Raw genomic sequence first — 57,051 nt, 5'->3', positions numbered from 1 at the left:
TCGTCTCCGACCGTGACAGCGCTCTCGCCCGCATCACCGCTCTGGAGAAGCGGATCGAGGAGCTGCACCTCGAAACGCAGAACGCCCAGGCCCAGATCACGGACGCCGAGCCGTCGTACGCGGGTCTCGGCGCACGGGTCGAGAAGATCCTGCGCCTGGCCGAGGAAGAGGCCAAGGAGCTGCGTGAGGAGGCCCGGCGGGCTGCCGAGCAGCACCGCGACCTCGCCGAGTCGGCGGCCCAGCAGGTCCGCAACGACGCCGAGTCGTACGCGGCCGAGCGCAAGGCCAAGGCCGAGGACGAGGGCGTCCGGATCGTCGAGAAGGCCAAGGCCGACGCGTCCCAGCTGCGCGCCGAGGCGCAGAAGGACGCGCAGTCCAAGCGCGAGGAGGCGGACGCCCTCTTCGAGGAGACCCGCGCCAAGGCCGCGCAGGCCGCCGCCGACTTCGAGACCAACCTGGCCAAGCGGCGCGAGCAGTCCGAGCGCGACCTGGCCTCGCGTCAGCAGAAGGCCGAGAAGCGCCTCGCCGAGATCGAGCACCGGGCCGAGCAGCTGCGCCTGGAGGCGGAGAAGCTGCGCACCGACGCCGAGCGCCGCGCCCGCCAGACGGTGGAGACCGCCCAGCGCCAGGCCGAGGACATCGTGGCGGACGCCAACGCCAAGGCCGACCGCATCCGTTCGGAATCCGAGCGGGAGCTGGCGGCGCTCACCAACCGCCGCGACAGCATCAACGCCCAGCTGACGAACGTCCGCGAGATGCTCGCCACGCTGACCGGTGCCGCGGTGGCCGCGGCCGGCACGTCCACCGACGACGAGCCGATCTCCCGGGGCGTTCCGGCGCAGCAGTCCCGGTAGGTTCCACCGGCCGGAGACGCTGGTGAGGGGCGGTGGGACGCGGTCCCGCCGCCCTTCGCCGTGGCTACCGCAGGCCGTACAGGGGCGGCTCCTTAACACCGTCGCCGTTGACGACGATCCAGGTGCCGGCGGCGCGCAGCAGTTGGGTGCGGGCGGCCAGCCGGTTGGTGAGGACCATGGTCCCGTCGTCCTCGCCGACGCGGTCCCCGTCGGCGGTCCCGAAGATCCACAGCCGGCCGTTCGCGCCGAGGACGGCCACCCGGTCCCGGCCGGTGGGCACCAGCCCGGCGACCTCGTCCACACCGGCGCGCCACAGCCGCCGTCCGTCGCGCAGGGCGTAGGCGGAGACGTGGTCGGCGCTGTATCCGCCGGGTTCGGCGGTGGCGACGACGAGGGTGCCCCCGCAGACCGCGGCCGTCAGGGCGGGCCGTGCGGTGAATCCCTCGCCGGAGACCTGCCGGACGAGGAGGTCCTCGTCGTCGGCGGAGAGCGGGATGCGCACCGGGTCGCCGCCGCCGTCGGGGTAGGCGAGGACGGCCGCGACACCGCGCTCGTCCCGCTCCCGCAGCAGGAGGGTGAACGGTTCGGCCGAGACCACCATGGCCGTGTCGACCGGGCTCTCCACGGGCAGTGCCCGGCTCAGGCGCCGCTCGCCGGTGGCGGTGTCCAGGGTCACCACCCGTCCGCTGCCCTTCTCGCCCGCCTGGCAGGTCACCACGGCACGGGCGGTGCCGGCGGCCGCGGAGACGACGTTCGGCGCGCACGTCTCGCCGCCCTTCCCACCGCGCAGGTCGGCGGTCCAGCGCGGCCGGCCGTCGGTGAGGCCGTACGCGCGTACGCCGGTGCCGGTCAGCGCGAGGGCCACGTCGCCGTCGGCCGCGAGCAGGCTGTCGCTGCCGGCGGTGAAGGCGGCGACGCCGGTGATCTTCCGCTCCCACAGCGTGCGGCCGGTGCGGGTGTCGACTCCCCACACGGTGTCGCACGGCTTCTCGTGGCGGGCGAAGGCGACCAGGCCGACGCCGCCGGCGACGTCCCGGCTCATCCCGCACACCGACTCGCGCACCGGTGCCCGCAGCGTCCAGCGGCGCCCGCCGTCACGGGCGTCGTAGGCGACCAGCGCGTCGGTGCGCACCCGGACGACGGTCGAGCCGTCCTCGCCCACGGTCCACACGCCCTCGGCCCGGACGCCGGAGGGCCGGTCGGGGCCGGCCTGCCAGGCGAGTTCGAGCACCGGCCCGCGCATCCACAGGTACGCCTGCCGTCCGGGCCACAGCGCGAGCACCACGCCGGCGACGGCGAGCGCGGCGGGCACGATCCTGCCGGGACGCCGCTCGGTGAACCTGCCGATGGTGACCAGCAGGCCGAGGTAGCCGCCGAAGGTCAGCGCGAACGCGAGGAGGAGGGTGGGGGTGGTGCCGTCCGGGCAGGGCCGGTACCGGCCGCCGCAGGCGCCGCCCGGGACGGACGTCCATCCCAGGAAGTGGAACTCCACCGCGAGCCCGGCCGCCGCCCCGGCGGCCATGACCGCCAGCCCCGCCCCCGCCGCGCGCCGGCCCGCGCGCGGTCTGCCGTCCTGGACCACCGTTCCCCCGCCGTGTCCCGTCCCCCGGCGCCCCCCGCGCCGATCAAGGGGGCTGGAGCATACCGCGTGTGTTCGAGCGGCGGGCGTCTGGAGGTGCCGGCGCGGCCGCGACCGAACCGGGGGAACCAGCGGTGAAGCGCTCCGTCACCCGCAGTAGTGCTTTGGCTTTACTTCCTCTTGGGTGGAACCGTCAGCGCCTCGATATCCTCCTAAGCCTTACGGGGGCGTGTGCCCCGCTGTCCTGAACCTTTCGATGGGTGCGGAGCATGATCGAGGCTGTCGGCCTGACCAAGCGCTACGGCGACAAGACCGCCGTGTACAACCTTTCCTTCCAGGTGCGGCCCGGTGCCGTGACCGGCTTCCTCGGGCCCAACGGCTCGGGCAAGTCCACGACGATGCGGATGATCCTGGGGCTGGACAACCCCACCTCCGGGGCGGTCACCATCGGCGGCTACCCGTACCGCAAGCTGCCGAACGCCCCCCGGCAGGTCGGCGCGCTGCTCGACGCCAAGGCCGTGCACGGCGGCCGGAGCGCCCGCAACCATCTGCTGAGCCTCGCCCAGCTGTCGGGCATCCCGGCCCGGCGCGTGGACGAGGTGCTCGGTGTCGTCGGCCTCCAGGGCGTGGCCAGGAAGCGCTCCAAGGGCTTCTCGCTCGGCATGGGCCAGCGCCTGGGCATCGCGGCCGCGCTGCTCGGCGACCCGCAGGTGCTGCTCTTCGACGAGCCGGTCAACGGCCTCGACCCCGAGGGCATCCTGTGGGTCCGCAACCTGATGAAGGCCCTCGCGGCCGAGGGCCGTACGGTCTTCGTCTCCTCGCACCTGATGAGCGAGATGGCGCTGACCGCCGACCACCTGATCGTCATCGGCCGCGGCCAGCTGCTCGCCGACATGAGCGTGAAGGACTTCATCTCGGCCAACTCCGCCGACTTCGCGCGCGTGCGCACGCCCGACACCGAGCCGCAGCTGCGCGAGAAGCTGACCTCCGCGCTCACCGAGGCGGGCGGGCACGTACTGCCCGAGCAGGACGGCGCGCTCCGGGTGACCGGACTGCCGCTGCCCCGCATCAGCGACCTCGCGCACGACTCGGGCGTCCGGCTGTGGGAGCTCTCCCCGCACCAGGCGTCGCTGGAGGAGGCGTACATGCGGATGACGCAGGGCGCCGTGGACTACCGCTCGACCGTCGACCAGAAGGCGGGCCTCCAGCAGCCGCTGCCGCCCGGCGCCCAGCCGCCCGTGCCGGTGCCCGGCCAGGGCCAGCCCGGCTGGTACGCCCCGCCGCCGCCCCAGCAGGGCGGGCAGCCCTTCGCGATGCCGGCCCCACCGGCGGGCCCGTACGGCGGTTCCCCGGCGGGCGGGTACGGCGCTCCGGGCGCCGGCAACGGCCCGGCCAACCCGTACGCCGGGACGGGCGCGCCGGCCGGCCAGCCCGCGCAGCCCCAGCCGGCCGCCCCGGCGCCGCAGGAGCAGCCGCCGGTCCTGGTGAAGGAGACCCCGGCCGCCGCCCCGCAGGCCCCGGCCGCCCCGCCCGCGCCGCAGCAGGCGCCCGCCGCTGCCGCCCCCGCGGCCGCCGCCGAACCGGCCGCCGCCCCCGCCTCCGCCCCTGCCGACCCGACCCAGCCCGAGGACGCCCGATGAGCACCCACCAGCCCCCGATGCCGCAGGCCCCCGCAGCCGCGCCCGGTGGGCCGTACCCCGGCTACACCTCGCCCATCCCGGTCGTGCGCACCCACCTCGGGCACGCGCTGGCCTCCGAGTGGACGAAGATCAAGTCCGTGCGCTCGACGATGTGGACGCTCGGCGTCTTCGTGGTGCTCGTCGTCGGCATCGGCCTGCTGGCCGGCGCACTGGTCGAGGCCAACTCCGACTCCGAGAGCCTGAGCGGCGAGAACCCGCTGTCGTTCGGCTTCTTCGGCCTGCTCCTCGGCAGCATCTGCATCATCACGCTCGGCGTGCTGACCACGGCCTCGGAGTACGGCACGGGCATGATCCGCACGACGATGACCGCGTGCCCCAGCCGGGCCCGGGTGCTCGCCGCCAAGTCGATCGTGTTCTTCGCCGTCGCCTTCGTCTCCACCCTGGCCACCTCCGGCTTCGTGGCCCTGGTGCAGACGTCCATGCTGGAGAGCACCGGCGCCCGCACCCCGTCCGGCTCGGAATGGCTCAAGGCCACCGTCGGCATCAGCCTCTACATCGCGCTGCTCGGGCTGCTCTCGCTGCTCGTCGGCTCGGTCATCCGGCACTCCGCGGGCGCCATCACCATCATGATCGGCGTGGTTCTCGCTCCGCTGGTGCTCGCCCTGTTCATGGTCTCGGAGTCGCTGAACGACCTGCGCGAGTGGCTGTTCGAGTACTCGATCCCGAACCAGCTGAGCGTCTTCTACGCCAACTCGCTGTCGGACTCGGGTCCGTCCGGCTGGGACCCGGTGTGGATCATGCTGGGCCTGACGGCGGCGGTGTACGCGGGCGCGTACGCGCTGCTGCAGAGCCGGGACGTGTAGCCGCAGGGCTCAGAACCTCGGCGCGTTACGGGACCGCTGCACCCGCGTGGTGCGGCGGTCCTTCGCGTTCCAGCACGCCTTGTGCCAGTGCCGGCGGTCGTCGACGCCCGCGTGCTCGGGCCAGGCCACCACGTGCGGCATCCCGGAGGCGATCAGCTGGTCGCAGCCCGGGCAGCGGTAGGTCTTGCCCTGCGCGCCGGCCCCGGCGACGTGCCGCACGCTCCAGTCCTCGCCCTGCCAGCTCTCCGTGGACTGCCAGCCGCCGTACCGGCCGGCGCGGTCGTCCTCGGCGCTCCGGCCCGACGATCCGGCTGCCTTCGGACGGTTGCGGCGCGGGGACACGGGACACCTCTCGGGGCTGTACGGGAGCACGGACTGCGTCCAGCCTACGCGCCGCCGAGCGGGGTACGCGTACGGAACCAACCCGCTCAAGTCCCCCCGCGGGGCGCCCGATTCTGCAGACAATCGGCATATCTCCCCGCCAGGCCGTGTCCTGGGCACGTGTCAGACGGTTATGCCGGGTGGGGGAGCTCCGGGTCGGAGCGCCAAGGAAGCAGGAAACGCGATGCACCTAGGAAGTTTTGTGCTGGCCGCCCAGTTCCCGGGCCAGGGTCCGGGTGAGGCCCTGCACCGGGCGGTCCGCTCGGCCGAGGTGGCCGAGCAGGCCGGGCTGGACGCGGTGTGGCTGGCCGAGCACCACTTCGTGCCCTACGGCACATGCCCGTCCGCGGTCACCCTGGCCGCGCTGCTGCTCGGCCGCACCCGGCGCATCCGGGTCGGCACGGCGGTCAGCGTACTGCCCACCGCCCACCCGGTGGCGCTCGGCGAGCAGGCCGCGCTGCTCCACCTGACCAGTGGCGGCCGGTTCACGCTGGGCGTCGGACGCGGCGGCCCCTGGGTCGACCTGGAGGTGTTCGGCGCGGGCCTGGAGGCCTACGAACACGGGTTCCCGGAGTCGCTCGATCTGCTGCTGCGCTGGCTGAGCGAGCCGTCCGTGGCGGCCCGTGGCGAACGCTTCTCCTTCCGCGAGGTACCGGTCGTGCCCCGCCCGTCGGAGGCCCTGACGGACACCCCCGGTCCCGAGGTCGTCCTCGCCTGCACCTCGCCGTCGAGCGTCCGGCTGGCCGCCGAGCGCGGGCTGCCGATGCTGCTCGGCATGCACGTCGGGGACGAGGAGAAGGCCGACATGGTCGCCATGTGGCGGCGCTGCGCCCGCGCGGCGGGCCGGCCGGCCGAGGAGATCGAGCGTGCCGCGCATGTCTCGGCCGGTGTCTGCCAGCTCGCCGACCGGCGCACGGACGCCGCGGAGACGCTGCTGAAGGCGATGCCCGGCTGGCTGAAGCAGGGCCTGGACGCGCATGTGACGGTGGACGGACGGGCGCGCGCCATGCGCGACCCGCACGCCTACACCGAACTGCTCTGCGGGCTGCACCCGGTGGGCACCCCGCGGCTCGCCGCCGACCGGCTCGCGGCCACCTCGGAGCGCACCGGGATCTCCCGGTTCGCCCTGCTGGTGGAGGGCTCGGGCGACCTGTCGGCCACGGAGGAGAACCTCCGCCGGCTCGGCGCGGAGGTGCTGCCCCAGTTGCGCTGACGCACCCCCGCGCGCAAGCCACCTGGGGGGCTTGCCGCCCGGTACCGCATGCACCTCCCGCCGGTGGAACGGCAAGCCGGGGGCTCACTGCCTCGGCCGCACGGGAGCCGCGCGTCAGCAGTCCCGCAGCTCCGGCGACTGGTTCAGCAACTGGTTGCGCATCGAGGTGAAGCGGGCCAACGTCTCGTCCACCGAGGCGTCCAGCGGGAACACCGCCACACGGTGGCAGTTCTGGAAGGCCAGCCGCACACCGAAGTGCCGCTGCAGCGCGCCGCGTATGGCGTCACTCGCGAGTGCACGCAGCAGCTGACCGCGCGCCTGCTCGTCCGGCGGGGGCGTCTGGTTGTCGGCGAAGGGGCCGCCGTCGACCTTCAGCTGGGCCACCAGGGAGCTGATCATCTCCCACGCGTAGGGCAGGGAGGTCCGGACGCAGTCGACGAATGCTGCTTCGTCGACCTCGCCTCGCTCGGCCTGTTCGAGTAGGGCCGGTGAGACGTCGAGCGACATGGGTTCTCCTCTCGCACCCCCGAAAGAGCAGGGGTTGCCGGACAGGTCTGGGAGTTCGCGATTTCGAACACGCTCTGTACTGGGGCCGCAACCTCCCGTTCTCTACGGTAGGCAACGGTAGGTGACCACACCAGCAGAATGCGTATATGGAACGGTCCGCTCATGCTCACTATCGGCCAGGGATGAACAAGAGTTTCCAGGGACAATTGGTGCGATTCACAGGGAGCGGGATGGGCGGATCGCGAGCACCGGCGCGCGTCGAGTAGCGTTGCCGACCATGCGTCTCGTCATTGCCCGATGCTCGGTCGACTACGCCGGCCGGCTCACCGCCCACCTGCCCTCGGCGCCCCGCCTGATCCTGGTCAAGGCGGACGGCAGCGTCTCGATCCACGCCGACGACCGGGCCTACAAGCCGCTCAACTGGATGTCGCCGCCCTGCACCCTGAAGGTGGGGACGGGCGAGGACGAGGGCGTGTGGACCGTCGTCAACAAGGCGGGCGAGAAACTGATCATCACGATGGAGGAGATCCTGCACGACTCCTCGCACGAACTGGGCGTGGATCCCGGCCTGATCAAGGACGGCGTGGAAGCGCACCTCCAGGAGCTGCTCGCCGACCGCATCGAGACGCTGGGCGAGGGGTACACCCTCATCCGCCGTGAGTACATGACCGCGATCGGCCCGGTGGACATCCTGTGCCGGGACGCCGACGGCGGGACGGTCGCGGTGGAGATCAAGCGCCGGGGCGAGATCGACGGCGTCGAGCAACTCACCCGCTACCTGGAGCTGTTGAACCGGGACCCGCATCTGGCGCCGGTCCGCGGTGTCTTCGCCGCCCAGGAGATCAAGCCGCAGGCCCGCGTCCTCGCCACCGACCGCGGCATCGACTGCCAGATCCTGGACTACGACGCCCTGCGCGGCATCGAGGACGACAAACTCCGCCTCTTCTGACCACCGCCCCCTTACCTACGGCGCTCGGCCCGTACGGCGGGGACCGGCGGTGCCGGACCGTCCGAGGGCCGTGGGGCACCGGCGGGCACCGGCGTCGTCGTGACGGGGCGCCGTTGCGGCGGGAGAAGCTGCCGGCGCCCCTTCCGCACCGGCCCCGGCGGTCGTCAGATCAGCGTGTTCGGTGTTCCCGGTGCGCTCTGGGATGCCGAGGCGCTGCTCGACGTACCCCCGGCGGAGCCGTCCGTGCCGCCGGTCGTCGTGTCGCCCGTGGTGCCGCCCGTCGATCCGCCGCTGGTGGGGTCCCCCGTGGTCCCGCCGGTCGTGCCGCCGGTCGTCGTGTCGCCGGTGGTGCCGTCCGTCGTACCGGTGGAGCCCCCGGTGCCGCCGCTGTCGCCGCCGGTGGTCCCGCCGGTCGTGCCGCCGCTGGTCGTGCCGCCGGTGGTGCCGCCCGTCGTACCGCCCGTCGTCCCGCCGGTCGTCCCCCCCGTCGTGCCGCCGCTCGACGAGCCCGTCGAGCCCGACGGCTTGGGCGACTTGGACGGGGAACCGGAGGGTGTGCCGGAGTGGGACGGGTCCGCGCTCTCCGAGGGGCCAGGGGTGCCGTCCGGCGACACCGGGTCGTCCGCGGTGCCGTAGGTGCCGTCGGGGCCCGGTGACGTGGGCCGGCCCCCGACCGCGCCGGTGCCGCCCGTGCCGCCGGTGTCGGCCGGGCCCGTGCCCAGGCCGCCGTCGTCCACGCCCAGGGTCGCCGAGGGGTCGACCTCGACCCTGCCCGCCGGGTCGCGGTCGTCGCTCCGGTCGGACGTCATGCCGAGCGTGACGACCGTGCCGAGCACGGCGGCGAGCAGCGCGCCGGAGCCGGCCGCCACCAGGTTGCGCCGGGCCAGGCGCCGCAGACCGCCGGCCCGCGCCCCGGGCACCACCGCCCGCGCCCCGGGCACCGCACCCTGCGGCCCGGGCACCACGGACCGCGGGGTGACCAGGGTGTCGCCGGACGCGCCGTACGGCGGTGGCGCCGGCTCCTCGTGCCGTGCCTCCGCCGGCCCCTCCCCCGCCCGCACCGGCGGGCCCGGCACCTCGCCGGCCCGGTCGGCGAGCAGCGCCAGCGCCCGGCGGCCGGCGACCGCGCCCCGCTTGTCGGCGAGCGCGCCGCGCAGCCCGCTGGACGCCTCCAGCTCGGCGCGGGCCCGGTCGAGCTGTCCGCCACAGAGTGCGAGGATCCCCAACTCGTGGTGGAAATAGGCTTGTTCGGTCACCTCGCCGGCCAGCCGGGAGGCTTCCGCGCCGGACCGCAGGGCCCGTTCCCAGGCGCTCCAGTGCAGTCCGGCGGCGAAGGCCGGCGCGGCCGTGCGGGCCAGCCGCACGGCGCTGCTCTCCTCGCCCTCGGCGGGCGGGGTCGTCCCCGGTACGACGGCGGCGAGCGCGGCGAGGACCGCGTCGGCCTCGGCGCACACCCGCGCGGGGGTGACCGAGGGGTGGCCGGCCCACCAGGCGTAGTGCCGGGCGGCGGTGAGGGCGTGGCCGGCCGCGTCCTCGGCGTAGCCGGCGGCCTCCAGCTGGGTGCGGACCCCGGCCGCGAGGCGGTAGCGGGGGCCGACGGGGGTGATCAGGCCGCAGCCCGCCAGCTCGCCGAGGGCGGCGTCCGCGTGGGTGTCGCCGACCAGGGCGGGCAGATGGGCCTGGTGGGGCACTTCGCCGCCGAGGGCGACCGCGAAGCGGAGCGCGGCCCGGGCGGAGGCGCTGAGCCGGGAGGCGAGCAGCGGGGCGGGGGCCGCGGCCTCGCCGAGGGAGGGCAGCGGGACGTCCTCCTCCAGGTCGACGGGCAGGTCCGCCGGCCCGCGTACGTCCTCGAAGACGCCGTACTCGTCCACCGCGCCGGTGTCGGCCCGCAACTGGTCACGCTGCCGCAGCAGTGCGCCGGCCTGGACGAAGCGCAGCGGCAGGCCCTCGGACTCGAACCAGAGGTCGCCGGCCCAGTTGGCCTCCTCCTCGGTGAGGACGCGGCCGACGGTCCGCTCCAGGATCTCCACACCGGCGGCGCGGTCGAGGCCGCCGAGGAAGATCTCCTCCACGTCCGACTCGGCGGAGGGCGCGGGCACCTCGGGGGTGGCGCCGAACAGGAAGGCGCACTCGGGGGTGGCGTCGAGCAGTTCGCCCAGGGAGGCGCCGCCGAACGCCAGGTCGTCCAGGACGACGACCGCGCCGATCTCGCGGACGCAGGCGAGCAGTTCCTCGTGGCCGGGGTGGTGGAGGGGGGCGTCGTAGACGGCGTGGAAGAGGTCGTGGAGGAGGTCCGCGGTGGTGCGGTGGAAGCCGCTGAGGCGGACCACGCCGTCGGGGGCGAGGTCCAGGCAGTCGTCGGCGACCAGGTCGAGCAGGGCGGTGCGGCCGGAGCCGGCCGGGCCGGTGACGCGGACGGAGCGGCCGCGGGCGAGGAGGCGCACCACGCGTTCGCGTTCGTCCTGGCGTTCCAGCAGGGAGACCGCGGGCTGGGTGGGGCCGGGCGGCACCGGCGGCCGGGCGGCGCGTTCGGCCTCCGCCCGCTCGGCGGCGGTGCGCTTGCGGGGCCTGCCGGGCAGCTCGGCCGGCGGGCAGGGTTCTATCTCGCTGCCGTCGACGGGGTTGACGGTGAGCTGGAGGTCGCCGCAGACGAGCTGCACCATCCGGGCGGGCGGGGGCGTGCCCGGGGCGAAGTCGGAGGTGAGGGGTTCCCGCTGCGGGCGGCGGCCGTGCGCCTGGCCCTGTTCCTCGGGTCCCGCGTTGATCGCGTCGTCCATGGGTTGAAGCCCCCAAAAGCGTCGTGTGCCCGTGTTCCGGCCCTCCCGGCCGTTTCGCACACCGCGCTGTCGCTTCTGGTCCGGGCCCGCTCGGTCGAGGGTTGCGAGACGGCGGGCGACCGCACCCTAAACCTTCGCCAGTATCTCCGACAGGGCGGGGTGCCGTGCGGTCCGAGACGTCACGGTCTCGTGGAGATTGCCCTCGACGGGTGCTTCGGCGGCTGCGTCCGGGTCCTGCCCGCCGCCCGGTTCAGCCCCGTGCGCGTCTCACACCCGGGGCAGCGACTCGACTCCGATGCCGCCCTCGATGGCGAGGATGCGGTGCAGCCGGGTGGCCACCAGCAGGCGCTGCATCTGCGGCGGTACGCCGCGCAGCACCAGGCGGCGCCCGCAGCGGCCGGCCCGCCGGTGGGCACCCATGATCACCCCGAGTCCGGTGGCGTCCCAGGAGTCCAGTTCGGACAGGTCGAGCACCAGGTCGCCGACTCCGGTGTCGACGGCCGTGTGCAGAGCCGTACGGGCGTCCGCCGCGCTGCGGACGTCGAGGCGGCCCCCGACGACCAGCTCGGCGTGGTCGCCCCTGATGTACATATGCGCTCCCCGTTGAGTGCGGTTGGCGTACTCGGTGACGGTGCTGTGCAACGTCTGACTGTGCGGGTGGCGGTGCGGTTGCTGCTTGTAAGCGAACCGATACCGAATTCACCCCCGGGAGTGACACTCCCGGGGCGGTCGGGTGTGGACGGGTGACTCAGTACTTGTAGAAGCCCTGCCCGCTCTTGCGACCGATGTCACCGGCGTCCACCATCCGGCGCATCAGCTCCGGCGGGGCGAACTTCTCGTCCTGGGACTCGGTGTAGATGTTGCCGGTGGCGTGCAGCAGGATGTCCACGCCGGTCATGTCGGTGGTGGCCAGCGGGCCCATGGCGTGGCCGAAGCCCAGCTTGCACGCGAGGTCGATGTCCTCGGCGGAGGCGACGCCGGACTCGTAGAGCTTGATCGCCTCTACCACCAGCGCGGAGATGAGCCGGGTGGTGACGAAGCCGGCCACGTCCCGGTTGACGACGATGCAGGTCTTGCCGACGGACTCGGCGAACTCCCGCGCGGTGGCGAGGGTTTCGTCGCTGGTCTTGTAACCGCGGACCAGCTCGACGAGCTGCATCATCGGCACCGGCGAGAAGAAGTGGACGCCGACGACCCGCTCGGGGCGTTCGGTGACCGCCGCGATCTTGGTGATCGGGATGGCGGAGGTGTTGGAGGCGAGCACGGTGTCCTCGCGCACGATCCTGTCGAGCGCGCGGAAGATCTCGTGCTTGACCTCCAGCTTCTCGAAGACGGCCTCCACGACGACGTCGGCCTCGGCGGCGGCGTCCAGGTCGGTGGTCGGGGTGATGCGCGCCAGAGCGGCCTCGGCGTCCTCGGCGGCCAGCCGGCCCTTGCCGACGAACTTGTCGTACGACGCCCTGATGCCGTCGGTGCCGCGCTTCAGGGCCTCGTCGGTGACGTCTCGCAGGACGACGTCCCAGCCCGCCTGCGCGGCGACCTGGGCGATGCCGGACCCCATGAGACCAGCCCCGATGACGGCGAGCTTCCGTGCCACTCCGACTCCTCTGAACGCGCTGCAAGTCTGCCTCTCCGGCGGACCATAGCGCTCCGGCGGTGCTGTGTGACCGGTAAGTAACGCGCGTCACGTCTCATTTGACGGACATCACACCGGCAGGGGTCATTACGCGCCACGGACGGCGTAGTTGAGCACCTTTTCACTCAACAGGTCCTCGATGTCGTCCAGCAGGGCGAGCACCTCTCGTGATACTTCGACCGGTTTGCGCCCGGCGAGCATCTCGCGGCCGATGGTGTCGAAGACGGCCTGGTGGACCCAGCAGATCTGACCTGCCATCAGGTCCGGCAGCGGATCGCCGTCGGCGGCGCCGGTCTCCTCGCGCAGGGCCGCCTCCAGGCGGTCGTGGATCTCCTGCCGGAGGCTCCACAGGCGGGAGCGCAGCGCGGGCGCCTCGTGGACGACCCGCATGAAGCGGTCGTAGCCGGACATCAGGCCGACCCGGGGCGAGACGCTCTCGACCTCCCCGCGCAGTTCGCGCAGGACGGCGCGGGCGGCGGACTCCCCGGCGTCCCGACCCCGGACCCAGCGGGCGAGACGGTCGGCCATACCGGCCGAGCGGTCGAGGAAGAGGTCCTCCTTGGCGGGGAAGTAGTTGTAGACGGTGTTGACCGAGACGTTCGCCGCCTCGGCGATCTCCGCGACGGTCACCGCCTCGAACCCGCGCTCCAGGAACAGGCCCGTGGCGACATCCGAGATGTACTGCCGGGTCTGCCGCTTCTTCCGCTCCCTGAGCCCCTCAGCCATGCCCGCATTTTAACTTCGCTGGGGCAGCTGAAAACTTGGAGTCATTGCAAAAATTCAGTGACTCTGTTTTTCTGGTCGTCATGGCAGCAGTGATCAGCACGGCGGGCCTCGCCCGCACCTTCCGGACGAAGGCCGGCCCCGTCGACGCGGTCCGGGGCATCGACCTGACCGTCCCCGAGGGCGAGATCCTCGGTTTCCTCGGACCCAACGGCGCCGGCAAGACCACCACCCTGCGGATGCTCACCACCCTGCTGGAGCCGACCGGCGGCGCGGCCACGGTCGCCGGCTGCGACCTGGCGGCCGATCCGGCCGGAGTGCGCCGGGCGATCGGCTACGTGGCGCAGTCCGGCGGGGTCGACCCGCAGATCACCGCCCGGGAGGAGCTGGTCACCCAGGGCCGGCTGTACCGCCTGCCGAAGGCGGACGCGGTCGCACGCGCCGGGGAACTGGCCGGGGAGCTGGACCTCACCGGACTCCTCGACCGCAGGACCGGCGCCCTCTCCGGTGGCCAGCGGCGCCGGCTGGACATCGCGATGGCGCTCACCCACCGCCCCAAGGTGCTCTTCCTGGACGAGCCGACGACCGGCCTGGACCCGGGCAGCCGGGCGGAGCTGTGGGACCTGGTCCGCCGGCTGCGCGACGAGCACGGCACGACCGTGTTCCTGACCACCCACTACCTGGACGAGGCCGACGCCCTCGCCGACCGCCTGGTGATCGTCGACCGGGGAACGGTCGCCGCCGAGGGCACGCCGAGCGCGCTCAAGCTGCGCTACGGCGGCTCGCCGGACGCCACCCTCCAGGACACCTTCCTCGCCGTGACCGGCCGTGGCCCCGCCCCGGCCGACACCGCTCCCGTAGCCGTATAGACGTACGAGACGGACAGGATCCCCGATGCTCCTCCACGACACGGCCCTCGTCTACGGCCGTTATCTGCGCCAGTCGCTGCGCTCCCGCTTCGCCCTGCTCTTCGGCGTGCTCACGCCCCTGCTCCACCTGCTGTTCTTCGGGCCGCTGCTCACCGGGCTGCCGCTCGGCGGCGCGGGCGGCTCCTGGCAGGTGCTCGTCCCCGGACTGCTGCTCCAGCTCGGTCTCTCCGGCGCGCTGTTCGCCGGGTTCACGGTCATCGTCGAGAAGGGGCAGGGGGTGGTGGAGCGGATGCGGGTGACCCCGGTCAGCCGGCTCGCCCTGCTGCTCGGCCGGGTGCTGCGGGACGCCACGGTGTTCGTCTTCCAGGCGGTGCTGCTGGTGCTGGCCGCGCTGGTCATGGGCCTGCGCGCACCGCTGGCCGGCGTCCTGATCGGCTTCGCCTTCGTCGCCCTGCTCACGGTCTCGCTGGCCTCGCTGTCGTACGCGCTCGGCATGAAGGTCGGCACCCCGCACGCGTTCGGGCCGCTGATCAACGCGGTGTCGATGCCGTCGGTGCTGCTGTCGGGCCTGATGCTGCCGATGACCCTGGCGCCGACCTGGCTGGACGTGCTGTCGCACCTCGTCCCGTTCCGCTACCTGGTGGACGCGGTCCGTGACGCGTACGTCGGCGCGTACACCAGCGCGCACATGCTCCACGGCGTCCTGGTCGCCGTCGCCCTCACCGCGCTGACCGTGACGGCGGGCACACGGGTGTTCCGGACGGCCGGGGCGTAACTACGCTGACCGCATGGTCAATCTGACGCGCATCTACACCAGGACCGGCGACCAGGGCACCACCAGCCTCGGCGACATGAGCCGGGTGCCCAAGACGGACCTCAGGATCTCCGCCTACGCGGACGCCAACGAGGCCAACGCGGTGATCGGCACCGCGATCGCGCTGGGCGGCCTGGACGAGGAGATCGTCACGGTCCTCACCCGCGTCCAGAACGACCTGTTCGACGTGGGCGCGGACCTGTCGACCCCGGTGGTGGAGGACCCGCAGTACCCGCCGCTCAGGGTCGAGCAGTTCTACGTCGACCGGCTGGAGGCGGACTGCGACCGCTTCAACGAGCGGCTGGAGAAACTGCGGTCCTTCATCCTCCCGGGGGGCACCCCGGGCGCCGCCCTGCTGCACCAGGCGTGCACGGTCGTGCGCCGGGCCGAGCGCTCCACCTGGGCGGCCCTGGAGGTGCACGGCGAGACGATGAACCCGCTCACCGCGACCTACCTCAACCGCCTCTCCGACCTGCTGTTCATCCTGGCCCGCAGCGCCAACCGGGAGACCGGCGACGTGCTGTGGGTGCCGGGCGGGGAGCGCTGAGGAAACGTCTCCCCGCACCGGCGCCGCCGGGTCAGGCGCCGGTGCGGCCGTCGGTCATCTCGCGCAGGATGTCGAGGTGGCCGTTGTGCCGGGCCGTCTCCTCGATGAGGTGGAGCAGGATCCAGCGCAGGTCGGGCGCGCCGCCGTCGGCCCGCTTCCGCCGTGCCCGGGTGTCCAGGTCGTGCGCGGCGACGAGTTCGTCGTACCGCGCGGACTCCTCGGCGTACTCGGCGAGCAGCCGGGACAGCGGGATGTCGGCGGCGATGCGCATCTCGCGGTCGGGGTCCTCCTCGGTCCAGGGCCCCTCGTCCTCCTCGCCGAGGAAGACGACCCGGAACCAGTAGTACTCGACCCAGCGCAGATGGCTGACGATTCCGCTCACGGTCGTCAGCGGCGAGCCGGGCAGGAGCACCTTGCGGGCGTCCTCGTCGGACAGTTCCTCGCACTTGGCGCGCGCGGTGGCGCGGACGTAGCCGAGGAAGGTGGTCAGCTGGGTGCGCTCGTCCCAGGCGGGAGGCGTGTCGGTGCGTGTCATCGCCGGGATGATGTCCCGGCTTCCGGCTCGGTGTCGAACGGTTTTCCGGCCGCCTCGCCCGCGGGCTCCCGCTTGGGGAAGAGGGTGTAAGAGGCGGCGATGACCAGGTTGATGCCGACGACCCAGAGCATGCGCGTCTGCCAGGCGCGCAGCGAGCCGGTGCCGCCGTGGTCGCCGACGTACCAGACGGCACCCTGGAGCAGGACGAGGGCGACGGCCGCCGACAGGATCCAGCGGCCCGCCACCTTCCACTCGTGGACGGCGCGGGCCCTGCCGTACTTCGGCGGCCGGGCCGGGGGCGGACCGCCGGCGAAGCGGTGGGCCACCCGGGCGTCCACCCAGCGGATGGTGGAGTGGCCGAGGCCGACGGTGAAACCGATGTAGACGGCGGCGAGCCCGTGCCGCCAGTCGGGTTCGGCGCCCTGGTCGAGGTCGACCGCGGTGACGGCGAAGAGCACGAGCTCCAGCAGCGGCTCGCACAGCAGCAGGGCCAGCCCGGTGCGGGGCATCCGGAACGCGTACCGGAAGGCCAGTCCGGCCGCCAGCAGCACCCAGAACGCCACCTCGCAGGCGATGATCAGTCCGACGATCACACGTCGCTCCCCTCGTTCACCCGTCCAGACTCCCCCGGGACGCCGCGCGGATCGTCGTCGGCGCAGACGAGACCGCGGTAAGCGAAAGTCGCAGCCGGGGACCGTTCCCGGGGTGCAGGCGGGCCGCCCGGGGGCCGTGTTGGATAGGGGGCATGGCCCGCACGCTCCCCCGCCCGCACCGTGACGACCTGCTCATCGCCGTGGGCGGACTGCTCGGCGGGGTGCTGCTGTGGGTGCCCGGCATCCACGCGCGCATGGCGGCGGACGACCTGGTGCTGTGGCGCGCCCCCTGGGCCGCGCTGGTGCCGCTCGTGGTCGTCGCCGCCTGCGAGCCGCTGCGCCGCATCCGGCCCCGCACCGGCCTGCTGATCGGCACCGCCGCACTGGTCCTGGACACGGTGACGGTCGGCAGCATCGCCACCGTCGTGCTGTACACCGACCTGATGTACGCGGCGGTGCTGTACGGCAGCCCCGCCTCCGCCCGCCGCATCCCCTGGATCGCCGGCTTCCTGACCGTGCTCGGCGGGGTCGTACCGGCGGCCCTGTGGCGGGATCCGCGGGGCCTGCTGATCGGTGTGGGCGTGGGGGTGGTCGCGCTGGCGCCCGCGGCCACCGGCGCGCTGGTGCGGGACCACCGGGAAGCCGCCGAGGCCGCCCGGCTGCGTGCCGGGCAGACCGCGCTGCTGGCCGAGATGGACCGCGTCCAGGCGGTCACCGCCGAACGCGCCCGGATGGCCCGCGAGTTGCACGACGTGGTCGCCAACCACCTGTCGGCCATCGCCATCCACTCCACGGCGGCGCTCTCCCTCGACGACGAGCGGACCACCCGGGAGGCGCTGGCCGTCATCCGGGAGAACAGCGTGGCGGGACTGGCCGAGATGCGCCGACTGATCGGCATCCTGCGCGACGGCTCGGGGGACCGGGAGCCCGCCGCCTCCCCCACCCTGGACGGGCTGGACGCCCTGGTCGACGGCGCGCGGGCCAACGGCCTGGACGTCGTGCTCGACGCCGGCCACGGCACGGTGCCGGCGCCCGTGGAACTCGCCGCCTACCGGATCGTGCAGGAGTCGCTGACCAACGCCCTGAAGCACGCGGCCGAGGGGCGGGTCGAGGTCGTGCTCCGGCAGGAGGACGGGCGGCTCGGCATCCGGGTGAGCAGTGCCTACCGGCCCGGCGACGCCCCCCGCGCACCCGGTTCGGGCGCCGGGCTCACCGGGATGCGGGAGCGGGCCGCGCTGCTCGGCGGCACCTTCGAGGCGGGCCCCGCGGGCACGCGGTGGACCGTGCGCGCCACTCTTCCGCTCACCACCGAAGGAGACTGAAAGCATGATCCGTGTCCTGGTCGCCGAGGACCAGTCCGCCGTCCGCGCCGGGCTCGTGCTGATCCTGCGCAGCGCGCCGGACATCGAGGTGGTCGGCGAGGCGGCGGACGGGGAGCGGGCGGTGGAGCTGGCCCGGAGCCTGCGGCCGGACCTGGTGCTGATGGACGTCCAGATGCCCCGCCTGGACGGTGTGTCGGCCACCCGGCGGATCGTCGGCGAGCGGCTCGCGGACGTGCTCGTGCTGACCACCTTCGACCTCGACGAGTACGTGTTCGGCGCGCTGCGGGCGGGCGCGGCCGGGTTCCTGCTGAAGAACACCGAGGCGAGGGACCTGCTGGAGGCGGTCCGTACGGTGGCGCGCGGGGAGGGGGTCGTCGCACCGGCCGTGACCCGGCGGCTGATCGCCGAGTTCGCCGCGGCGCCGGCCCGGGAGCCGGAGGCGGACCCGGCCGTGCTGGAGGGGCTCACCCGGCGGGAGCGGGAGGTGCTGGGCTGCCTCGGCGAGGGGCTGTCGAACGCGCAGATCGCGGCCCGGCTGGAGATGGCGGAGGGCACGGTGAAGACGCACGTCAGCCGGCTGCTGGCCAAGCTGGAGCTGCGCAGCCGGGTGCAAGCCGCCGTACTCGCCCGCGAGTTGGGACTCTGAGGGGTACCGGCCGGAATGGTCCAGACCTATTGACCTGTGGTCCAGACCTTTCTACCCTCGCAGCACCGTGGGCGTGAAGGCTCAGTCATGCCCCTGACACCCCTGAGACGAGGGAGGCGCAGCATGCGCTTCAGACACAGAGCCGCGGCAGGACTCGCGACCCTGATGCTCCCCCTGGCCGGCCTGGTCGGACTCGCGAGCCCGGCCCAGGCCGCGGCGAACGCGACGGCCAGCTTCACCAAGACGAGCGACTGGGGCACCGGCTTCGGTGGCCAGTGGACCATCAAGAACACCGGCACCAGCAGCATCAGCTCCTGGACCGTCGAGTGGGACTTCCCCACCGGCACCAAGGTCACCTCCGCCTGGGACGCCACGGTCACCAACTCCGGTGACCACTGGACCGCCAAGAACGTCGGCTGGAACGGCACCATCGCCCCCGGCGCCTCGGTCTCCTTCGGCTTCAACGGCGCGGGCCCCGGCTCCCCGTCGAACTGCAAGCTCAACGGAGACAGCTGCGACGGTACGACGGTCCCCGGAGACGCGGCTCCCTCCGCGCCCGGCACCCCCACCGCCTCCGGCATCACCGACACCTCGGTGAAGCTCGGCTGGAGCGCCGCCACCGACGACAAGGGCGTCAAGAACTACGACGTCCTGCGCGACGGCGCCAAGGTCGCCACGGTCACCACCACGTCGTACACCGACACCGGCCTCACCGCGGGCACCGACTACTCCTACACCGTCCGGGCCCGCGACACCGCCGACCAGACCGGTCCGGTCAGCGGCGCGGTCAAGGTGCACACCACCGGCGGCGGCACCACTCCCCCGCCCACCGGCGACAAGGTCAAGCTCGGCTACTTCACCGAGTGGGGCATCTACGGCCGCAACTACAACGTCAAGAACCTGGTGACGTCCGGCTCCGCCTCCAAGATCACGCACATCAACTACGCCTTCGGCAACGTCACCGGCGGCAAGTGCGCGATCGGCGACTCCTACGCCGACTACGACAAGGCGTTCACCGCCGACCAGTCCGTCAGCGGCGTCGCCGACACCTGGGACCAGCCGCTGCGCGGCAACTTCAACCAGCTGCGCCAGCTGAAGGCGAAGTACCCGCACATCAAGGTGCTGTGGTCCTTCGGCGGCTGGACCTGGTCCGGCGGCTTCGCCGACGCGGCCAAGAACCCGGCGGCCTTCGCCCAGTCCTGCTACGACCTGGTCGAGGACCCGCGCTGGGCCGACGTCTTCGACGGCATCGACATCGACTGGGAGTACCCGAACGCCTGCGGCCTGACCTGTGACACCTCCGGTGCCGCGGCCTACAAGAACCTGATGTCCGCACTGCGCGCCAAGTTCGGTGCGAACAACCTGGTCACCGCCGCCACCACCGCCGACGGCTCGGCCGGCGGCAAGATCGAGGCCGCCGACTACGCCGGTGCCGCCCAGTACGTCGACTGGTACAACGTGATGACGTACGACTTCTTCGGCGCCTGGGAGGCCAAGGGCCCGACCGCCCCGCACTCCCCGCTCACCTCGTACGACGGCATCCCGAAGGCGGGCTTCACCACCGCCGACGCGATGGCGAAGTTCAAGGCGATCGGCGTCCCCGCCAAGAAGCTGCTCATCGGCATCGGTTTCTACGGCCGCGGCTGGACCGGCGTCACCCAGGACGCGCCCGGCGGCACCGCCACCGGACCCGCGGCCGGCACCTACGAGCAGGGCATCGAGGACTACAAGGTCCTGAAGTCGTCCTGCCCGGCCACCGGCACCGTCGCCGGCACCGCGTACGCCCACTGCGGCAGCAACTGGTGGTCGTACGACACTCCCGCCACCATCAAGTCGAAGATGGCCTGGGCCAACAACCAGGGCCTCGGCGGCGCCTTCTTCTGGGAGTTCAGCGGTGACACCAGCAACGGCGAACTGGTGAGCGCCATCAGCGACAACCTGTGACGGTAAAGAACGCCTGAGCGTCACCCGGAGGGTGGATGTGGCTACGCCACATTCACCCTCTGTCCGGGTGGGGCGGCCTCCAGCCAGGCGAGGAAACCGGTCAGCGCGTCCTCGCTCATGGCGAGTTCCAGGCGCGTGCCCCGGTGCGTACACGCGAGGACCACCGCGTCGGACAGCAGCGCCAGCTCCTCCTCGCCCTCGGGCAGCCGGCGGCCGGCCACCTCGATCTGCGCCCGCTCCAGGACCCGGCGGGGGCGGGGGGCGTAGGAGAAGACCCGGTACCACTCGATGCGGTCGCCGTTGTAGCGGGCGACGCCGTAGCTCCAGCCCTTGCCGCCCGCGTCGGGTTTCTCGGCCACGTCCCAGCGCAGCGAGCAGTCGAAGGTGCCGCCGGAGCGCTGGATGAGCCTGCGGCGCAAGCCGAACAGGAACAGCCCCACCACCACGAGTGCGACCACGATCCCGCACACAGTCAGAGCGAGGACCATCGCGACCGACCTCCTCGTCTCCCAGGCAGTGGAACTGCGCCTGTCACTGAGTAATGAAACGGAAAAAACACCCACATCTGCCTCAGCCGCGACCGGCACCGGATTGCTCCGGGCCGGCCGCGGCTGAGTGACGTCAACGTACAGCGCGGCTGGTTCAGCGCGCCGCCGCCGCGCGAAGTCGGACGTCCGCGCGGCGCTCGGCGGCGGCGTCGCCCTCCGCCTTCGCACGCTCCAGCTCCCGCTCCGTGCGCTGGACGTCGATCTCGTCCGACAGCTCGGCGATCTCCGCCAGCAGCGAGAGCTTGTCGTCCGCGAACGAGATGAAACCGCCGTGCACCGCGGCGACGACCGTTCCACCGTCACTCGTACGGATGGTCACCGGGCCCGACTCCAGCACACCGAGCAGCGGCTGGTGACCGGGCATGACGCCGATGTCGCCGGACGTGGTGCGCGCGACGACCAGGGTGGCCTCACCGGACCAGACCTGGCGGTCGGCGGCGACCAGCTCGACGTGCAGCTCAGCAGCCAAGGGTGGCTCCTCGGGTCACCACCCGGCGGGGGTGCCGGGTGTTGGGGTCAATTCTAGTAGGCGTGGATGAGGGGGCGGGACGCGCCCGCCCCCTCGATGGAGCACGAGGCTCAGGAGACGCCGAGCTCCTTGGCGTTGGCCTTGAGGTCCTCGAGGCCACCGCACATGAAGAACGCCTGCTCGGGGAAGTGGTCGTACTCACCGTCGCAGATCGCGTTGAACGCGGCGATCGACTCGTCGAGCGGCACGTCCGAACCGTCCACGCCGGTGAACTGCTTGGCGACGTGGGTGTTCTGGGACAGGAAGCGCTCCACACGACGGGCACGGTGGACGACGAGCTTGTCCTCCTCGCCCAGCTCGTCGATACCGAGGATCGCGATGATGTCCTGGAGGTCCTTGTACTTCTGCAGGATCGTCTTCACGCGCATGGCCGCGTTGTAGTGATCCGCGGAGATGTAGCGCGGGTCCAGGATCCGGGACGTGGAGTCCAGCGGGTCCACGGCCGGGTAGATGCCCTTCTCGGAGATCGGACGGGACAGAACCGTCGTCGCGTCGAGGTGGGCGAAGGTGGTGGCCGGGGCCGGGTCGGTCAGGTCGTCGGCGGGGACGTAGATCGCCTGCATCGAGGTGATCGAGTGACCGCGGGTCGACGTGATGCGCTCCTGGAGGAGACCCATCTCGTCGGCCAGGTTCGGCTGGTAACCCACCGCGGACGGCATGCGGCCGAGCAGGGTGGAGACCTCGGAGCCGGCCTGCGTGAAGCGGAAGATGTTGTCGATGAAGAACAGCACGTCCTGCTTCTGGACGTCACGGAAGTACTCGGCCATGGTCAGGCCGGCCAGCGCGACGCGCAGACGGGTGCCCGGGGGCTCGTCCATCTGACCGAAGACCAGCGCGGTCTTGTCGATGACGCCCGAGTCGGTCATCTCCTCGATGAGGTCGTTGCCCTCACGGGTGCGCTCACCGACACCGGCGAACACGGAGACACCGTCGTGGTTGTTGGCGACACGGTAGATCATCTCCTGGATGAGCACCGTCTTGCCGACGCCGGCGCCGCCGAACAGGCCGATCTTGCCGCCCTTGACGTACGGGGTGAGCAGGTCGATGACCTTGACGCCGGTCTCGAACATCTCGGTCTTCGACTCGAGCTCGTCGAAGTTCGGCGCCTTGCGGTGGATCGGCCAGCGCTCGCCCTCGTAGGACTCGTCGACGTTCAGCACCTCACCGAGGGTGTTGAACACCTTGCCCTTGGTGAAGTCGCCGACGGGGACGGAGATGGCCGAGCCCGTGTCGGTCACCGGGGCCTGGCGGACCAGACCGTCGGTGGGCTGCATGGAGATGGTGCGGACCAGGCCGTCACCCAGGTGCTGGGCGACCTCCAGGGTCAGCGTCTTCTTCTCGCCCTCGTTCGCCGGGTCGGCGACCTCGACGTGCAGGGCGTTGTAGATGTCCGGCATCGCGTCGACGGGGAACTCCACGTCGACGACCGGGCCGATGACCCGGGCGACGCGGCCCGTAGCCGTCGCGGTCTCAACAGTGGTGGTCATTTATCGGTCACTCCCCGCGGTCGCGTCGGCCAGGGCGCTCGCGCCACCGACGATCTCGCTGATTTCCTGGGTGATTTCGGCCTGGCGGGCCGCGTTGGCAAGACGGGAGAGCGTGTTGATCAGCTCGCCCGCGTTGTCGGTGGCCGACTTCATCGCGCGCCGCGTGGCGGCGTGCTTGGAAGCGGCCGACTGGAGCAGCGCGTTGTAGATCCGGCTCTCCACGTAGCGCGGCAGCAGGGCGTCGAGGACGTCCTCCGCCGAGGGCTCGAAGTCGTACAGCGGGAGGATCTCGCCCTCGGGCTTGGCCTCCCCGGCGACCTCGTCGAGCCGCAGCGGCAGCAGCCGGGCGCCGAGCGCCGTCTGCGTCATCATCGAGACGAACTCGGTGAAGACGATGTGGAGCTCGTCCACACCACCCTCGGCCGTGTCCTTCTCGATGGCCTCGATCAGAGGCGCCGCCACCTTCTTGGCGTCCGCGTACGACGGCTCGTCGGTGAAGCCCGTCCACGACTCCGAGATCTTGCGCTCACGGAAGTTGTAGTGGGCGACACCGCGCCGGCCGACGATGTACGTGTCGACCTGCTTGCCCTCGCGCTCCAGGCGCTCGGTCAGCTGCTCCGCGGCCTTGATGGCGTTGGAGTTGAAGGCGCCGGCCAGACCGCGGTCGCTCGTGAGGAGCAGAACCGCGGCGCGGGCCGGGTTCTCCGCCTCCGTGGTGAGCGGGTGCTTGGTGTTCGAACCCGTACCGACCGCCGTGACCGCGCGGGTCAGTTCCTGCGCGTACGGCGTGGAGGCCGCCACCTTGCGCTGCGCCTTGACGACGCGCGAGGCGGCGATCATCTCCATCGCCTTGGTGATCTTCTTGGTCGCGGTGACGGATCGGATGCGACGCTTGTAGACCCGGAGCTGGGCTCCCATGAGTCAGGTCCTTCCTTACGTCACTTGGCGGCAGCGGCCGGAGTGTCCTCGCCGAGCAGCTTGCCGTCCGAGGTCTCGAACTGCTTCTTGAAGTCCGCGATCGCGTCGGCGACGGCCGTCAGGGTGTCGTCGGACATCTTGCCGCCCTCGCGGATGGAGGTCATGAGGCCCTGCTCCTTGCGGTGCAGGTACTCCAGCAGCTCCTTCTCGAAGCGGCGGATGTCGGCGACCGGCACGTCGTCCATCTTGCCGGTGGTGCCGGCCCAGACGGAGACGACCTGGTCCTCGGTGGACATCGGCTGGTACTGGTCCTGCTTGAGCAGCTCGACCATGCGCTGACCGCGCTCCAGCTGGGCCTTCGAGGCCGCGTCCAGGTCGGAACCGAAGGCGGCGAACGCCTCCAGCTCACGGAACTGGGCGAGGTCGACACGGAGGCGGCCGGAGACCTGCTTCATCGCCTTGTGCTGCGCGGAACCACCGACTCGGGAGACGGAGATACCGACGTTCAGCGCGGGGCGCTGACCGGCGTTGAACAGGTCCGACTCCAGGAAGCACTGGCCGTCGGTGATGGAGATGACGTTGGTCGGGATGAACGCCGACACGTCGTTGGCCTTGGTCTCGACGATCGGCAGACCGGTCATCGAACCGGCACCCATCTCGTCGGAGAGCTTGGCGCAGCGCTCCAGCAGCCGGGAGTGCAGGTAGAAGACGTCACCCGGGTAGGCCTCACGGCCCGGCGGGCGGCGCAGCAGCAGCGACACGGCGCGGTAGGCGTCGGCCTGCTTCGACAGGTCGTCGAAGATGATCAGGACGTGCTTGCCCTCGTACATCCACTGCTGACCGATGGCCGAACCGGTGTACGGCGCCAGGTACTTGAAGCCGGCCGGGTCGGACGCCGGGGCGGCGACGATGGTCGTGTACTCCAGCGCGCCGTTCTCCTCCAGCGCGCGGCGAACGCCGGCGATGGTGGAGCCCTTCTGGCCGATGGCGACGTAGATGCAGCGGACCTGCTTCTTCGGGTCGCCCGAGCGCCAGTTGTCGCGCTGGTTGATGATCGTGTCGACGGCCAGGGCGGTCTTGCCGGTCTGGCGGTCACCGATGATCAGCTGACGCTGACCACGGCCGATCGGGGTCATCGCGTCGACGGCCTTGTAGCCCGTCTCCATCGGCTCGTGCACCGACTTGCGCTGCATGACCGTGGGGGCCTGCAGCTCGAGGGCGCGGCGGCCGGACGTCTCGATCTCGCCGAGGCCGTCGATCGGGTTGCCGAGCGGGTCGACGACACGGCCGAGGTAGCCCTCGCCGACGGCGACGGAGAGGACCTCGCCGGTGCGCGTGACCGGCTGACCCTCCTCGATGCCGCTGAACTCACCGAGAACGATGGCACCGATCTCGCGCTCTTCCAGGTTCAGCGCCAGGCCGAGGGTGCCGTCCTCGAACTTCAGCAGTTCGTTGGCCATGGCCGAGGGGAGGCCCTCGACCTTCGCGATGCCGTCGCCGGCAAGGGTGACCGTACCGACCTCCTCGCGCGAGGCCGCGTCCGGCTTGTACGACTGGACGAAGTTCTCCAGCGCGTCCCGGATCTCCTCCGGCCGGATCGTGAGCTCCGCCATCTGGGTTCCCTGCTCTCCTTGTTGGGCCCGAAGTTTCACTTTGGGGGGATGGGGACTCCCCCCAACAGGAGGTGAATCCTCTGCACGGCCCAACCAGGGCCGTAAGTACGTACTGCTTGTTCCGGCTTTCCCGACGGGGCCGGGATGCCGATGTGCTGCTAGCTCGCCATGCGGCGCGCGGCCTCGTCCAGCCGGTCCGCGATCGAGCCGTTGATGACCTCGTCACCGACCTGCACCCGGATGCCGCCGACCACCTCGGGGTCGACGTCGAGGTTCAGGTGCATGCGGCGGCCGTAGAGCTTGGCCAGGGAGGCGCCGAGGCGCTCCTTCTGCCCGTCGCTCAGCGGCACCGCCGAGGTGACGACGGCGACCATGCGGTTCCGGCGCTCCGCGGCCAGCTTGGACAGGGACTCCAGTCCCGCCTCCAGGCTACGTCCACGCGGCGCGGTCGCGAGGCGCGTCACCAGTCGCTCGGTGGCCGGCTTCGCCCGCCCGCCGAGGAGCCGGCGCAGCAGCTCGGTCTTGGCCGAGGTGCCGGCGGCGCGGTCGGTGAGCGCGGCGCGCAGCTCGGTGCTGGAGGCGACGATCCGGCCGAACCGGAAGAGCTCGTCCTCGACGTCGTCGAGGGTGCCCGTCTTCTCCGCGGCCGTGAGGTCGGCGATGTCCGCCAGTTCCTCCAGCACGTCCACCAGGTCGCGCGGCTGGGACCAGCGGGACCGGGCCAGCCCGGCCACCAGGTCGGCGGTCGTGCCGCTGACCTGGCCACCGATCAGGCGCTGGACCAGCGTGGCCTTCGCCTCTCCGGGCTGCGCCGGGTCGGTGAGAACCCGGCGCAGGCCGGCCTCGCGGTCGAGCAGCGCGGTGACGGCCGCCAGCTCGTCGGCGAGCTGCGCGGCGTCCACGGACGTGGAGTCCGTCAGCGCGTCGAGACGCTGCCGTGCGGCTGCCAGGGCCTCGCGGCTCGCTCCGTTCATCGCGTGGCCTCGGCCTTCTCCTCGAGCTCGTCGAGGAAGCGGTCGATCACACGGCTCTGGCGGGCGTGGTCCTCGAGGGACTCGCCGACGAGCTTGCCGGCCAGTTCGGTGGCGAGCTTGCCGACGTCCTGACGGAGCGCGGACGCGGCGGCCTTGCGGTCGGCCTCGATCTGGGCGTGACCGGCGGCGACGATCTCCTCACGCTGCCGCTGGCCCTCGGCCCGCATCTCGGCGATGAGCGCGGCACCCTGCTCCTGCGCCTCCTGGCGCAGGCGCGCGGCCTCGTGCCGGGCCTCGGCGAGCTGGGCCTTGTACTGCTCAAGGACGCTCTGGGCCTCGACCTTCATGGCGTCGGCCTCTTCGATGCCGCCTTCGATCGCCGCGCGACGCTCCTCCAGAACCTTGTTGATGTTCGGAAGCAGCTTCTTCCAGAAGAAGAAGAACACGATGGCGAAGGCGATGGTGCCGACGAGCAGCTCGGGACCGGCCGGGAGGAGCGGGTTCTGCTCTTCCTCGGCCGCCAGCTGCACCAGGTTGGCGATCACATCAGTGCCTTTCGTCGATGCGTGTCAGTAAGAAAGGGTGATCACTTACCGAACACGAACGGCATAACGATGCCGATGAGGGCGAGCGCCTCACAGAAGGCGAAGCCCAGGATCTGGTTGGCGCGGATCAGACCGGCGGCCTCGGGCTGGCGGGCGAGGGCCTGGGTGCCGTTACCGAAGATGATGCCGACGCCGACGCCGGGGCCGATGGCCGCAAGGCCGTAGCCGATGGAACCGAGGGAGCCGTGGACACCGGTCTCGGCGGCAAGGGTCTGGAGAGCGGACATGCCGGTTCTTCCTTCTCTTTCATGGACCGGTGGGGGTTGGCCACCGGACGTCTGGGGGTTTACGGGGCGGGTGGTTCGGCTCAGTGGTGCTCGGCGAGAGCGCCCTGAATGTAGGAGCAGGCGAGGAGCACGAAGACGTACGCCTGGACGGCCTGCACGAAAAGCTCGAAGAGGATCATGACGATGGTCATGATGAAGGACACGCCGGCCGCGGGGACCATCCAGCTGTTCAGCAGGTACCAGGAGGCGACGGTGAACATCACCAGCATCAGGTGACCGGCGAACATGTTGGCGAAGAGTCGCACCGCGTGGGTGAACGGGCGGACGATCAGGTTCGAGAGGAACTCGATGACCATGACCAGCGGCAGGACCGCGCCCAGCGACTTGTCGTAGCCCGTGACGTTCTTGAAGAAGCCGACGAAGCCGTGGCGCTTGAACGTCAGCCCGACCCAGAGGATCCAGACGAGCACGGCCAGGACGACCGGGAAGGCGAAGACCGAGGAGACCGGGAACTGCGCCAGCGGGATCACGGACCAGATGTTCATGATCCAGATGAAGAAGAAGAGGGAGACCATGAGCGGCACCCACTTCTCGCCCTCGCGCTTGCCGAGGGTCTCGTACACGATGCCGCGGCGCACGAAGTCGTAGCCGGCCTCGCCGACCATCTGGAGCTTGCCCGGGATGACCTTGGCCTTGCCGAAGGCGGCCCAGAAGAACGCGACGACGAGCAGGGTGGTGATGAGCGCGAGCAGCATCACCTTGTTGAACTCGAAGCCCCCGACGGTGCCGATCGGCTTGAACAGGAACGAGTGCAGGCCCGGAGCCGGGAAGCCGCACCCGTTGTCGGACATGATCCGGCAACTCCAGTCAAAGGCGAGCTGGGTCTGGTCAGCACTCACCGCGGGCTCCTTCGGCGTGACGCATGGGTACGGCAACCTCGTTGTGTCGGCGCGGCACACGGCCGCGGATCGGCACCGGACTGGTGTTACGGATGTGGGGGCGGCTGGGGGGCATCGAGCCTCGCGATTGAGCAGGCGTCAGCTCAGATGCCCGCGCCCGCGATGCCGCAGTTGGCACCGGACGATAGCAGGAGATCTCACAAGCCTTTATCCCGGCCCTACCCCTCACGACTTCGGCCCTGTCTTCTCGGGCTTCTCACTCTTCGCGGAGTCCGGGTCGATGTAGAAGATCTTGGCCTTCATGTGCGCGCGAGCCTGCGCGGCCATCCACACGACGGTCGCGACGACGAGCGACACGGCGAACGTCTTCGCGTTGAAGAGAGAGGTGTCCTTGAAAACAGCGACGAAGATCAGGAGGAGCAGCAGCTGGGCGACGTAGAGCATGAGCCCCATCGCCTGGAACAGCTGCGGGAGCGTTTTTGCCGTCCACTGGAGCACATAGAGGCCGATCCCCATGAACAGGACGGCCAGCACCGTGCCGACGGCCGCGCCGAGCGCGCCCTTCCCCCCCGCGACCGCGGCGCTCACGGCGACGGCGATCGCGCCCGCAGCCGCTGTGGGCACAGCGATCTGCAAGAGGTTCCGGGCGTCATTGGACGGCATGGCGGCAACTCCGCTTTCACAAGGGGGCAGGGTGTCGTCATGGACGAGCGTAGTCCCGGGCTGAGTGGTCGAGACCTCACACCTTCGGACCGTCGCACTCAGGTCCTTCGGTTCTATCCGGGGTTCTCGTGAACCGTATCACAAACTATTTGATGAGGTCTTTACCTGGATGGTGTGCCAGCTGTCACACATGAGAGTGATGGTGCGCGTCCGTGCAGAAACCGCGCCCACTTGTCTGGTATTGGGGGCATTCGTTCCCCCACGAGTTGGCAATGCTCTAGTCAGATTCTTACCTTGGCCGTCAACGGCGGTCGACGAATCGCGACCGGGCCCCGATCGCCGTCGCGCCGTGGACGCCCGAGACGCCGGCCGGGACCGGGGCACTCTCGGCCGCCGCCGGAGCTTCCGCTTCCGCGGCCTCCGCCGGTACGGCGGCCTCCGGAGCCGGGCTCCTGCGGCGGTACCGCGGCGGCACGAACCGCTGGGCCCACACCGGCACGCGCGGGGTGAAGCGCGGGAGCAGCAGCAGGACCAGGCCGACCGCGCTCAGGAAGACCACTCCCAGCACGATCCACATCGACGCGGAGTTCACCGAGTACGCCAGCGCCCCGAAGCCGATGAGCGCCGACCAGAAGTACATGATCAGCACGGCCCGGCTGTGCGAGTGGCCGATCTCCAGCAGGCGGTGGTGCAGGTGGCCGCGGTCGGCGGCGAACGGGGACTGGCCGCGCCAGGTGCGGCGGACGATCGCCAGGACCAGGTCGGCGGCCGGCACCGCGATGATGGTCAGCGGCAGCAGCAGCGGGATGTAGACCGGGACCGTCTGGTGGACCGCCGCCTTCTCGGAACCGGTGAACAGGGCCAGGGCGTCCGGGTCCACCTGGCCGGTGATGGAGATCGCGCCCGCCGACAGCACCAGGCCGATCAGCATCGAGCCGGAGTCGCCCATGAAGATCCGCGCGGGGTGCATGTTGTGCGGCAGGAAGCCCAGGCACATGCCCATCAGGATGGCCGCGAAGAGCGTGCCGGGAGCGGCGGCCTCGATGCCGTACGAGTACCAGATCCGGTAGGCGTACAGGAAGAACGCGCCCGCGGCGATGCACACCATGCCCGCCGCGAGGCCGTCCAGGCCGTCCACGAAGTTCACCGCGTTGATCGTGATGACCACCAGGGCCACCGTCAGCAGCGTCCCCTGCCACTGGGTCAGGGCGACGTTGCCGACGCCCGGGATGGGCAGCCACAGGATCGTCAGACCCTGCATGACCATCACGCCCGCGGCGATCATCTGGCCGCCCAGTTTGATCAGGGCGTCGATCTCGAACTTGTCGTCCAGGACGCCGATCAGCCAGATCAGGGCGGCGCCCGAGAGCAGCGCCCGCGGCTCGTTCGACTTGGCGAAGACCTCGTTGAGGTTGGTCAGGTGGTCCGCGACCAGCAGACCCGCGCACAGCCCGAAGAACATCGCGATGCCACCGAGGCGCGGAGTGGGTTCCCGGTGCACGTCCCGGGCCCGGATCTCCGGCATGGCTCCGGCCACGATCGCGAACTTCCGCACCGGCCCTGTCAGCAGATACGTCACCGCGGCCGTGATGCAGAGCGTCAGCAGGTATTCACGCACGGGCTTCCCCACAGGTCTCGCTGGCCATCACAGCCACACACCCTAGCGACGGACGCTTATGGATGAGGACTTCCGGGTGGCGACGATGGTTGCACGACCGGTCCCCGGGCACGCCTTCGCCGGCCGCCACCGGCCCGCAGCCGGTACGTCAGGGTGTACGGAACTGCGCCTACCCGCGCTCAGCCGGGATACGGCGGGAACTGGCCGGTGAGTGCGCGCACCTCCTCCCGGGCCGCGGCCGGCTCCGCCTCCCCCCGCAGCACGGCCGCCAGCAGCGCCGCGATCCGCACCATCTCCGGCTCCCCCATGCCCTGGGTGGTCACCGCCGCCGTGCCCAGGCGCAGGCCGCGGCCGTCGCCGTGCGGCAGCACGCAGCAGTCCAGCACCAGGCCTGCCGCGAGCAGCCGGCCGCGCGCGGTGCGGCCGTCCACGCCGAGCGGGGCGGGGTCGGCGGTGATCAGGTGGGTGTCCGTGCCGCCGGTGGTGACGACCAGCCCCTCCGCGGCCAGGTGACCGGCCAGCACCCGGGCGTTGGCGACCACCTGATGGGCGTACACGGTGAACGCCGGTGTTGCCGCCTCGCCGAAGGCGACCGCCTTGGCGGCGATGGTGTGCATCTGGGCGCCGCCCTGGGTGAACGGGAAGACGGCCCGGTCGACCCGCTCGGCCAGCTCCGCGCCGCACAGGATCATCCCGCCGCGCGGGCCGCGCAGCACCTTGTGGGTGGTCGCGCACACGATGTCCGCGTACGGCACCGGGTTCGGCGCCGCACCCCCGGCGACCAGCCCGATCGGGTGCGCCGCGTCCGCGATCAGATAGGCCCCGACCTCGTCGGCGACCTCGCGGAAGAAGGCGTAGTCCAGGTGCCGGGGGTAGGCGATGGAACCGCACACGATGGCCTTGGGCCGGTGGTTGCGGGCCAGGTGGCGCACCTGGTCGTGGTCGATCAGCCCGGTCTCGGCGTCCACGCCGTAGCCGACGAAGTCGAACCAGCGGCCGGAGAAGTTGGCCGGCGAGCCGTGGGTGAGGTGGCCGCCGTGCGGCAGGCCGAGGGCGAGGACGGTGTCACCCGGGCGCAGCAGGGCCGCGTAGGCGGCCAGGACGGCCGAGGAGCCGGAGTGGGACTGGACGTTGGCGTGCTCGGCGCCGAACAGGGCCTTGGCCCGGTCGATGGCGGCCCGCTCGGCGACGTCGACGATCTCGCAGCCGCCGTGGTGCCGGGCGCCGGGGTAGCCCTCCGCGTACTTGTTGGCGAGCGGCGAGCCGAGGGCGGCGAGCACGGCGAGGGAGCAGAAGTTCTCGGCGGCGATCAGCTGGAGCGTCGTGGACTGCCGGGCCAGCTCCCCGAGCAGGATCTCGGCCATCGCCGGGTCCTGCCGCCGCAGGACATCGGTCTCGTACGGGGTGGTGACCGACATGACGGGCTCCGGGCGGTCGACGGTGACGTATCCCCAATGTAGGCCCGGGCCGCGGCGCACGCGCGATCGTCACGCCCGTCCGTTCCCGCGTCGGCCCAGGGGGCGCCGGGAGCCCGGGATGACCGGTGAGACACCCCCTAGGTGCGCGCCGGTACGCCCGTCAGCGCCGTCACCACCGGATCCAGCGCGTCCCGTATCTCGTCCCCGATCGAGCGGAAGAACGTCAGCGGGGCGCCGTAGGGGTCGTACACCTCGTCCGCCTCCGCGTTCGGGGCGAGCAGCCAGCCGCGCAGCGCCGCCGCCGCGCGCACCAGCGCGCGGGCCCGCATCACCACGCCGTCCTCCAGGGGCGGCAGGGTCGTGGGGTCTATGGCACGGACCAGGCGGGTGAACTCCTTCAGGGTGAAGGTGCGCAGGCCCGCCGAATGGCCCATGGAGATGACCTGGGCGCGGTGGTCCCGGGTGGCGGTCAGCACCAGGTCGGCCGTGATCACGTGCTCGTCCAGCAGCTCCCGCCCGACGAAACCGGTGGTGTCCGCGCCGAACTCGGCCAGCACCGTCTCCGCGTTGGCCTCCATGGGCGCGCCCTCGTGGCCCCAGGTGCCCGCGCTCTCCACGATCAGCCCGCCGCCGAGTACGCCGAGCCGCTCCGCGACGAAGTGGCGGGTCAGCCGCTCGGTGATGGGCGAGCGGCACACGTTGCCGGTGCTGACGTGGAGGATGCGGAAGGTGTCGCGCGGCAGCCCGAACGTCGTCGTCTCCTCCGCGTTCCAGCCCCCGCCGCCTATGCCGCGCACAGGGGCACCCCCTGCTCCTGGTGCTCGGGCGATCCGGGGGCCGTCAATTCGCCACCTCGAGGTCGGGTACGACCTTGCGCAGCTCCTCCGGGGAGATCGCGCCCTCGCGCAGCAGCAGCGGCACCTCGCGGGAGACGTCCACGATGGAGGACGGCACGTTGCCCGGGGTGGGGCCGCCGTCGAGGTAGACGGAGACGGAGTCGCCGAGCATCTGCTGGGCCGCGTCGCAGTCCTCCGGCGCCGGGTGGCCGGTGAGGTTGGCGGAGGAGACGGCCATCGGCCCGACCTCGGTGAGCAGTTCGATGGCGACCGGGTGCAGCGGCATGCGCACGGCGACCGTGCCCCGGGTGTCGCCGAGGTCCCACTGGAGGGACGGCTGGTGCTTGGCGACGAGCGTCAGGGCGCCCGGCCAGAACGCGTCGACCAGCTCCCAGGCCATCTCGGAGAAGTCCGTGACCAGGCCGTGCAGCGTGTTCGGGGAGCCGATGAGGACGGGCGTGGGCATGGTGCGGCCCCGGCCCTTGGCCGCGAGCAGGTCGGCGACCGCCTCCGAGGAGAACGCGTCCGCGCCGATGCCGTACACCGTGTCGGTCGGCAGCACCACCAGCTCGCCCCGGCGGACGGCGGACGCGGCCTCGCGCAGACCCGTCACGCGGTCGGTCGCGTCGTTGGTGTCGTATCGCCGTGCCATACCTAGCGGGCCTCCTCGTACACGTACTGCGGGGATGAAGTCTGCGGGGTGCTCACGGCAGCGCCTTGCGGGCGGTGGCGAAGCGCGGGCGGTTGTTGAGGTCAGGGTGGTCCGCGGCGTCCGCCCAGCCCCGCTCCTCGGTGAAGATCCACGGCACCTGGCCGCCCTGGGTGTCGGCGTGCTCGATGACGACGACACCGCCCGGGCGCAGCAGCCGGTGCGCGGTGCGCTCGATGCCCCGGATGAGGTCGAGTCCGTCCTCCCCGGAGAACAGGGCCATCTCCGGGTCGTAGTCGCGGGCCTCGGGGGCGACGTACTCCCACTCGGTGAGCGGGATGTACGGCGGGTTCGAGATGACCAGGTCGACCTGGCCGTCGAGGTCCGGGAAGGCGGTCAGCGCGTCGCCCTGGCGCAGGTCGACCCTGGAGCCCGCCACGTTCTTGCGGGTCCACACCAGGGCCTCCTCGGACAGCTCCACGGCGTGCACCCGGGAGCGCGGCACCTCCTGGGCGAGGGCCAGCGCGATGGCGCCGGAGCCGGTGCACAGGTCGACGATGCACGGCTCGACCACGTCCATGGCGCGTACGGCGTCTATGGCCCAGCCGACCACGGACTCGGTCTCCGGACGCGGCACGAACACCCCGGGGCCGACCTGGAGCTCCAGGTACCGGAAGTAGGCCCGCCCGGTGATGTGCTGCAGCGGCTCGCGCTGCTCGCGCCGGGCGATGACCTCCCAGTACCGGGCGTCGAAGTCGGAGTCCTTCACGGAGTGCAGTTCGCCGCGCTTCACGCCGTGCACGAACGCGGCGAGCTCCTCCGCGTCGGTGCGCGGCGAGGGCACGCCGGCGTCGGCCAGCCGCTGGGTGGCCTGGGCCACCTCCGCGAGCAGCAGGTTCACGCAAGTCCTCCGTGTGGTACGAGTACGTGCCTTACTTACGCGGCCGCGAGCTTGGCCGCCGAGTCGGCGTCGACGCAGGCCTGGATGACCGCGTCGAGGTCGCCGTCCAGGACCTGGTCCAGGTTGTACGCCTTGAAGCCGACCCGGTGGTCCGAAATGCGGTTCTCCGGGTAGTTGTAGGTGCGGATCTTCTCGGAGCGGTCGACGGTGCGGACCTGGCTGCGGCGGGCGTCGGCCGCCTCCCGCTCCGCCTCTTCCTGCGCCATGGCGAGCAGCCTGGAGCGCAGGATACGCATCGCCTGCTCCTTGTTCTGGAGCTGGCTCTTCTCGTTCTGGCAGGAGGCGACGACTCCGGTCGGGAGGTGCGTGATGCGCACGGCGGAGTCGGTGGTGTTGACGGACTGGCCGCCGGGACCGGAGGACCGGTAGACGTCGATGCGGAGGTCGTTCGGGTTGATCTCGACGTCCACCTCCTCGGCCTCGGGGGTCACGAGGACACCGGCGGCGGAGGTGTGGATGCGGCCCTGGGACTCGGTGGCCGGGACCCGCTGCACGCGGTGCACACCGCCCTCGTACTTCAGCCGGGCCCACACGCCCTGACCGGGCTCGATCTGCCCGCGGGCCTTCACCGCGACCTGGACGTCCTTGTAACCGCCCAGCTCGGACTCGGTGGCGTCGATGATCTCGGTCTTCCAGCCGACGCGCTCGGCGTAGCGCAGGTACATGCGCAGCAGGTCGCCGGCGAACAGCGCCGACTCGTCGCCGCCCGCGCCCGCCTTGATCTCCAGGATGACGTCCTTGTCGTCACTCGGGTCGCGGGGGACGAGCAGCAGGCGCAGCTTCTCGGTCAGCTCCTCGCGCTGCTTCTCCAGGTCCTTGACCTCGGCGGCGAAGTCCGGGTCGTCGGCGGCGAACTCGCGCGCGGTCTCGATGTCGTCGCCGGTCTGCTTCCAGGAGCGGTACGTGGCGACGATCGGGGTCAGCTCGGCGTAGCGCTTGTTCAGCTTGCGCGCGTTCGCCTGGTCGGCGTGGACCGACGGGTCGGCGAGCTTCGTCTCCAGGTCGGCGTGCTCGGCGACGAGTTCCTCGACGGCCTCGAACATCTTGGGCTCCTGTACTGCGGTAAGGGGAAGGGCGATCGACCAAAAACGCCGGTCCCGGGCACACCCCCGCGAGGGCGTGACCGTGGACCGGCGAAATGGGGCTCGCTACTTCTTGGAGCCGGCGGCAGCCTTGCCGAAGCGGGCCTCGAAGCGGGCCACACGGCCACCGGTGTCGAGGATCTTCTGCTTGCCCGTGTAGAACGGGTGGCACTCGGAGCAGACCTCGGCCCGGATGGTGCCGGACTCGATGGTGCTGCGGGTGGTGAACGACGCGCCACAGGTGCAGCTGACCTGCGTCTCGACGTACTCGGGGTGGATGTCGCGCTTCAAGGTGTCTCCTAGTGTTCCGGGAGGGCGCCGGGTCGCAGCCGCGGGGTGCGGAAGCGTGAACCGGAGCCGACGTACCAGTCTGCCAGGACTGGTGCCATCCACCCAAACCGGGGGTGCGGTCGTTCTATTCCGGCGGCCGGGGCGGGCGGCGGATCCGCCCGGTGGGGTGCCGATCTCAGTTCACGACGCCCTTGGCCTCGCCGGTGGCCGTGCCCTTCGTGGCCGACTTCGGGATGTCGCGGTCCTGCTTCAGGGCGTCCCAGACCAGCTGGGCCTTGGCCTTGTCCAGGAGGACGCGGTTGGGGTTGGCCGGGTCGTACTGGACGGGCATCGTGACCATTTTCATGCGGTCCGAGCCGATGCCCTTGAGGCCGCCCGCGAAGTCCATCAGGGCGTTGACGGAGCCGAGCTCGGAGTCGGTGGTGACGGCCTTGGTGGCGGTGTCGGCCAGGTCGAGGAGCTTCTTCGGGTTCGAGAGGACGCCGACATGTTTGACCTGGTCGATCAGGGCCTTGATGAACGCCTGCTGGAGCTGGATGCGGCCCAGGTCGGAGCCGTCGCCCACGCCGTGGCGGGTGCGGACCAGGCCGAGGGCCTGCTCGCCGTCCAGGGTGTGCGGGCCGGCCTTGAGGTCCAGGTGGCTCTGGGGGTCGCGGATGTCCTCGGTGGTCGTCACCCGGACGCCGCCGAGGTCGTCGACGAGCTGCTGGAAGCCCTCGAAGTCGACCTCCAGGTAGTGGTCCATGCGGATGCCGGTGATCGACTCGACGGTCTTGACCGCGCAGGCCGCGCCGCCGGTGGAGTACGACTCGTTGAACATCACGCCGGTCGCGGCGGAGTGCGTGGTGCCCTTGGTGTCGGTGCACGCCGGGCGGTCGACCAGGGTGTCCCGCGGGATCGAGATGACGCTGGCCTTCTTGTGGCCCTCGTAGACGTGGACGATCATCGCCGTGTCGGAGCGGGCGCTGCCGTCGTCCGTGCCGCCGCCGAGCTTCCTGTTCTTCCCGGCCCGGGTGTCCGAGCCGAGGACCAGGATGTTCTCGGAGCCGTTGTCGATCTTGGTGGGCCGGTCGGCGCCGAGGGCCTGGTTGATGTCGACGCTGTGCAGGTTGCCGTTGAGCTTGAAGTAGACGTACCCGGCGCCGGCCCCGCCCAGCACCACCACGCCCGCGGCCGTCACGGCGGTCGCGCGCAGGGCCCTGCTCCCCGTGCCGCGCGCCTTGCGGCGGCGGCCCTTGCCCCGGCGGCGGGATCCGGTCGAGCCGGGCTCGGTTATGGCGGGCGTGCTCTCGGCGGCCACATCACTCCTAGGTCTCGGCGGTCGGCTACCCCCTGCGGTCAGGGTCGGGTGCGGTCGTCACCGCTCCATCGTCGCTCCACCCGGTCAGACGGAGAAACTCGGGAAAGGGTTGCACAACGCACAGTGCCCACCGCGTACAGCGATGGGCACCCTGCGTAGTCACCCGCTCCCCGTGAACCGTGTTCACCTGCGGATTCCGCCCAGCAGGCGGTGCCCTCGGGCGCCGGTGCCCGCCGGGATCCCTGTGGTGAAGATCTCGGCCGGGCGTCCGGGGCCCGGTCGCTCACCTAGCCGACATGCCGAACCGCACTCCGGCGGCCGGCAGGCCGCCCGTGCCCGGCGCGTAGGTGGTGACCGGCTGTACGGTGCCTCCGGTGACGTTCGCCCACGGCATCGCGTACAGCGAGCCGTAGGCGCCCGGCCCGTAGGGCATGCCGATGTAGAGGCCGGCCTGCGTGCCGTGGAGGCTGACGCCCGTGCTCTGCCCGGCGCCCGGGGTGCCCGGCATGCCGGAGCCGTTGCCGGCCTCGATCCACCGGTCGGTGACCCCGGGCGCGCTGCGCAGGCCGAAGACCGACACGGCCCCCGCGTCCGCGACCGTGCCGATGTCCTCGCCCGGCACCCCGACGGCCATCACCAGGGTGGTGTCCGTGACGGTCGTTCCCGGGTCCCGGTTGACGATGGCCACCTGGGCGCCCATGCGGTCACCGGCCTCGGGTGCTCCCACGACGTCGTCGGGCGTCTGCTCGTAGCCGCTGTTGACCTCGGTGATCGGCGGGTCGACGATCTCGTCCACCCGGATGACGACGGCGCGTCCGGCGTCGGTCCTGGTCTGGCCGCCGTAGCTGATGTCCTCGCCCGGGACGCCGATGGCAACGTAGGTGCCCCGGCGGGCCCACGGGAAGCCCTGCATGAACAGGCCGTCGGTGGCCGAGACCGCCGCACCGAACTGGTCCCCCGCCTGCGCGTCACCGCTCACGTAGCGGCTGGCCTGGTCGATGCTCGCCACGTGGGAAGGGACTCCGCTGTCATTCAGGTCGTGGCTCATCACGTCGACCTGGCCCGACACCACCTCGGTCCCGATCGGGCCGGGCACCACGCCCTCGCCCGGGATGCCGACCACCACGCAGGAGGGGGTCGCGGTGACGGAGGAACCGAACTTGTCGCCCGCCTCCAGCGTGCCCGCCACTCCCGAACTGCCCTGTATCAGCGTGCGGTTGACGCTGCCGCGCAGATAGAAGGCGGCGCCCGTGTCGGCCTTGCCGTCGATGTCCTCACCGGGGACCCCGATGACGAGGAACGGCTCCTGACCGAGCGTGAGGCCGGCGGCGACGGCGGCGCCCATGCGGTCCCCCGACTCCGAGGCCGCGGCGAGGACGGCCTCCGTGCCCGTGCCCTGTTCGAGGTGGAGTGCCGCCTTCCCGGAGCCGAGGCCGCCGGGGGCTCCGTAGAGCACGTCCACGGTGCCCGCGTCCGTCGCGGTGCCGACGTCCTCGCGGGAGGTGCCGATGACCAGATCGGTGCAGCCGTCCTTGTCGTAGTCGACGGTGGCGAGGGAGTCGCCGAAGTAGTCGTTCGCCTCGGCGTCGCCGGGCACCTGGGCGAGGTCCTGGTTCAGCTCCGCGGTGCCCTTCCCGCCGCCGTAGACGACCCGCAGGAGGCCGGCCTTGGCGTCGCCGCCGACGGTGGCCTCGGGGTCGGCGACGGCGATGTCCTCCTTCCGGTCGCAGTTGTAGTCGTGGCCGACGGGGAGCGGCTGGCCGGGTTCCGCGCCGAGCGCCTGGGCGACGTTGATACGGGGTGTGTCGGCGCCCGTGTAGGCGATGGACTTCCCGCCGGTCTTCAGCCGTGACTCCAGCTTGGCGATGCTGTCGTCGGGGAACGCCTGCCGCAGGATGGCGAGGGCGCCGGCGACGTGCGGCGCGGCCATGGAGGTGCCGTTCTTCGAGGCGTACCCGCCGCCGGGGACCGAGGAGACGATGCCGGTGCCGGGGGCGAGGAGGTCCAGCAGCGGACCGCGGTTGGTGAACGCGGAGAGCTGGTCGTCGTCGGTGGTGGAACCGACCGCGATCGCGTTGGGCACGCAGGCGGGGGCGCTCACCGCGTCGGTGTAGCCGTTGTTGCCGGCCGCGACCACCGTGGCGACGCCGGCCGCGAGCAGGTTGTCGATGGCCGCCTTGCGCGGGTCGGCGTCGCAGGCGGTGGCGTACCGGCCGGCGCCCAGGCTCAGGTTCGCGGCCACCAGCGGTGTCCCGGACTGACGCAGCTGGAGCACCTTCTCCAGTCCGGCGAGCTGGGCGCTGGTGAAGCTGAGCGCGCACGGCGCGGCGCCCGGACCGCAGACGTCCTCGGAGTCGAACTTGCTGAACACCTGGATGGCGACGATGTTCGCGCCGGGGGCGACACCGCGCTTCGGGGCTCCGGTGAGGCCCTCGCCGTTGCCGGCGACGATGCCGGCCACGTGCGTCCCGTGGTCGCAGTCGGTCATGGTCGCGCAGGGGCCGGTCCCGGAATCGGCCGTGCCCGGCCCCTCCTGGTGGTCGGTCCCGTCGGGACACAGGCTGGTGGCGGTGTAGTCGGGGTCGATCGGCGAGAAGCACGCCTCGGTGACGACCCGGTCCTTGAGGAAGGGGTGGCCGGTCGCGACCCCGGTGTCCAGGACGGCCACCACGCTGCCCGCACCGGTGTAGCCCTGGGCGGAGGCCGTGTCGGCGCCGATGACGGGGACGCTCTCGTCCAGGGACGGCGGCGCCGGGACGTCCTCGGTGACACTGACCACGCCCGGCTGGGCGGCCAGTTGGTCCAGCCCGCCGCGATCGACCCTGAGGGTGACGACCGGCAGGGTCTGGAACGACTGCAGAGTCTCACCAGCCGATGCCGCGGCGGAGAGGTCCGTGCGGTTCTCGGTGAGGACGTTGACGCGGACGGTGCCGCCGCCGGACGTCTCGTCGTACAGCGGCGGGTCGACCGGATCGCCGGTCGTCGCCGCCGCGGTGGCGGCGGGCGGCGCCGCGGCGTGGGCCGGCACGGCGCCGAGGGTCACGGCCATCACCGCGGTGACGACCGTGGTCCATATCGGTTTGTTCACTGTCGCTCCGGTGGGAAGCGGGCACGACCGGCCCGCTGGTGCGTGTGCGGGGAGGGAAGCGAGCACGACGAGGCCGGACGGCGAAGGGTTTCCGTCGTCCGGCCGGGCCGCTCGCGGGCGTGATCCGTCAGAAGGCGGTGCCGGGGGTCAGGTGGCGTTGGCGCCGTTCTTCGGGTTGCCGTGCTTCTGGACGGCCTTGAGGTACGTGTACGCGATGGAGCGGCACACGCTCTTCAACCGGTAGGCCGAGCAGGTGTAGTCGCGGAGCGTGGTGTGGAAGGCGTTGTCCACGTTCGACTTCTTGCTGCGGTCCAGGTAGTACTTGTAGCCCTTGTAGGTGTTGCCGATCAGGCCGTAGCCGTAGTCGTGCATGTCGCAGGCGGAGCGGAAGTCGTAGCCGGACGGCTTGTCCGGCGCGCTGGTGCAGTGGTCGTGGTTGATGCCGACCACCCAGTAACCGCTGGGCAGCTTCTTCCAGTACGGGGCGTGCCAGCCGTAGTGCGCCACCCACGCGGCGCAGCCGCTCTTCGTGTACCACAGCCAGGACGTGGCAGTGTTGCAGTGGCGCGGGTACGCCTGCGGGTCGGAGATCTCGCCGGTGGTGAAGTCGGTGGCGGGCGGGCCCGAGGCGCCCGGGTCGTTGATGCCGGCCGCGCCCTGGAACTCCGACTGCGAGGCCGGGCGCGCCAGTCCGGTGGCCTCGACGTTCGGTGCGGCCGACTCCGCCGGGAAGGTCAGGTCCCAGCCGCCGTTGGCCGGGGAGTCGATCTCGGAGACGCGGCCGGTCGTGTCGTAGGAGTACGACGCCACCGGCTCCGTGCTCTCGACGGGGTTGGTCACGCTCCGCAGCAGGCCCGAGGCGTCGTAGGCGTACCGGGCGACCGTCTGCGTGGTGGTGCCGCTGGTGACCGTGATCTCCTTGGCGCGGCCCAGGTAGTCGCCGTACGAGGAACCGGAGGCCGTCGTGGCCGAGGCGTAGGTGACCTTCAGCGACTGCTGCGGCGTCTCCCCGGCGGCCGGTTCGGTGATCGTGGACACCCGGCCCTGGGCGTCGTAGCCGACGGTGGAGGTGCCGTTGGACGTGCTGCCCACCCCGGTGACCCGCCACTTGTCGGTGCCGGGGGCCGCCTGCTTCCAGGTGAAGGTGGGCTTGAGGTCGGTGGCGGACACCGGATTGCCGGCAGCGTCGGTGAAGGTGTCGTCCCCGGTCTCCGTCGCGGACAGGTCCGTGCCGAGGGTCTCGACGACGGTGGTGACCAGGGCCCCGGCCGAGGTGTCCCACTTCGTGGTCTCGGTGATCCTGGAGCCGTCGGTGGCCTCGTACTTGTTGACGCCGCCGCCGCTCGGATAGGCGATGCTGCTGGTCAGGCCGTAGCGGAAGGTTTCACCCACACCGAGGTCGGTGACCACGATGTCGCTGCCCTGCTGCTCCAGCTTGCGGTTGAGCGTGCCGCCGAGGAATTCCGCTTCCCAGCCGGGGCCGAAGGCACCGAGGTCGGCGCGGGACGCGGGCGCCGATTCCGGCCGGGCGGCACCGCCCGCCTGGGCGACGACGCTGTGCCGCCGGCCGATGGCGCCGACGGCCACGTCGCTTTCGGCGATCTCGAAGGACTGGGTCTCCGAGAAGTACAGGCCGGGGCCGATCTGCTGGATCTCACCGGTGGCGAGTGGTGGATCGACCGTGGCCGCCGCCGCGGGTTGCAGCGGTATCAGCAGTGACAGAGAAAGTGCCGTGATGACCGGCACAGCCGCCTTGCGCACCATGTCCCCCTCATCGTGATCAACTCGGTTGATCGCCAGACCATAAGGAGCTGATCAGAGGGCCCACAAGATCCGACAAAAGGAATCACGGGGTCCGCATTTTTGCGGGGGTGAAGGGTTTTCCAGGGGCTCGACGGGGCGGGAACGGCATCCGGGCACGCGCCCTCACACCCCCCGCCCCGGTCTGTCCGGAGACTGCCCCATGCGGTCAATTCCCGTCCGTTTCCGCGCAGTTGTCCGCTCGCCGGTCCGCCCGTCCCCGGCACCGCGCGCACCGCCCCCGCCCTGCCGGCGCCCGCCCTCCGGGGCGCACCGCAAAGACCTGAGGTCCGGAAGACACCCGGGGCCGCGGGCCGCACGGGCGCGCTCGTCACCCGTCCGCGGCTCCCCCGGCAGCCCCCTTCACCCCGGCAAAGCGGAGGCAAGGACCCCGGGGCAATGTGACCGGCATCACTACCGGGAAGGGGAACCTGCGCCGTGCCGCTGTCGTCGGCGGACCGGCACACGCCACCGCCGGCCGCACTGTTCACCGGACGCACACAGGAGACGCACCGGACGCGCATGCGACACCCACCGGACGCGCGCATGCGACAGACCCACCGGACCGCGCGGGCCACGCACCGGACGCGTCGGCGGACGCGCACACGGCGAAGGGCCGCCCCCGGCGTGGGAGCGGCCCTTGCGGCGTACGGCGCGACGTCAGTCGTTGCCCGGCGCCGGCGTCGTCTTCTGGATCTGCATCAGGAACTCGACGTTCGACTTGGTCTGCTTCATCTTGTCGAGCAGCAGCTCGATGGCCTGCTGCTGGTCGAGCGCGTGCAGCACCCGGCGCAGCTTCCAGACGACGGCCAGCTCCTCGTTGCCGAGCAGGATCTCTTCCTTGCGGGTGCCGGACGCGTCCACGTCCACCGCCGGGAAGATGCGCTTGTCGGCGAGCTTCCGGTCGAGCTTGAGCTCCATGTTGCCGGTGCCCTTGAACTCCTCGAAGATCACCTCGTCCATGCGGGACCCGGTGTCCACCAGGGCGGTGGCGAGGATGGTCAGAGAGCCGCCGTCCTCGATGTTGCGGGCCGCACCGAAGAAGCGCTTCGGCGGGTACAGGGCGGTCGAGTCGACACCACCGGACAGGATGCGGCCGGAGGCCGGGGCGGCCAGGTTGTAGGCACGGCCCAGACGGGTGATCGAGTCCAGCAGGACGACCACGTCGTGACCCAGCTCCACCAGGCGCTTGGCGCGCTCGATGGCGAGCTCGGCGACGGTGGTGTGGTCCTCGGCCGGGCGGTCGAAGGTCGAGGAGATGACCTCGCCCTTGACCGACCGCTGCATGTCGGTGACCTCTTCCGGACGCTCGTCGACCAGGACGACCATCAGGTGGCACTCGGGGTTGTTGTGCGTGATCGCGTTGGCGATCGCCTGCATGATCATGGTCTTGCCGGTCTTCGGCGGGGCCACGATCAGACCGCGCTGGCCCTTGCCGATGGGCGAGACCAGGTCGATGATGCGGGTGGTGAGCACGCCCGGGTCCGTCTCCAGGCGGAGGCGGTCCTGCGGGTACAGCGGGGTGAGCTTGTTGAACTCCGGGCGGCCACGGCCGTGTTCGGGCGCCATGCCGTTGACGGAGTCCAGGCGGACCAGCGCGTTGAACTTCTCCCGGCGCTCGCCCTCCTTCGGCTGGCGGACCGCACCCGTGATGTGGTCGCCCTTGCGCAGGCCGTTCTTGCGGACCTGGGCGAGGGAGACGTACACGTCGTTCGGGCCGGGCAGGTAGCCGGAGGTCCGGATGAAGGCGTAGTTGTCGAGGATGTCCAGGATGCCCGCGACGGGGATCAGGACGTCGTCCTCGGCGACCTGCGGCTCGGCGATCTCGTCGCGGCCACGGCGGCCACGGCGGTCGCGGTAGCGGCCGCGACGGCCACGACGGCCGCCCTCGAAGTCGTCGTCGTCCTGCTGCTGACGGTCCTGGCGGCCGCCCTGCTGCTGGCCCTGCGGCTGACGCTGCTGGCCGCCGCCCTGCTGCTCGTCGCCCTTGTTCCGGCGGTCGCGGTCGCGGTCCCGGTCCCGGTCCCGGCCGCGCTCGCGGCGGTCGCGGCGGCCACGGCCGTCGCCGTCACCGGCGTCGCCCCTGGCCTCGCCCTGCTGCTGCGGCTGCTGCGCGGGCGCCTCGCTCTTGGCCTCGGCGGCGACGGTCTCCGCACCGCCGGCGGCCGGGCTGCCCGCCTCGGCGGTGGCACGGCGGCGACGGCGCTCGGTCGGGGCGTCGTCCGAGGCCGGCTGGCCGGGGATCTCGATCTGCTGCTGGGCCACGGCCTTCTCGGCGGGGGCCGCGGGCGCGCCGCCCTGGTCGGGCTTGGGGGCCTTCGCCTCGGCCTGCTTCTCCGCGTTCTCGCCCGTACGGGCCTTGGAGGTGGCCCGGCGCTTGGGCTTGGTCTCGGTGGCGGCCTCGGCCTTGGGGGCGGCGGCGCCCCCGGCGGCCTGCGCCTCCTTGATGACCTCGATCAGCTGGCTCTTGCGCATCCGCGCGGTGCCCCTGATCCCGAGGCCCGAGGCAACCTGCTGCAGCTCGGCCAGCACCATGCCCTCGAGGCCGGTACCGCGGCGCCGCCGGGAGCCGGCACCGGTGGCAGGCGCGGAGGCGTCCGTGGAGGGCGCGGCAGCGGTCTCCTCGACACGTGCGCCCATCAGATCGGTGGTGTCGCTCACGAAGGGTCCTTCCCTGGAGCGGACGTCGGCCTGTCTGGCTCGGCGACCGGTTGTGCTGTCCGGCTACGGTCCTGTCTTCCGTGAACCGTGCCGGGGCGGTGGTCCGCCAAAGCGGCGGAGGAAATGTGCGGTGATGGCGCTTCCCCGGGTCGTGACACCCAGTGTCACGTGGCGTGGTAGCACCGATTCCGGAGCGTGCCCGGCGGACCGCTCAGTGTCCGCATACGACGTACTGCCCAGGTACGGCGCAAGGAACACGGAGTGGCGCGGGAGGCTCCCGGAAGAATGTCTGTCCCGGACGGGGACACGAGGCACCTCGCCATGGTGGGGTCGGGTGCAGACTTGAGATTAACACTACCGGATCCAACAAACATTCCCCCTCTCGAAATCCGGCAACCGCGTGTCAGGTCGCAAGCGGCAGCACGCTCGCTCCCTGCGCGTCCAGGCGCAGCCGGTTGGCGGCCCAGTCGGCGCCGGCCAGGGCTTCCACCTTGTCGGCGGAGCCGGCGTCGGCGAGCGCCATGACGGTGGGCCCGGCACCCGAGATCACGGCCGGGACGCCGTCGGCCCGCAGCCGCTCCACCAGCGCGGCGCTCTCCGGCATGGCCGGGGCGCGGTACTCCTGGTGGAGCCGGTCCTCGGTGGCGGGCAGCAGCAGCTCGGGGCGCCTGGTCAGGGCCTCCACGAGCAGGGCGGCGCGGCCCGCGTTGGCGGCGGCGTCGACGTGCGGCACGGTGCGCGGGAGCAGGCCGCGCGCGGTCTCGGTCAGAACCGGCTTCCCGGGCACGAAAACCACCGGAACGATGGAATCGTTCGGCTCCATCCTGATGGCCCGGGCGGTGCCGGCCTCCATCCAGGACAGGGTGAAGCCGCCGAGCAGACAGGCGGCCACGTTGTCCGGGTGGCCCTCGATCTCGGTGGCCAGCTCCAGCAGCGCGGCGTCGTCCAGGCGGGCCTCACCGCCTATGGTCACCGCGCGGGCGGCGACGATGCCGGCGCAGATGGCGGCGGAGGAGGAGCCGAGGCCCCGGCCGTGCGGGATGCGGTTGGCGCAGACGATCTCCAGGCCCCGGGGCTGCCCGCCCAGCAGGTCGAAGGCGGTGCGCAGGGACCGTACGAGGAGGTGGCTCTCGTCGCGCGGCAGGGTCTCGCTGCCCTCACCCGCGATGTCGATGTGCAGCCCGGAGTCGGCCACCCGGACCACGACGTCGTCGTAGAGCCCCAGCGCGAGGCCCAGGGCGTCGAAGCCCGGGCCGAGATTGGCGCTGGTGGCGGGAACGCGCACCCGGACGGCGGCGGCGCGGAACGCTGGACCGGCCATCGCTCGAAGACACTCCTTGAGCTGCGTGACGGTCGAATGGCATCGAGGGGCTCGGTGGACACTCGACCGATGTTCGGTGGACATCCGATGACGTACGAGGACCCGTCGGGCCGCGGAGACGGCGCGGCGCCGTGCCATGCGCGAGGGCATATGCGGCAGGCGGGTTCGATACAGCCTATCGAAGGAAGGTTCTGTGGCGACATAGGGCGCACAGGAGGCGCACGATGCGTGTCGTAAGCCCCCTGTGCCCCCTGTCAGGGATTTCGCGGCCCCGGGGCGCTCAGGCGAGGCCCAGGCGCTCGGCGGCGCCGGCCGCCTCGACCGGGACGGTGACCGGCTGCGGGGCACCGGCGACGGCCCAGTCGGGGTCCTTCAGGCCGTTGCCGGTGACGGTGCACACGATGCGCTGGCCCGGGTCCACCTTGCCCTGCTCGGCGGCCTTGAGCAGACCGGCCACCGAGGCGGCGGAGGCGGGCTCCACGAAGACGCCCTCCTGCGCGGCCAACAGGCGGTAGGCGCGGAGGATTTCACGGTCCGTCACCTCGTCGATGAACCCGCCGGACTCGTCCCGCGCGGCCAGCGCGTACTGCCAGGAGGCGGGGTTGCCGATGCGGATGGCGGTGGCGATGGTCGACGGGTCCTTCACGACCTCGCCGCGCACGATCGGGGCGCTGCCGGAGGCCTGGAAGCCCCACATGCGCGGGGTCTTCGCGGCGATGCCGTCGGCGGCGTACTCCGTGTAGCCCTTCCAGTAGGCGGTGATGTTGCCCGCGTTGCCGACCGGGAGGACGTGGATGTCGGGCGCGTCGCCGAGCATGTCCACGATCTCGAAGGCGGCCGTCTTCTGGCCCTCGATACGCACCGGATTGACCGAATTGACCAGCGCCACCGGGTAGTTCTCGCTCAGTTCCCGCGCGAGGGTGAGGCAGTCGTCGAAGTTGCCGTCGACCTGGAGGATCTTCGCGCCGTGCACGAGGGCCTGGCCCATCTTGCCGAGGGCGATCTTGCCCTGCGGCACGAGCACGGCCGAGACCATGCCCGCGCGGACGGCGTAGGCGGCGGCGGAGGCGGAGGTGTTGCCGGTGGAGGCGCAGATGACGGCCTTGGCACCCTCCTCCTTCGCCTTGGAGATGGCCATGGTCATGCCGCGGTCCTTGAAGGACCCGGTGGGGTTCGCGCCCTCCACCTTGAGGTGGACCTCGCAGCCCGTGCGCTCGGAGAGCACCTGCGCGGGCACGAGCGGCGTGCCGCCCTCGCGGAGCGTCACGACCGGCGTGCTGTCGGATACCGGCAGCCTGTCCCGGTACTCCTCGATGATTCCGCGCCACTGGTGGGTCATTGCTGGTTACTCTCCTTCAACCCGCATGATGCTGGCGACACCCCGCACGGTGTCGAGCTTGCGCAGTGCCTCGACGGTCCCGGTGAGGGAGGCGTCGGAGGCCCGGTGGGTGACGACGACGAGGGAGGCCTCGCCGTCCTTGCCCTGCTGGCGGACGGTGTCGATCGACACCCCGTGCTCGGCGAACACGGTCGCGACCTGGGCGAGCACGCCCGGCTTGTCCGCGACGTCGAGGCTGATGTGGTAGCGCGTGACGACCTCGCCCATCGAGGAGACGGTGAGGTCGGCGTACGCGGACTCGCCTGGCCCGGTGGTGCCGTTCAGCCGGTTGCGGCAGACGGCGACGAGGTCGCCGAGGACGGCGGAGGCGGTGGGCGAACCGCCGGCGCCGGGGCCGTAGAACATCAGCTGTCCGGCCGCGTCGGACTCCACGAAGACGGCGTTGTAGGCGCCGCGCACGGAGGCGAGCGGGTGGCTGAGCGGGATCATCGCGGGATGCACGCGCGCGGTGACCGACGCCCCGTCCTTCGACCGCTCGCAGATGGCGAGCAGCTTGATGGTGCAGCCCATCTCCTTGGCGGAGCGGAAGTCGGCGGCCGTGACCTCGGTCATGCCCTCGCGGTAGACGTCGTCCAGGCGTACGCGCGTGTGGAAGGCGATGCCGGCGAGGATCGCGGCCTTGGCGGCGGCGTCGAAGCCCTCGACGTCGGCGGTCGGGTCGGCCTCGGCGTACCCGAGGGCGGTGGCCTCGTCCAGCGCCTCCTGGTAGCCGGCGCCCGTGGAGTCCATCTTGTCGAGGATGAAGTTGGTCGTGCCGTTGACGATGCCGAGCACCCGGTTGACCTTGTCCCCGGCGAGCGACTCGCGCAGCGGGCGGATCAGCGGGATGGCGCCGGCGACGGCGGCCTCGTAGTAGAGGTCCCGGCCGTGCTCCCCGGCGGCGGCGTGCAGGGCGGCCCCGTCCTGGGCGAGCAGGGCCTTGTTGGCGGACACCACCGACGCCCCGTGCTCGATCGCGGTCGTGATCAGGGACCGGGCGGGCTCGATCCCGCCGATGACCTCGACCACCACGTCGATGTCGCCGCGTTTGACGAGCGCGGTGGCGTCGGTGGTGACGAGGCTCGGATCGATGCCCTCGCGCACCTTGCCCGGGCGCCGCACGGCGACCCCCGCCAGCTCCACCGGGGCGCCGATCCGGGCGGCGAGGTCGTCGGCGTGCGTCGTCATGATGCGCGCCACCTCTGAGCCGACCACTCCACAGCCCAGCAGCGCCACTTTCAGCGGACGCGTACGCATCATCCGACCTCGTTTCCTCATACCGTCTACGGTTGGACCAGTCTCACTCACCGGACGGGAGTTTCTACCCTTCGTCCGGATCGTGAGACATCTATTTCATTTTCACGGGGGCGGCTGACCGCAGATCTTCCGCCCCCGCGGGCTTCCGCACCGAGGTCACCGGCCCCCCGGGCTTCCGATGCCGCCGGGGTCACCGGCTCCCCGGGGCTCCTGGTGCCGCCGGGGTCACCGGCCCCCCGGGGCTCCTGGTGCCGCCGGGGTCACCGGCTCCCCGGGCTTCCGGCGGGGCCGCGGTCACCCGACGTCGAGGCGGAGGAGGTCCTCCTCCGTCTCCCGCCGGACGATGACCCGGGCCGCACCGTCCCGCACGGCGACGACCGGCGGCCGCAGCACGTGGTTGTAGTTGCTGGCCATGGACCGGCAGTACGCGCCGGTGGCCGGCACGGCGATCAGGTCGCCGGGGGCGAGGTCCGCGGGCAGGAACGCGTCCTTGACCACGATGTCCCCGCTCTCGCAGTGCTTGCCGACGACCCGGGCGAGCATCGGCTCGGCGTCACTCGTCCGCGAGACGAGGGCGACGCTGTACTCGGCGTCGTACAGCGCGGTGCGGATGTTGTCCGACATGCCGCCGTCGACGGAGACGTACGTCCGCAGCCCGTCCAGCGGCTTGACCGTGCCGACCTCGTAGAGCGTGAAGGCGGTGGGTCCGACGATGGCCCGCCCCGGCTCGACGGAGATCCTCGGGGTGCGCAGCCTGGCGGCCTCGCACTCGCGGGTGACGATCTCGGTGAGCGCCTTGGCGATCTCGTGCGGCTCGCGGGGGTCGTCGGCGCTCGTGTACGCGATGCCGAGCCCGCCGCCGAGGTCGATCTCGGGCAGCTCGACCCCGTGCTCGTCGCGGATGTCCCGGAGCAGCCCGACCACCCGGTGGGCGGCGACCTCGAACCCGGACATGTCGAAGATCTGCGACCCGATGTGGCTGTGGATGCCGATCAGCTCCAGCCCGTCGAGCTGGAGGGCCCGCCGTACGGCCTCGGCGGCCTGCCCGCCGGCGAGCGGGATCCCGAACTTCTGGTCCTCGTGGGCCGTGGCGATGAACTCGTGGGTGTGCGCCTCCACACCGACGGTGATCCGGATCTGGACCTTCTGCCGCTTCCCCAGGGACGCCGCCACGTGGGCGACCCGCACGATCTCCTGGAAGGAGTCGAGCACGATCCGCCCGACACCGGCCTCCACGGCGCGGGTGATCTCGGCGACGGACTTGTTGTTCCCGTGGAAGGCGATGCGCTCGGCGGGCATCCCGGCGCTCAGGGCGGTGGCGAGCTCCCCGCCCGAGCACACGTCCAGGTTGAGCCCCTCCTCGTTCAGCCAGCGCACGACGGCCCGTGAGAGGAACGCCTTCCCGGCGTAGAACACGTCGGCGTCCGGGCCGAAGGCGGTGCGCCAGGCACGCGCCCGGGCCCGGAAGTCGGCCTCGTCGAGGATGTAGGCGGGGGTGCCGAACTCCTCGGCGAGCCGGGTGACGGAGATCCCGCCGACCGTGAGCTCACCGTCGGCGTCGCGCGTGACCGTCTGCGCCCAGACCTTCTGGTCCAGCGCGTTGAGGTCGGCGGGCGGCGCGGAGTAGTGCCCCTCGGGAAGAACGTCGGCGTGACGGGGCCCGGCGGGATGGGCGGAACGGCTCATGACTCTCAGACTCTCTGTCTCTCTCCGGGACGCGGGCTGCTCTCGGGCGCCTCAGAGATGTTCGGGTGCGTCGATGCCGAGCAGGGACAGGCCACCGGCCAGCACCGTCCCGGCGGCTTCGGCAAGCGCCAGCCGGGCACGGTGGGCGGCCGAGGGTTTCTCCTCGCCACGGGGAAGCACGGAAGGCAACAGGGGCAGCACGGCATCGGCGACGGTGACGAGATGCCGGGCAAGCCGGTCCGGGGCACGGTGGGTGGCGGCCGCGGCGAGGATCCGGGGGTGATCGGCGAGGGGGGTGAGCAGGGCCCGGATGGCGGGGTGGGGGTGGGGGCTGGGGTGGGGGCTTGGGTGGGGGCTTGGGTGGGGGTGCGGGTGGGGGTGCGGGTGGGAGGTCGTGGGGGTGGGGGTGGGGGTGGCTGTGCGGGGTCGGGGGGCTGCGGCGGGGCCGGGGGTGGCGGGGGCTGCGGCGGGGCCCGGGGTCACGGCGGCGGTCGCGGGAGTGGGTTCGGCGGAGCGCTGGGCGGCGGAGCCCTGGGCGGGGGAGGCTACGGCGGCCTGGGCGGCGGAGCCCTGGGCGGGGGAGGCTACGGCGGCCTGGGCGGCGGAGCCCTGGGCGGGGGAGGCTACGGCGGCCTGGGCGGTGGAGCCTACGGCGGCTTGTGCGGGGGCGGAACCGTCCGCCACCGGGGGCGCGGCCGGGCCGGGGTTCGTCACGGCCGGGGTGGCGGAGGCGGCTGCGGCGCTGCGGTGCGCCACGGAGGCCGGGAGGAGGCCGGGGTCCGCGCTCAGGCCCACCGGGCCGGGCTCGGCGGTGAAACCGAGGCGGGCGGCGTTGCGGCTGAGGGACCGGACGCGGGCGTGGGCGTACCGCACCCGGAAGAGCGGATTGCCCTCGCGCTGGACGAGGTGGTCGGCGGTGATCCGGGGCCGGTCGTGCGGGGCGGGGTGGAGGAGGGCCCACTGGGCGGCGTCGGGTCCGAGCGGCGCGGGGTCCTCGGGCGCCGGCACGGGCCGCAGGTTGACGGGCTCGCCGTGTTCGACGGTGGCCCGCCCGCCCTGGGTCCCCACGATGCGTACGACGGCGTCGGCCACGACCTCGGCCCGCACCTCGTACGGCACGCGCAGGGCGACGACCTGACCGGCGAGGGAGTCACCGTGGCCGTACCGGGCGCCCTGGGCGAGGATCTCGCGCACGAGCCCGGTGACGGGGTCGGCCTGCTCGTGGAGGCTGATGTTGAGGAACCCGGGGCCGGTGACGACGACGTCCCGGATGCCGTCGGCGGCGGCGAGCCGGGTCCGCAGGATCTCGGCCACCCGCTGCGGGGGCAGCCCGGACGGGCGGGCGAGCTGCAAGGCGATGGTGGTGGCGAAGTCACCGCACCCGCCGGGCCCCGGCTCGGTCACCACGGCCCGCTCGGGCACGGTCACACTCAGCTCCCCCGCGTCGACAGCGCGACGCACCGCGTACAACACGGTGCGGGAGAGCTCTGCGGGGGTCACGGGACAAGCGTAGGGGAGGAGGGGGGTGGGCATGCGAGCCGGTTATTCCCAACCGCTCGCAGCAGGCCCCGACTGCCACTGGTACGCCCCGACCGCACCCGCCGTCACGTCCCCTGCCTGCCCCTGCCGAACGCGCCCCGCGGACGTCAGCCCACCGAATACGCCCCGCGGACGTCAGCCCGCCGAACACCCCCCGCGGACCTCGGCCCCCTGAATACGCCGCACGAGCCTCCACTCACCGCGTGCACCGCTACGGCCTCCACTGACCGCACGCCCCCTCGGCCTCCGCCTGGCCCGTGCACGCTGTTGCGGCCGCCGTGTGCCGTGCACGCTGCTGTGCCTCCGCATGCAGTGGACGCTGTCGGGCCTCCGCATGCAGTGGGCGCTGCCGTGGCCGCCGTACGCGGTGGACGCTGCCGTGGCCGCCGTACGCGGTGGACGCTGCCGGGGCCGCCACAACAACGGACGCTGCTCGGGCGTCGTACGCAGCAGTGCACGCGCTGCCGTGGCCGCAGGATGCCGAAGGAGCTGGAGCCTCCGCCCACACAGCCGGCCGACGCTAGCCGCCGAAGGACATCCCTCGCGGCACACCGTCGGAGACACCGTCACCGTCGCTCTCACCGTCAGCCCCACCCCCGCCGCCGTCCCCGCCCCGATCGGCCAGGCCGTCTCCCCCGCCGGCCGCGCCCCGAGGCCCGCCGCTCTCACCGTTCTCACCGGGCTCACCGTGCCCGGTTTTGCGGTGGATGAGGTCTTTGACGAGCCGGACGAGCTCGGAGGGTTCGAAGGGCTTGGCGAGGAAGGCGTCGACGCCGACGTCGAGGCCGCTTTCGACCTCGTACTGCGTACAGGCGCTGATGATGGCGAGGGGCACGTCGCGGGTGCGGGGATCGGCCCGGAGCCGGGCGGCGGTGCGCAGCCCGTCCAGCCGAGGCATGACGACGTCGAGCGTCACGACGTCGGGCCGCACCTCATGCACTACGTCCAGACACTCGGCACCGTCGGCCGCGGTCACGACCTCGAGCCCTTCCAGCTCGAGGTTGACCCTGATCAGCTGCCGGATGACCTTGTTGTCGTCGACAACAAGCACCCGGCCCGAGGCGCCTGGCACAAGTCGAGAGTAGGTCCGGACCGGCCACCGCGTCCGGGTTTTCCCCACTTCCACCCCCTCCAGGGGACCCGCCCACCCCACCCTGGGGAAACGGGTTCCTGATCACCCCGCCGGACCTGCTAGTGTTCTACCCGTCGCCGCAAGCGAGAGCTCAGCGCCCGACACGCCCCCGTAGCTCAGGGGATAGAGCAACGGCCTCCGGAGCCGTGTGCGCAGGTTCGAATCCTGCCGGGGGCACCTTGGATTTGGTGCCCAAAGACCCCGTCACCAGCGGAAACGCTGAGGCCGGGGTCTTCGCGTATGTGCAGGCATGTGCCGCCCGGAGCGGCCGTATGTCGGGGTCTGTGGACGAGGCGTGGACGGGATCTTGAAGCGTTCTCCCAGGTGAGCCCCGCAAAAAGAGGTGGCCCCGGACCCGGGACAAGTGCGGGGGCCACATCGCAAGGCGGTGCCCACTCCCCCTAGTCGGCGGTGACGCCCCAGTAGGCGATCTGCGCGGGCCTACCGTCGCGGTAGAGCACTGTGCAGTTCCCTTGGGCGCGGTCCGGAAAGTCCAACTGCTCGGAGTCGACCGCGGCATCCCACTCCTCGTAAGTGGGCCGGCCGTGAGGAGCCCACGCGCGCACCTCGTCATCGGTCAGCGGCCGCATGAACGGACCGTCATCGGTGTCCGCGGCCTCGATCATGCAAGGGAAGTCCAACACGGAGCCCGTGCCGCCGGTGAAGATGTACTCATGCCACTCCGGGTCGCGCCACAGTTCCTCGACGGACCGCCCCTCGAAGCCGTGGTTGTCCCGTGCCAGCTCGCCTTCCTGCTCCTGCCGGAACGCGGCCGCCAGATCACGCTGATACGGGCCCGTATGAGTCCATGCGTTGCCACCCATCCGCGTCCCCTCTCCACTCGAACAGCTTGTTCAAGAGCGGAGCGTAAGAGACGGCACTGACAGGGCATCCCGCCCCGACGACGGTCACACCCTGGAAGCCACCCACAGGCCCCGCAGGGAAGGCCGGCACGGCGCTGAGACACGCCGGCTCAGGCCACACTCCAAGCCTGGCGATGGCGAGCGACGCCGTACACCTGCTCCACCTGGTCGGCCGTGAGAACGCCTGAGAGGGGAGCGAGTGCCGATACCTGGCGCTCCTGGTACACCCGGACATCGAGCTGCGTAGCGACCACCTTCAACTCGGCGACACCGACGAAGACGAGCACCGGCTCCACCGGTACCGGGAAGCCGCAATAGCGCTCAAGCACTCGGTCGACCCGCTTGGCCTCCGCCCGGCTCTTGCGTGCGTAGGGCGCCGGTTTCCCGTGATCGACTTTCACGGAATCGTCCCCGACCCATACGACCCTCTTGTGGTGGTGCTTCGTATTGATGCTGAACACTCCACCAGGCCCGATCAGTAAGTGATCGATATCCACTTTGTTGGCCAAGGGGACGGAGTGCAGGACACGCCAGCCGTAACGCCCTAAGCGGTTCAGCTCGGCTCCCACTCGGCGCTCCCCCGCTAATCCCTTTCGCCAGGAGTCCCACTCAGTGGGCCGCCGCAAAAGCCGTGAGACGACTCGCTCCATAAGCCCCGGGCCGGATTCGGCGAGCAGATCATGCAAGGACTGCCCGGCAGTATTGACGGCCAGGTCATCGGCCGGCGTCAGAGGCGGCAGCATCGGACGCGCCTGACCATCCGGCGCCCTGCCTGGCGGGACAGGCCCGGTGAGGTTCTGTAAGTGCTTCGTGAGCACGGCGATGACGTCGTCGCGACACTCAGCCCGCAAAACCGTGATGTCCCCCGTCGTGACGTCCGCCCAACCAACCGCGGCCCCATCAGGCAGGTTGGCGTACAGACGATCACGCCCGTACCGCTTCCAGCGCGTGACGTGCAGCTCCACAAGGCCCCCCTGTGCTCCGGCAATGACGTTGCCGACATGCCAGCAGCAAGCGAGATGAGGCCACAAGAGCGCAGGGCAGGCCGCACGTCTCAACTTGCCCGTTACGAAGCGAAGCATCGATGCAGGTACGGCCGAAACGAGGGAGGCCCCAAGCGGTATGCCTGAGGCCTCAGTGTCGGTGCAGGTTGTCTCACTCGTACTCGCGGAGCAGGTCCTCGATACGCCGGTTGGCGACATCCTGACGTCCGTCAAGGCACTTCGCGTAGCGGGTCAGCAGGACCTCAACGCTGTTGCCGGCACGCTCGGCAACTTCGGTCGGATCCACCCCCGCATTGAGCCACGTCGACAGCGCCGAGTGTCGAAGGTCGTACGGCCTGCTCGCGAGCGGCGAGGCGGCGACGGCCGGCGGGAGCGCCAGGAGCCGGGCCTCCTGCCACACGCGGTAGTAGGTCGAGGACGGGACGACCGAGCCCTTCTCACTGAAGAAGAGCCGCCCGTCTTCCGCCGTGCCGAACGTGGCCAGGTGCTCGCGCAGCACGGCGACGAGCTGGGGCGGGATGGGCACTCGCCGAACGTCCTCAGTCGGTCGATTCTTGAGCCCGCGGTCGTCGTGGGTCTCCCCCGAGTCCGTCCACTGCTTGCCGACCGAAGGGCGGGTCCGGTGGAGCAGCGCCGATCCCCAGCCCTGCTCAGGGAGGACAAGGTCAGTCTCGGCCAGGCCAACCGCCTCAGCGGGCCGGAGGCCACCGAAGTACATCGCCGCGAACAGCCCGACGAGACGCCGGCCGCGAGCACGCCGGTAGCCGCCCACGTAGGACACCGCCGCCAGGAGGTTGCGGGCCTGTTCCGGGTTGGCGACAACGCGCGGATCGACCTGGTTCGAGACCTTGGGCTTCTGCCAGCGAACCGCCGTGATCGGATTCTCTCGGAGCTCACCCAGGTCGACCGCGTAGTTCGCAGCGTTGACGAGGGTCCGCCGCTTCCGCCGCACGGTCTCGGCAGCTGCCGCGGTGCCGTCGAGCTTGAGCTTCAGCCCGTCGAGCACCGCACGGGTCGTTGCCGGTTCAGCGAGGTCCGCGAGCGGCCGGGAAGCCTTCGCCACCCAGTGCAGAACGTTCCGGACGTTGTCCGGGACTTCCCGGTCGTCGGGCCCTGGCAGCACGAAGGCCCAGTTGCGTAAGGCCTTGCGGATCTCCTCGTCGGACGGTCGCCCTACGCGCTCCGCCAGCAGTTCCATGGTCACGCTGGTCAGAGATTCGTTGATGCCGTCTCGCGTATTGGGTGCAGCGTGCGGCCACTTCATTGCGAGATACCTGAGGGCGAAGTCGTACCAGGACAATGGCGACTTCTTCTCTTCCATCGAGGCTGGAAGACCAGTCTCCGTGTCGAACTCTTCGCCGCCCCGCATAGCACTCAAGAGCTTCGCTCGGTAGTGATCAGCGAGCGCCTTGGTACGGAACGAGTCAGAGAAGACGTTGCCCGCGACGGACCAGCGGACACCGTACGAAGGCGTTTTGGTGTCCCGCTTGCGTACGCCCCAGACCTTGACGTCGAGAGACTTCACGCCGCCTCCTCCAACTGCCGGAGCCACGAGGTGAAATCACTGCGCCAAACCCGAAGCTTACCGTTGGGGAGCTTGAATGCGGCCGGCCCCTGCCCCAGCTCGCGCCAGCGGTAGAACGTCCGTCGAGAAACGCCGCCCAGCTCGTCCAGGACTTGGCGAACAGTCATCAGTTCGTCGCGGCGGGCGTCCACGTCGGCTCTCCTTCCATTCCGGGGGCGGGTTCGAGGGATGCGGCAAGCCAGGCTTCGGCGCGGGACAGGCCGGTACCGGCGAAGACCCAGTGCACGAGGACGAGCGTGGTTTCGCCGTCCTGCGGGACGGGCGGAGCGGCTTGGGCACGGCGCCAGGCGGCGCGAGCGTCGCGGAGGGCACCGAGGGTGGTGGAGTAGCGGCGAGACTTGGTGGAGAAGTGGCCGCGGAAGCCGAGCATGTGGGCCCAGGCACGTAAGCGGAGGTCTGCCAGCTCGGGACGGGTGCCCAGGGTCCAGGCGGTGCGGATCATGCGCCGGGCGTGTTTGCTGATCCGTGCCTGGGCCAGCTCGGCGAGGAAGCGAACCGGCCGGTCCAGGGTGCCGGTCGCTGTCTCGGCTCCCTTGGTGGCGTACTTGGCGATGTACGCCGCTACGGCCCGTTCGGTCAGCTCTTGGCCGTCGTCGAAGTCGGCGGAGCGGATCGTGCGGATGTCGAGCTGTCGGCCGAAGACGAACGTGTGGGCCCGCTCGTCGATCACCGGTCCGTCGACTCGTGCAGTGGTGGCAGCTGCCTGGATGGCATCAGACAACAGCTC

General features: G+C 71.5%; 52 protein-coding genes and 1 tRNA gene (2 of these 53 running past the window's edge). 12 read left to right on the top strand and 41 right to left on the bottom strand.

Annotated features, from left to right (window positions below):
• Positions 1–854, top strand: partial view of a cellulose-binding protein gene (locus tag ABZ576_RS26905; RefSeq protein ID WP_360745942.1) — the 3' portion only. The gene continues 82 nt to the left of window position 1, outside the view; the window shows 854 of its 936 coding nt (coding positions 83–936); the start codon falls outside the window, past its left edge; it ends in the stop codon at positions 852–854.
• A 64-nt stretch (positions 855–918) separates the two neighbouring features.
• Here the strand turns inward: ABZ576_RS26905 and ABZ576_RS26900 are convergent, their stop codons facing one another.
• The gene (locus tag ABZ576_RS26900) at positions 919–2,436 is read right to left on the bottom strand and encodes a PQQ-binding-like beta-propeller repeat protein (protein WP_360745939.1); all 1,518 of its coding nucleotides are present in this window, start codon (positions 2,434–2,436) and stop codon (positions 919–921) included.
• Between the two features lie 266 nt (positions 2,437–2,702).
• On the opposite strand from ABZ576_RS26900, the gene ABZ576_RS26895 reads away from it, so the two are divergent.
• Both ABZ576_RS26895 and ABZ576_RS26890 read left to right on the top strand, forming a co-directional pair.
• On the top strand, positions 2,703–4,073 hold the full coding sequence (locus tag ABZ576_RS26895; RefSeq protein ID WP_360745936.1) for an ABC transporter ATP-binding protein: 1,371 nt from the start codon (positions 2,703–2,705) through the stop codon (positions 4,071–4,073).
• Positions 4,070–4,936, top strand: coding sequence for an ABC transporter permease (locus tag ABZ576_RS26890; protein ID WP_360745935.1), 867 nt, complete (start codon positions 4,070–4,072; stop codon positions 4,934–4,936). The genes ABZ576_RS26895 and ABZ576_RS26890 overlap by 4 nt, the downstream gene beginning before the upstream one ends.
• A 9-nt stretch (positions 4,937–4,945) precedes the next feature.
• On the opposite strand, the gene ABZ576_RS26885 is transcribed toward ABZ576_RS26890, so the two are convergent.
• A complete protein-coding gene (locus ABZ576_RS26885) occupies positions 4,946–5,278 on the bottom strand; it encodes an ATP/GTP-binding protein (protein WP_360745932.1) in 333 nt (110 codons plus the stop codon).
• A gap of 223 nt (positions 5,279–5,501) precedes the next feature.
• Between ABZ576_RS26885 and ABZ576_RS26880 the strand changes: the two genes are divergently transcribed.
• On the top strand, positions 5,502–6,530 hold the full coding sequence (locus tag ABZ576_RS26880) for an LLM class flavin-dependent oxidoreductase (protein ID WP_360745929.1): 1,029 nt from the start codon (positions 5,502–5,504) through the stop codon (positions 6,528–6,530).
• A gap of 114 nt (positions 6,531–6,644) precedes the next feature.
• Here the strand turns inward: ABZ576_RS26880 and ABZ576_RS26875 are convergent, their stop codons facing one another.
• A complete protein-coding gene (locus ABZ576_RS26875) occupies positions 6,645–7,037 on the bottom strand; it encodes an SCO5389 family protein (RefSeq protein WP_067003059.1) in 393 nt (130 codons plus the stop codon).
• Between the two features lie 277 nt (positions 7,038–7,314).
• On the opposite strand from ABZ576_RS26875, the gene nucS reads away from it, so the two are divergent.
• Positions 7,315–7,986 carry an endonuclease NucS gene (gene nucS / locus ABZ576_RS26870; RefSeq protein ID WP_360745926.1) on the top strand — a complete coding sequence of 224 codons (672 nt, stop codon included), beginning with the start codon at positions 7,315–7,317 and terminating at the stop codon, positions 7,984–7,986.
• Between the two features lie 164 nt (positions 7,987–8,150).
• Here nucS and ABZ576_RS26865 read toward each other — a convergent pair whose 3' ends face one another.
• The 4 genes from ABZ576_RS26865 to ABZ576_RS26850 form a co-directional block, all read right to left on the bottom strand.
• Positions 8,151–10,763, bottom strand: a complete 2,613-nt coding sequence (locus tag ABZ576_RS26865; protein WP_360745923.1) for an ATP-binding protein — start codon at positions 10,761–10,763, stop codon at positions 8,151–8,153.
• 267 nt (positions 10,764–11,030) lie between these two features.
• A complete protein-coding gene (locus ABZ576_RS26860) occupies positions 11,031–11,354 on the bottom strand; it encodes an STAS domain-containing protein (RefSeq protein ID WP_360745921.1) in 324 nt (107 codons plus the stop codon).
• A gap of 157 nt (positions 11,355–11,511) precedes the next feature.
• The gene (locus ABZ576_RS26855; RefSeq protein ID WP_360745918.1) at positions 11,512–12,360 is read right to left on the bottom strand and encodes a 3-hydroxyacyl-CoA dehydrogenase family protein; all 849 of its coding nucleotides are present in this window, start codon (positions 12,358–12,360) and stop codon (positions 11,512–11,514) included.
• A gap of 126 nt (positions 12,361–12,486) precedes the next feature.
• A complete protein-coding gene (locus ABZ576_RS26850) occupies positions 12,487–13,125 on the bottom strand; it encodes a helix-turn-helix domain-containing protein (protein WP_360745915.1) in 639 nt (212 codons plus the stop codon).
• A gap of 80 nt (positions 13,126–13,205) precedes the next feature.
• Between ABZ576_RS26850 and ABZ576_RS26845 the strand changes: the two genes are divergently transcribed.
• The 3 genes from ABZ576_RS26845 to ABZ576_RS26835 are packed head-to-tail and all read left to right on the top strand — an operon-like array spanning position 13,206 to position 15,352.
• Positions 13,206–13,991, top strand: coding sequence for an ATP-binding cassette domain-containing protein (locus ABZ576_RS26845; protein ID WP_360745911.1), 786 nt, complete (start codon positions 13,206–13,208; stop codon positions 13,989–13,991).
• Positions 13,992–14,016: 25 nt separating this feature from the next.
• Complete coding sequence (locus ABZ576_RS26840; protein ID WP_360745908.1) at positions 14,017–14,766, top strand: ABC transporter permease; 750 nt, start codon at positions 14,017–14,019, stop codon at positions 14,764–14,766.
• A 13-nt stretch (positions 14,767–14,779) separates the two neighbouring features.
• Positions 14,780–15,352: a cob(I)yrinic acid a,c-diamide adenosyltransferase gene (locus tag ABZ576_RS26835; protein ID WP_360745906.1), complete on the top strand. Its 573-nt coding sequence runs from the start codon at positions 14,780–14,782 to the stop codon at positions 15,350–15,352.
• A gap of 31 nt (positions 15,353–15,383) precedes the next feature.
• Here the strand turns inward: ABZ576_RS26835 and ABZ576_RS26830 are convergent, their stop codons facing one another.
• Positions 15,384–15,887, bottom strand: coding sequence for a DinB family protein (locus ABZ576_RS26830; RefSeq protein ID WP_360745903.1), 504 nt, complete (start codon positions 15,885–15,887; stop codon positions 15,384–15,386).
• A complete protein-coding gene (locus ABZ576_RS26825; protein WP_360745900.1) occupies positions 15,884–16,480 on the bottom strand; it encodes a hypothetical protein in 597 nt (198 codons plus the stop codon). Before ABZ576_RS26825 ends, ABZ576_RS26830 begins: the two co-directional genes overlap by 4 nt.
• Before the next feature lie 152 nt (positions 16,481–16,632).
• On the opposite strand from ABZ576_RS26825, the gene ABZ576_RS26820 reads away from it, so the two are divergent.
• The 3 genes from ABZ576_RS26820 to ABZ576_RS26810 all read left to right on the top strand — a co-directional run bounded on the left by ABZ576_RS26820 (position 16,633) and on the right by ABZ576_RS26810 (position 20,392).
• Entirely contained in the window at positions 16,633–17,802 is a 1,170-nt protein-coding gene (locus ABZ576_RS26820; protein WP_360745897.1) for a histidine kinase, read from the top strand.
• 4 nt (positions 17,803–17,806) lie between these two features.
• Complete coding sequence (locus tag ABZ576_RS26815) at positions 17,807–18,448, top strand: response regulator transcription factor (RefSeq protein ID WP_360745894.1); 642 nt, start codon at positions 17,807–17,809, stop codon at positions 18,446–18,448.
• A gap of 123 nt (positions 18,449–18,571) precedes the next feature.
• Complete coding sequence (locus tag ABZ576_RS26810) at positions 18,572–20,392, top strand: glycoside hydrolase family 18 chitinase (RefSeq protein WP_360745892.1); 1,821 nt, start codon at positions 18,572–18,574, stop codon at positions 20,390–20,392.
• 41 nt (positions 20,393–20,433) lie between these two features.
• Here ABZ576_RS26810 and ABZ576_RS26805 read toward each other — a convergent pair whose 3' ends face one another.
• The 27 genes from ABZ576_RS26805 to ABZ576_RS26675 all read right to left on the bottom strand — a co-directional run bounded on the left by ABZ576_RS26805 (position 20,434) and on the right by ABZ576_RS26675 (position 52,812).
• Positions 20,434–20,880, bottom strand: a complete 447-nt coding sequence (locus tag ABZ576_RS26805; RefSeq protein WP_360745889.1) for a DUF2550 domain-containing protein — start codon at positions 20,878–20,880, stop codon at positions 20,434–20,436.
• A 154-nt stretch (positions 20,881–21,034) separates the two neighbouring features.
• A complete protein-coding gene (locus ABZ576_RS26800) occupies positions 21,035–21,409 on the bottom strand; it encodes a F0F1 ATP synthase subunit epsilon (RefSeq protein WP_067129289.1) in 375 nt (124 codons plus the stop codon).
• 110 nt (positions 21,410–21,519) lie between these two features.
• Complete coding sequence (atpD, locus tag ABZ576_RS26795; RefSeq protein WP_360745886.1) at positions 21,520–22,956, bottom strand: F0F1 ATP synthase subunit beta; 1,437 nt, start codon at positions 22,954–22,956, stop codon at positions 21,520–21,522.
• Positions 22,957–23,874, bottom strand: coding sequence for a F0F1 ATP synthase subunit gamma (locus tag ABZ576_RS26790; protein ID WP_360745883.1), 918 nt, complete (start codon positions 23,872–23,874; stop codon positions 22,957–22,959). It lies immediately after the preceding gene.
• A 20-nt stretch (positions 23,875–23,894) separates the two neighbouring features.
• Positions 23,895–25,487 (bottom strand): F0F1 ATP synthase subunit alpha, encoded by a 1,593-nt coding sequence (atpA, locus tag ABZ576_RS26785; RefSeq protein ID WP_360745880.1) that lies wholly within the window; start codon positions 25,485–25,487, stop codon positions 23,895–23,897.
• A 158-nt stretch (positions 25,488–25,645) separates the two neighbouring features.
• Positions 25,646–26,461: a F0F1 ATP synthase subunit delta gene (locus ABZ576_RS26780; protein ID WP_360745877.1), complete on the bottom strand. Its 816-nt coding sequence runs from the start codon at positions 26,459–26,461 to the stop codon at positions 25,646–25,648.
• Positions 26,458–27,006, bottom strand: a complete 549-nt coding sequence (locus ABZ576_RS26775; RefSeq protein WP_360745874.1) for a F0F1 ATP synthase subunit B — start codon at positions 27,004–27,006, stop codon at positions 26,458–26,460. Before ABZ576_RS26775 ends, ABZ576_RS26780 begins: the two co-directional genes overlap by 4 nt.
• A gap of 41 nt (positions 27,007–27,047) precedes the next feature.
• Positions 27,048–27,293 carry a F0F1 ATP synthase subunit C gene (locus ABZ576_RS26770; protein WP_360745871.1) on the bottom strand — a complete coding sequence of 82 codons (246 nt, stop codon included), beginning with the start codon at positions 27,291–27,293 and terminating at the stop codon, positions 27,048–27,050.
• Positions 27,294–27,373: 80 nt separating this feature from the next.
• Positions 27,374–28,144, bottom strand: a complete 771-nt coding sequence (gene atpB, locus ABZ576_RS26765; RefSeq protein ID WP_360746071.1) for a F0F1 ATP synthase subunit A — start codon at positions 28,142–28,144, stop codon at positions 27,374–27,376.
• 273 nt (positions 28,145–28,417) lie between these two features.
• A complete protein-coding gene (locus ABZ576_RS26760) occupies positions 28,418–28,855 on the bottom strand; it encodes a hypothetical protein (protein ID WP_360745868.1) in 438 nt (145 codons plus the stop codon).
• A gap of 301 nt (positions 28,856–29,156) precedes the next feature.
• Complete coding sequence (locus ABZ576_RS26755; protein ID WP_360745865.1) at positions 29,157–30,473, bottom strand: MraY family glycosyltransferase; 1,317 nt, start codon at positions 30,471–30,473, stop codon at positions 29,157–29,159.
• Positions 30,474–30,652: 179 nt separating this feature from the next.
• Complete coding sequence (gene glyA, locus ABZ576_RS26750; RefSeq protein WP_360745862.1) at positions 30,653–31,891, bottom strand: serine hydroxymethyltransferase; 1,239 nt, start codon at positions 31,889–31,891, stop codon at positions 30,653–30,655.
• A gap of 137 nt (positions 31,892–32,028) precedes the next feature.
• Positions 32,029–32,688: a protein-tyrosine-phosphatase gene (locus tag ABZ576_RS26745; RefSeq protein WP_360745860.1), complete on the bottom strand. Its 660-nt coding sequence runs from the start codon at positions 32,686–32,688 to the stop codon at positions 32,029–32,031.
• Between the two features lie 43 nt (positions 32,689–32,731).
• Positions 32,732–33,379 (bottom strand): L-threonylcarbamoyladenylate synthase, encoded by a 648-nt coding sequence (locus tag ABZ576_RS26740; protein ID WP_360745857.1) that lies wholly within the window; start codon positions 33,377–33,379, stop codon positions 32,732–32,734.
• A gap of 52 nt (positions 33,380–33,431) precedes the next feature.
• A complete protein-coding gene (prmC, locus tag ABZ576_RS26735; protein ID WP_360745854.1) occupies positions 33,432–34,277 on the bottom strand; it encodes a peptide chain release factor N(5)-glutamine methyltransferase in 846 nt (281 codons plus the stop codon).
• A 35-nt stretch (positions 34,278–34,312) separates the two neighbouring features.
• The gene (prfA, locus tag ABZ576_RS26730; protein WP_360745851.1) at positions 34,313–35,380 is read right to left on the bottom strand and encodes a peptide chain release factor 1; all 1,068 of its coding nucleotides are present in this window, start codon (positions 35,378–35,380) and stop codon (positions 34,313–34,315) included.
• A 105-nt stretch (positions 35,381–35,485) separates the two neighbouring features.
• Positions 35,486–35,710, bottom strand: a complete 225-nt coding sequence (gene rpmE / locus ABZ576_RS26725) for a 50S ribosomal protein L31 (RefSeq protein WP_019326867.1) — start codon at positions 35,708–35,710, stop codon at positions 35,486–35,488.
• Between the two features lie 175 nt (positions 35,711–35,885).
• Positions 35,886–37,010: an LCP family protein gene (locus ABZ576_RS26720; protein ID WP_360745847.1), complete on the bottom strand. Its 1,125-nt coding sequence runs from the start codon at positions 37,008–37,010 to the stop codon at positions 35,886–35,888.
• A gap of 283 nt (positions 37,011–37,293) precedes the next feature.
• Positions 37,294–40,098, bottom strand: a complete 2,805-nt coding sequence (locus tag ABZ576_RS26715; protein WP_360745844.1) for a S8 family serine peptidase — start codon at positions 40,096–40,098, stop codon at positions 37,294–37,296.
• Positions 40,099–40,245: 147 nt separating this feature from the next.
• Positions 40,246–41,862 (bottom strand): phospholipase A2, encoded by a 1,617-nt coding sequence (locus ABZ576_RS26710; RefSeq protein WP_360745841.1) that lies wholly within the window; start codon positions 41,860–41,862, stop codon positions 40,246–40,248.
• A gap of 696 nt (positions 41,863–42,558) precedes the next feature.
• Positions 42,559–44,559: a transcription termination factor Rho gene (gene rho / locus ABZ576_RS26705; protein WP_360745838.1), complete on the bottom strand. Its 2,001-nt coding sequence runs from the start codon at positions 44,557–44,559 to the stop codon at positions 42,559–42,561.
• Between the two features lie 403 nt (positions 44,560–44,962).
• Positions 44,963–45,880 (bottom strand): homoserine kinase, encoded by a 918-nt coding sequence (gene thrB / locus ABZ576_RS26700; RefSeq protein ID WP_360745835.1) that lies wholly within the window; start codon positions 45,878–45,880, stop codon positions 44,963–44,965.
• 280 nt (positions 45,881–46,160) lie between these two features.
• The gene (gene thrC / locus ABZ576_RS26695; RefSeq protein WP_360745832.1) at positions 46,161–47,219 is read right to left on the bottom strand and encodes a threonine synthase; all 1,059 of its coding nucleotides are present in this window, start codon (positions 47,217–47,219) and stop codon (positions 46,161–46,163) included.
• Positions 47,220–47,225: 6 nt separating this feature from the next.
• Positions 47,226–48,518 carry a homoserine dehydrogenase gene (locus ABZ576_RS26690; protein WP_360745829.1) on the bottom strand — a complete coding sequence of 431 codons (1,293 nt, stop codon included), beginning with the start codon at positions 48,516–48,518 and terminating at the stop codon, positions 47,226–47,228.
• 291 nt (positions 48,519–48,809) lie between these two features.
• On the bottom strand, positions 48,810–50,201 hold the full coding sequence (gene lysA, locus ABZ576_RS26685) for a diaminopimelate decarboxylase (protein ID WP_360745826.1): 1,392 nt from the start codon (positions 50,199–50,201) through the stop codon (positions 48,810–48,812).
• 51 nt (positions 50,202–50,252) lie between these two features.
• On the bottom strand, positions 50,253–51,701 hold the full coding sequence (nrtL, locus tag ABZ576_RS26680; protein WP_360745823.1) for an ArgS-related anticodon-binding protein NrtL: 1,449 nt from the start codon (positions 51,699–51,701) through the stop codon (positions 50,253–50,255).
• 559 nt (positions 51,702–52,260) lie between these two features.
• Entirely contained in the window at positions 52,261–52,812 is a 552-nt protein-coding gene (locus ABZ576_RS26675) for a response regulator (protein WP_360745820.1), read from the bottom strand.
• Between the two features lie 165 nt (positions 52,813–52,977).
• Between ABZ576_RS26675 and ABZ576_RS26670 the strand changes: the two genes are divergently transcribed.
• Positions 52,978–53,049: transfer RNA gene (locus ABZ576_RS26670), tRNA-Arg, on the top strand.
• A 224-nt stretch (positions 53,050–53,273) separates the two neighbouring features.
• On the opposite strand, the gene ABZ576_RS26665 is transcribed toward ABZ576_RS26670, so the two are convergent.
• From ABZ576_RS26665 to ABZ576_RS26645, 5 genes are all read right to left on the bottom strand, one after another.
• Positions 53,274–53,696 (bottom strand): hypothetical protein, encoded by a 423-nt coding sequence (locus ABZ576_RS26665; RefSeq protein ID WP_360745817.1) that lies wholly within the window; start codon positions 53,694–53,696, stop codon positions 53,274–53,276.
• 149 nt (positions 53,697–53,845) lie between these two features.
• A complete protein-coding gene (locus ABZ576_RS26660) occupies positions 53,846–54,700 on the bottom strand; it encodes a nuclease-related domain-containing protein (protein ID WP_360745814.1) in 855 nt (284 codons plus the stop codon).
• Positions 54,701–54,890: 190 nt separating this feature from the next.
• Positions 54,891–56,264: a site-specific integrase gene (locus ABZ576_RS26655; RefSeq protein ID WP_360745811.1), complete on the bottom strand. Its 1,374-nt coding sequence runs from the start codon at positions 56,262–56,264 to the stop codon at positions 54,891–54,893.
• Positions 56,261–56,431: a helix-turn-helix domain-containing protein gene (locus ABZ576_RS26650; RefSeq protein ID WP_360746068.1), complete on the bottom strand. Its 171-nt coding sequence runs from the start codon at positions 56,429–56,431 to the stop codon at positions 56,261–56,263. Before ABZ576_RS26650 ends, ABZ576_RS26655 begins: the two co-directional genes overlap by 4 nt.
• Positions 56,431–57,051, bottom strand: the end of a protein-coding gene (locus ABZ576_RS26645; RefSeq protein WP_360745808.1) for a replication initiator. Its footprint extends 699 nt past the window's final position; the window shows 621 of its 1,320 coding nt (coding positions 700–1,320); the start codon falls outside the window, past its right edge; it ends in the stop codon at positions 56,431–56,433. Before ABZ576_RS26645 ends, ABZ576_RS26650 begins: the two co-directional genes overlap by 1 nt.

Source organism: Streptomyces sp. NPDC013455, assembly GCF_040632975.1.
Taxonomy (GTDB): Bacteria; Actinomycetota; Actinomycetes; order Streptomycetales; family Streptomycetaceae; genus Streptomyces.
This window is presented reverse-complemented; position numbering and strand designations above follow the sequence as displayed.

Coding starts and splice junctions, on each gene's coding strand:
- ABZ576_RS26895 (WP_360745936.1), top strand. CDS start 2,703: ATGATCGAGGCTGTCGGCCTGACCAAGCGCTACGGCGACAAGACCGCC.
- ABZ576_RS26890 (WP_360745935.1), top strand. CDS start 4,070: ATGAGCACCCACCAGCCCCCGATGCCGCAGGCCCCCGCAGCCGCGCCC.
- ABZ576_RS26880 (WP_360745929.1), top strand. CDS start 5,502: ATGCACCTAGGAAGTTTTGTGCTGGCCGCCCAGTTCCCGGGCCAGGGT.
- ABZ576_RS26875 (WP_067003059.1), bottom strand. CDS start 7,037: ATGTCGCTCGACGTCTCACCGGCCCTACTCGAACAGGCCGAGCGAGGC.
- nucS (WP_360745926.1), top strand. CDS start 7,315: ATGCGTCTCGTCATTGCCCGATGCTCGGTCGACTACGCCGGCCGGCTC.
- ABZ576_RS26865 (WP_360745923.1), bottom strand. CDS start 10,763: ATGGACGACGCGATCAACGCGGGACCCGAGGAACAGGGCCAGGCGCAC.
- ABZ576_RS26860 (WP_360745921.1), bottom strand. CDS start 11,354: ATGTACATCAGGGGCGACCACGCCGAGCTGGTCGTCGGGGGCCGCCTC.
- ABZ576_RS26850 (WP_360745915.1), bottom strand. CDS start 13,125: ATGGCTGAGGGGCTCAGGGAGCGGAAGAAGCGGCAGACCCGGCAGTAC.
- ABZ576_RS26845 (WP_360745911.1), top strand. CDS start 13,206: ATGGCAGCAGTGATCAGCACGGCGGGCCTCGCCCGCACCTTCCGGACG.
- ABZ576_RS26840 (WP_360745908.1), top strand. CDS start 14,017: ATGCTCCTCCACGACACGGCCCTCGTCTACGGCCGTTATCTGCGCCAG.
- ABZ576_RS26835 (WP_360745906.1), top strand. CDS start 14,780: ATGGTCAATCTGACGCGCATCTACACCAGGACCGGCGACCAGGGCACC.
- ABZ576_RS26830 (WP_360745903.1), bottom strand. CDS start 15,887: ATGACACGCACCGACACGCCTCCCGCCTGGGACGAGCGCACCCAGCTG.
- ABZ576_RS26820 (WP_360745897.1), top strand. CDS start 16,633: ATGGCCCGCACGCTCCCCCGCCCGCACCGTGACGACCTGCTCATCGCC.
- ABZ576_RS26815 (WP_360745894.1), top strand. CDS start 17,807: ATGATCCGTGTCCTGGTCGCCGAGGACCAGTCCGCCGTCCGCGCCGGG.
- ABZ576_RS26810 (WP_360745892.1), top strand. CDS start 18,572: ATGCGCTTCAGACACAGAGCCGCGGCAGGACTCGCGACCCTGATGCTC.
- ABZ576_RS26805 (WP_360745889.1), bottom strand. CDS start 20,880: ATGGTCCTCGCTCTGACTGTGTGCGGGATCGTGGTCGCACTCGTGGTG.
- atpD (WP_360745886.1), bottom strand. CDS start 22,956: ATGACCACCACTGTTGAGACCGCGACGGCTACGGGCCGCGTCGCCCGG.
- ABZ576_RS26790 (WP_360745883.1), bottom strand. CDS start 23,874: ATGGGAGCCCAGCTCCGGGTCTACAAGCGTCGCATCCGATCCGTCACC.
- atpA (WP_360745880.1), bottom strand. CDS start 25,487: ATGGCGGAGCTCACGATCCGGCCGGAGGAGATCCGGGACGCGCTGGAG.
- ABZ576_RS26780 (WP_360745877.1), bottom strand. CDS start 26,461: ATGAACGGAGCGAGCCGCGAGGCCCTGGCAGCCGCACGGCAGCGTCTC.
- ABZ576_RS26770 (WP_360745871.1), bottom strand. CDS start 27,293: ATGTCCGCTCTCCAGACCCTTGCCGCCGAGACCGGTGTCCACGGCTCC.
- atpB (WP_360746071.1), bottom strand. CDS start 28,144: ATGTCCGACAACGGGTGCGGCTTCCCGGCTCCGGGCCTGCACTCGTTC.
- ABZ576_RS26760 (WP_360745868.1), bottom strand. CDS start 28,855: ATGCCGTCCAATGACGCCCGGAACCTCTTGCAGATCGCTGTGCCCACA.
- glyA (WP_360745862.1), bottom strand. CDS start 31,891: ATGTCGGTCACCACCCCGTACGAGACCGATGTCCTGCGGCGGCAGGAC.
- ABZ576_RS26740 (WP_360745857.1), bottom strand. CDS start 33,379: ATGGCACGGCGATACGACACCAACGACGCGACCGACCGCGTGACGGGT.
- prfA (WP_360745851.1), bottom strand. CDS start 35,380: ATGTTCGAGGCCGTCGAGGAACTCGTCGCCGAGCACGCCGACCTGGAG.
- ABZ576_RS26710 (WP_360745841.1), bottom strand. CDS start 41,862: ATGGTGCGCAAGGCGGCTGTGCCGGTCATCACGGCACTTTCTCTGTCA.
- thrB (WP_360745835.1), bottom strand. CDS start 45,880: ATGGCCGGTCCAGCGTTCCGCGCCGCCGCCGTCCGGGTGCGCGTTCCC.
- thrC (WP_360745832.1), bottom strand. CDS start 47,219: ATGACCCACCAGTGGCGCGGAATCATCGAGGAGTACCGGGACAGGCTG.
- ABZ576_RS26690 (WP_360745829.1), bottom strand. CDS start 48,518: ATGATGCGTACGCGTCCGCTGAAAGTGGCGCTGCTGGGCTGTGGAGTG.
- lysA (WP_360745826.1), bottom strand. CDS start 50,201: ATGAGCCGTTCCGCCCATCCCGCCGGGCCCCGTCACGCCGACGTTCTT.
- ABZ576_RS26665 (WP_360745817.1), bottom strand. CDS start 53,696: ATGGGTGGCAACGCATGGACTCATACGGGCCCGTATCAGCGTGATCTG.
- ABZ576_RS26650 (WP_360746068.1), bottom strand. CDS start 56,431: ATGACTGTTCGCCAAGTCCTGGACGAGCTGGGCGGCGTTTCTCGACGG.